58 protein-coding genes (2 of these 58 only partly in view) are annotated in these 57,039 nt (G+C 50.5%); 33 read left to right on the plus strand and 25 right to left on the minus strand.

What is annotated here, in order from left to right; translation table 11 throughout:
- The 8 genes from dnaK to RIF25_RS17030 form a co-directional block, all read left to right on the plus strand.
- Positions 1 to 1,499, plus strand: the 3' portion of a protein-coding gene (gene dnaK, locus RIF25_RS00540; RefSeq protein ID WP_322876620.1) for a molecular chaperone DnaK. 538 nt of this gene lie to the left of the window's left edge; only the last 1,499 of its 2,037 coding nucleotides appear in the window; its start codon lies beyond the left edge, outside the window; its stop codon occupies positions 1,497 to 1,499.
- Positions 1,500 to 1,510: 11 nt separating this feature from the next.
- Positions 1,511 to 2,509, plus strand: coding sequence for a J domain-containing protein (locus RIF25_RS00545; RefSeq protein WP_322876621.1), 999 nt, complete (start codon positions 1,511 to 1,513; stop codon positions 2,507 to 2,509).
- Between the two features lie 134 nt (positions 2,510 to 2,643).
- The gene (locus RIF25_RS00550; protein WP_322876622.1) at positions 2,644 to 3,033 is read left to right on the plus strand and encodes a DUF4346 domain-containing protein; all 390 of its coding nucleotides are present in this window, start codon (positions 2,644 to 2,646) and stop codon (positions 3,031 to 3,033) included.
- 3 nt (positions 3,034 to 3,036) lie between these two features.
- On the plus strand, positions 3,037 to 3,549 hold the full coding sequence (locus RIF25_RS00555) for a cytochrome C (protein ID WP_322876623.1): 513 nt from the start codon (positions 3,037 to 3,039) through the stop codon (positions 3,547 to 3,549).
- A 103-nt stretch (positions 3,550 to 3,652) separates the two neighbouring features.
- Positions 3,653 to 5,815 (plus strand): ATP-binding protein, encoded by a 2,163-nt coding sequence (locus tag RIF25_RS00560; protein ID WP_322876624.1) that lies wholly within the window; start codon positions 3,653 to 3,655, stop codon positions 5,813 to 5,815.
- 44 nt (positions 5,816 to 5,859) lie between these two features.
- Complete coding sequence (locus RIF25_RS00565) at positions 5,860 to 6,732, plus strand: DUF2887 domain-containing protein (protein ID WP_322876625.1); 873 nt, start codon at positions 5,860 to 5,862, stop codon at positions 6,730 to 6,732.
- Positions 6,733 to 7,263: 531 nt separating this feature from the next.
- Positions 7,264 to 7,497, plus strand: a complete 234-nt coding sequence (locus RIF25_RS00570; protein WP_322876626.1) for a hypothetical protein — start codon at positions 7,264 to 7,266, stop codon at positions 7,495 to 7,497.
- Between the two features lie 8 nt (positions 7,498 to 7,505).
- Complete coding sequence (locus RIF25_RS17030; protein WP_407682265.1) at positions 7,506 to 7,742, plus strand: DUF4351 domain-containing protein; 237 nt, start codon at positions 7,506 to 7,508, stop codon at positions 7,740 to 7,742.
- Positions 7,743 to 7,786: 44 nt separating this feature from the next.
- On the opposite strand, the gene RIF25_RS00575 is transcribed toward RIF25_RS17030, so the two are convergent.
- The 8 genes from RIF25_RS00575 to RIF25_RS00610 all read right to left on the minus strand — a co-directional run bounded on the left by RIF25_RS00575 (position 7,787) and on the right by RIF25_RS00610 (position 16,961).
- On the minus strand, positions 7,787 to 8,077 hold the full coding sequence (locus RIF25_RS00575) for a hypothetical protein (RefSeq protein WP_322876627.1): 291 nt from the start codon (positions 8,075 to 8,077) through the stop codon (positions 7,787 to 7,789).
- Positions 8,077 to 8,529, minus strand: coding sequence for a DUF2103 domain-containing protein (locus RIF25_RS00580; RefSeq protein ID WP_322876628.1), 453 nt, complete (start codon positions 8,527 to 8,529; stop codon positions 8,077 to 8,079). The genes RIF25_RS00575 and RIF25_RS00580 overlap by 1 nt, the downstream gene beginning before the upstream one ends.
- A gap of 192 nt (positions 8,530 to 8,721) precedes the next feature.
- Entirely contained in the window at positions 8,722 to 9,564 is an 843-nt protein-coding gene (locus tag RIF25_RS00585; RefSeq protein ID WP_322876629.1) for a nitrate ABC transporter ATP-binding protein, read from the minus strand.
- Positions 9,565 to 9,593: 29 nt separating this feature from the next.
- Positions 9,594 to 11,570, minus strand: a complete 1,977-nt coding sequence (locus RIF25_RS00590; RefSeq protein ID WP_322876630.1) for an ABC transporter ATP-binding/substrate-binding protein — start codon at positions 11,568 to 11,570, stop codon at positions 9,594 to 9,596.
- Positions 11,571 to 11,622: 52 nt separating this feature from the next.
- On the minus strand, positions 11,623 to 12,465 hold the full coding sequence (gene ntrB / locus RIF25_RS00595) for a nitrate ABC transporter permease (protein WP_322876631.1): 843 nt from the start codon (positions 12,463 to 12,465) through the stop codon (positions 11,623 to 11,625).
- Between the two features lie 109 nt (positions 12,466 to 12,574).
- Positions 12,575 to 13,894, minus strand: a complete 1,320-nt coding sequence (locus RIF25_RS00600; RefSeq protein WP_322876632.1) for a CmpA/NrtA family ABC transporter substrate-binding protein — start codon at positions 13,892 to 13,894, stop codon at positions 12,575 to 12,577.
- Between the two features lie 529 nt (positions 13,895 to 14,423).
- The gene (gene glcD, locus RIF25_RS00605; protein ID WP_322876633.1) at positions 14,424 to 15,887 is read right to left on the minus strand and encodes a glycolate oxidase subunit GlcD; all 1,464 of its coding nucleotides are present in this window, start codon (positions 15,885 to 15,887) and stop codon (positions 14,424 to 14,426) included.
- Between the two features lie 69 nt (positions 15,888 to 15,956).
- Positions 15,957 to 16,961: an N-acetylmuramoyl-L-alanine amidase gene (locus tag RIF25_RS00610; RefSeq protein ID WP_322876634.1), complete on the minus strand. Its 1,005-nt coding sequence runs from the start codon at positions 16,959 to 16,961 to the stop codon at positions 15,957 to 15,959.
- 382 nt (positions 16,962 to 17,343) lie between these two features.
- Between RIF25_RS00610 and hemL the strand changes: the two genes are divergently transcribed.
- From hemL to hemH, 5 genes are all read left to right on the plus strand, one after another.
- The gene (gene hemL, locus RIF25_RS00615; RefSeq protein ID WP_322876635.1) at positions 17,344 to 18,645 is read left to right on the plus strand and encodes a glutamate-1-semialdehyde 2,1-aminomutase; all 1,302 of its coding nucleotides are present in this window, start codon (positions 17,344 to 17,346) and stop codon (positions 18,643 to 18,645) included.
- A gap of 123 nt (positions 18,646 to 18,768) precedes the next feature.
- Entirely contained in the window at positions 18,769 to 19,536 is a 768-nt protein-coding gene (locus RIF25_RS00620) for an ABC transporter ATP-binding protein (RefSeq protein WP_407682280.1), read from the plus strand.
- A 133-nt stretch (positions 19,537 to 19,669) separates the two neighbouring features.
- Complete coding sequence (locus tag RIF25_RS00625; RefSeq protein WP_322876637.1) at positions 19,670 to 20,893, plus strand: MFS transporter; 1,224 nt, start codon at positions 19,670 to 19,672, stop codon at positions 20,891 to 20,893.
- Between the two features lie 63 nt (positions 20,894 to 20,956).
- Positions 20,957 to 21,553 carry a DUF4340 domain-containing protein gene (locus RIF25_RS00630; RefSeq protein ID WP_322876638.1) on the plus strand — a complete coding sequence of 199 codons (597 nt, stop codon included), beginning with the start codon at positions 20,957 to 20,959 and terminating at the stop codon, positions 21,551 to 21,553.
- 127 nt (positions 21,554 to 21,680) lie between these two features.
- Positions 21,681 to 22,844, plus strand: coding sequence for a ferrochelatase (hemH, locus tag RIF25_RS00635; protein ID WP_322876639.1), 1,164 nt, complete (start codon positions 21,681 to 21,683; stop codon positions 22,842 to 22,844).
- A gap of 38 nt (positions 22,845 to 22,882) precedes the next feature.
- Here hemH and RIF25_RS00640 read toward each other — a convergent pair whose 3' ends face one another.
- Positions 22,883 to 25,480 (minus strand): AAA-like domain-containing protein, encoded by a 2,598-nt coding sequence (locus tag RIF25_RS00640; protein WP_322876640.1) that lies wholly within the window; start codon positions 25,478 to 25,480, stop codon positions 22,883 to 22,885.
- 623 nt (positions 25,481 to 26,103) lie between these two features.
- Between RIF25_RS00640 and RIF25_RS00645 the strand changes: the two genes are divergently transcribed.
- Positions 26,104 to 26,325, plus strand: coding sequence for a hypothetical protein (locus RIF25_RS00645; protein WP_322876641.1), 222 nt, complete (start codon positions 26,104 to 26,106; stop codon positions 26,323 to 26,325).
- A 38-nt stretch (positions 26,326 to 26,363) separates the two neighbouring features.
- Here RIF25_RS00645 and RIF25_RS00650 read toward each other — a convergent pair whose 3' ends face one another.
- On the minus strand, positions 26,364 to 27,086 hold the full coding sequence (locus RIF25_RS00650; protein ID WP_322876642.1) for a phycocyanobilin:ferredoxin oxidoreductase: 723 nt from the start codon (positions 27,084 to 27,086) through the stop codon (positions 26,364 to 26,366).
- A 9-nt stretch (positions 27,087 to 27,095) separates the two neighbouring features.
- Positions 27,096 to 29,351, minus strand: a complete 2,256-nt coding sequence (locus tag RIF25_RS00655) for a spermidine synthase (RefSeq protein WP_322876643.1) — start codon at positions 29,349 to 29,351, stop codon at positions 27,096 to 27,098.
- 295 nt (positions 29,352 to 29,646) lie between these two features.
- On the opposite strand from RIF25_RS00655, the gene RIF25_RS00660 reads away from it, so the two are divergent.
- A complete protein-coding gene (locus RIF25_RS00660; protein WP_322876644.1) occupies positions 29,647 to 30,216 on the plus strand; it encodes a Uma2 family endonuclease in 570 nt (189 codons plus the stop codon).
- Here RIF25_RS00660 and trpD read toward each other — a convergent pair.
- Complete coding sequence (trpD, locus tag RIF25_RS00665; protein ID WP_322876645.1) at positions 30,203 to 31,231, minus strand: anthranilate phosphoribosyltransferase; 1,029 nt, start codon at positions 31,229 to 31,231, stop codon at positions 30,203 to 30,205. The genes RIF25_RS00660 and trpD overlap by 14 nt on opposite strands.
- Before the next feature lie 182 nt (positions 31,232 to 31,413).
- Positions 31,414 to 31,770, minus strand: coding sequence for a hypothetical protein (locus RIF25_RS00670; protein WP_322876646.1), 357 nt, complete (start codon positions 31,768 to 31,770; stop codon positions 31,414 to 31,416).
- A 244-nt stretch (positions 31,771 to 32,014) separates the two neighbouring features.
- Between RIF25_RS00670 and RIF25_RS00675 the strand changes: the two genes are divergently transcribed.
- Together RIF25_RS00675 and RIF25_RS00680 are read left to right on the plus strand one after the other, a co-directional pair.
- Entirely contained in the window at positions 32,015 to 32,353 is a 339-nt protein-coding gene (locus RIF25_RS00675) for a hypothetical protein (protein WP_407682266.1), read from the plus strand.
- A 532-nt stretch (positions 32,354 to 32,885) separates the two neighbouring features.
- A complete protein-coding gene (locus RIF25_RS00680) occupies positions 32,886 to 33,272 on the plus strand; it encodes a hypothetical protein (RefSeq protein ID WP_322876648.1) in 387 nt (128 codons plus the stop codon).
- Here the strand turns inward: RIF25_RS00680 and thrC are convergent.
- Complete coding sequence (gene thrC, locus RIF25_RS00685; protein WP_322876649.1) at positions 33,259 to 34,344, minus strand: threonine synthase; 1,086 nt, start codon at positions 34,342 to 34,344, stop codon at positions 33,259 to 33,261. The two genes, RIF25_RS00680 and thrC, sit on opposite strands and share 14 nt — an antisense overlap.
- Positions 34,345 to 34,525: 181 nt before the next feature.
- Between thrC and RIF25_RS00690 the strand changes: the two genes are divergently transcribed.
- From RIF25_RS00690 to cpdA, 3 genes are all read left to right on the plus strand, one after another.
- Positions 34,526 to 34,849: a phasin family protein gene (locus RIF25_RS00690; RefSeq protein WP_322876650.1), complete on the plus strand. Its 324-nt coding sequence runs from the start codon at positions 34,526 to 34,528 to the stop codon at positions 34,847 to 34,849.
- Between the two features lie 67 nt (positions 34,850 to 34,916).
- The gene (locus tag RIF25_RS00695; protein ID WP_322876651.1) at positions 34,917 to 35,468 is read left to right on the plus strand and encodes an FKBP-type peptidyl-prolyl cis-trans isomerase; all 552 of its coding nucleotides are present in this window, start codon (positions 34,917 to 34,919) and stop codon (positions 35,466 to 35,468) included.
- Positions 35,469 to 35,481: 13 nt separating this feature from the next.
- A complete protein-coding gene (gene cpdA / locus RIF25_RS00700; RefSeq protein ID WP_322876652.1) occupies positions 35,482 to 36,273 on the plus strand; it encodes a 3',5'-cyclic-AMP phosphodiesterase in 792 nt (263 codons plus the stop codon).
- On the opposite strand, the gene RIF25_RS00705 is transcribed toward cpdA, so the two are convergent.
- Complete coding sequence (locus RIF25_RS00705; protein WP_322876653.1) at positions 36,254 to 37,117, minus strand: TlyA family RNA methyltransferase; 864 nt, start codon at positions 37,115 to 37,117, stop codon at positions 36,254 to 36,256. The genes cpdA and RIF25_RS00705 overlap by 20 nt on opposite strands.
- Before the next feature lie 3 nt (positions 37,118 to 37,120).
- Positions 37,121 to 38,395, minus strand: coding sequence for a metallophosphoesterase family protein (locus tag RIF25_RS00710; RefSeq protein ID WP_322876654.1), 1,275 nt, complete (start codon positions 38,393 to 38,395; stop codon positions 37,121 to 37,123).
- Between the two features lie 363 nt (positions 38,396 to 38,758).
- Between RIF25_RS00710 and RIF25_RS00715 the strand changes: the two genes are divergently transcribed.
- Genes RIF25_RS00715 through lpxB form a run of 5 tightly spaced genes read left to right on the plus strand, consistent with a single transcriptional unit; the run spans position 38,759 to position 44,465 of the window.
- Positions 38,759 to 40,984 carry a BamA/TamA family outer membrane protein gene (locus RIF25_RS00715; protein WP_322876655.1) on the plus strand — a complete coding sequence of 742 codons (2,226 nt, stop codon included), beginning with the start codon at positions 38,759 to 38,761 and terminating at the stop codon, positions 40,982 to 40,984.
- 5 nt (positions 40,985 to 40,989) lie between these two features.
- Positions 40,990 to 41,889, plus strand: coding sequence for a UDP-3-O-acyl-N-acetylglucosamine deacetylase (lpxC, locus tag RIF25_RS00720; RefSeq protein ID WP_322876656.1), 900 nt, complete (start codon positions 40,990 to 40,992; stop codon positions 41,887 to 41,889).
- Positions 41,890 to 41,892: 3 nt separating this feature from the next.
- A complete protein-coding gene (gene fabZ, locus RIF25_RS00725) occupies positions 41,893 to 42,381 on the plus strand; it encodes a 3-hydroxyacyl-ACP dehydratase FabZ (RefSeq protein WP_322876657.1) in 489 nt (162 codons plus the stop codon).
- Positions 42,382 to 42,439: 58 nt separating this feature from the next.
- Positions 42,440 to 43,264, plus strand: a complete 825-nt coding sequence (gene lpxA / locus RIF25_RS00730) for an acyl-ACP--UDP-N-acetylglucosamine O-acyltransferase (RefSeq protein WP_322876658.1) — start codon at positions 42,440 to 42,442, stop codon at positions 43,262 to 43,264.
- Positions 43,265 to 43,277: 13 nt separating this feature from the next.
- Positions 43,278 to 44,465, plus strand: coding sequence for a lipid-A-disaccharide synthase (lpxB, locus tag RIF25_RS00735; RefSeq protein WP_322876659.1), 1,188 nt, complete (start codon positions 43,278 to 43,280; stop codon positions 44,463 to 44,465).
- Here lpxB and trmB read toward each other — a convergent pair.
- Positions 44,418 to 45,098, minus strand: a complete 681-nt coding sequence (gene trmB, locus RIF25_RS00740; protein WP_322876660.1) for a tRNA (guanosine(46)-N7)-methyltransferase TrmB — start codon at positions 45,096 to 45,098, stop codon at positions 44,418 to 44,420. The genes lpxB and trmB overlap by 48 nt on opposite strands.
- Positions 45,099 to 45,155: 57 nt before the next feature.
- Complete coding sequence (recF, locus tag RIF25_RS00745; RefSeq protein ID WP_407682281.1) at positions 45,156 to 46,274, minus strand: DNA replication/repair protein RecF; 1,119 nt, start codon at positions 46,272 to 46,274, stop codon at positions 45,156 to 45,158.
- A 53-nt stretch (positions 46,275 to 46,327) separates the two neighbouring features.
- Here recF and RIF25_RS00750 point away from each other — a divergent pair, with 53 nt between their 5' ends.
- Both RIF25_RS00750 and tadA read left to right on the plus strand, forming a co-directional pair.
- On the plus strand, positions 46,328 to 47,140 hold the full coding sequence (locus RIF25_RS00750) for a methyltransferase domain-containing protein (RefSeq protein ID WP_407682267.1): 813 nt from the start codon (positions 46,328 to 46,330) through the stop codon (positions 47,138 to 47,140).
- Positions 47,140 to 47,649: a tRNA adenosine(34) deaminase TadA gene (gene tadA / locus RIF25_RS00755; RefSeq protein ID WP_322876663.1), complete on the plus strand. Its 510-nt coding sequence runs from the start codon at positions 47,140 to 47,142 to the stop codon at positions 47,647 to 47,649. The genes RIF25_RS00750 and tadA overlap by 1 nt, the downstream gene beginning before the upstream one ends.
- Here tadA and folK read toward each other — a convergent pair.
- Entirely contained in the window at positions 47,552 to 48,103 is a 552-nt protein-coding gene (folK, locus tag RIF25_RS00760) for a 2-amino-4-hydroxy-6-hydroxymethyldihydropteridine diphosphokinase (protein ID WP_407682282.1), read from the minus strand. The two genes, tadA and folK, sit on opposite strands and share 98 nt — an antisense overlap.
- A gap of 118 nt (positions 48,104 to 48,221) precedes the next feature.
- Between folK and btpA the strand changes: the two genes are divergently transcribed.
- A complete protein-coding gene (gene btpA / locus RIF25_RS00765; RefSeq protein WP_322876665.1) occupies positions 48,222 to 49,112 on the plus strand; it encodes a photosystem I biogenesis protein BtpA in 891 nt (296 codons plus the stop codon).
- Positions 49,113 to 49,162: 50 nt separating this feature from the next.
- Here btpA and RIF25_RS00770 read toward each other — a convergent pair whose 3' ends face one another.
- The 4 genes from RIF25_RS00770 to RIF25_RS00785 form a co-directional block, all read right to left on the minus strand.
- Complete coding sequence (locus RIF25_RS00770) at positions 49,163 to 50,251, minus strand: hemolysin family protein (protein WP_407682283.1); 1,089 nt, start codon at positions 50,249 to 50,251, stop codon at positions 49,163 to 49,165.
- Between the two features lie 165 nt (positions 50,252 to 50,416).
- The gene (locus tag RIF25_RS00775; RefSeq protein WP_322876667.1) at positions 50,417 to 50,848 is read right to left on the minus strand and encodes a DUF4168 domain-containing protein; all 432 of its coding nucleotides are present in this window, start codon (positions 50,846 to 50,848) and stop codon (positions 50,417 to 50,419) included.
- A gap of 57 nt (positions 50,849 to 50,905) precedes the next feature.
- Positions 50,906 to 51,376 carry a hypothetical protein gene (locus tag RIF25_RS00780; RefSeq protein ID WP_322876668.1) on the minus strand — a complete coding sequence of 157 codons (471 nt, stop codon included), beginning with the start codon at positions 51,374 to 51,376 and terminating at the stop codon, positions 50,906 to 50,908.
- Between the two features lie 34 nt (positions 51,377 to 51,410).
- Positions 51,411 to 51,779, minus strand: coding sequence for a hypothetical protein (locus RIF25_RS00785; protein WP_322876669.1), 369 nt, complete (start codon positions 51,777 to 51,779; stop codon positions 51,411 to 51,413).
- A gap of 94 nt (positions 51,780 to 51,873) precedes the next feature.
- On the opposite strand from RIF25_RS00785, the gene RIF25_RS00790 reads away from it, so the two are divergent.
- From RIF25_RS00790 to RIF25_RS00800, 3 genes are all read left to right on the plus strand, one after another.
- Positions 51,874 to 52,305 (plus strand): tellurite resistance TerB family protein, encoded by a 432-nt coding sequence (locus tag RIF25_RS00790; protein WP_322876670.1) that lies wholly within the window; start codon positions 51,874 to 51,876, stop codon positions 52,303 to 52,305.
- A gap of 179 nt (positions 52,306 to 52,484) precedes the next feature.
- Complete coding sequence (locus RIF25_RS00795) at positions 52,485 to 52,892, plus strand: pentapeptide repeat-containing protein (protein WP_322876671.1); 408 nt, start codon at positions 52,485 to 52,487, stop codon at positions 52,890 to 52,892.
- On the plus strand, positions 52,893 to 54,077 hold the full coding sequence (locus RIF25_RS00800) for a class I SAM-dependent methyltransferase (RefSeq protein WP_322876672.1): 1,185 nt from the start codon (positions 52,893 to 52,895) through the stop codon (positions 54,075 to 54,077).
- Positions 54,078 to 54,079: 2 nt separating this feature from the next.
- Here the strand turns inward: RIF25_RS00800 and RIF25_RS00805 are convergent, their stop codons facing one another.
- Together RIF25_RS00805 and RIF25_RS00810 are read right to left on the minus strand one after the other, a co-directional pair.
- Entirely contained in the window at positions 54,080 to 54,391 is a 312-nt protein-coding gene (locus RIF25_RS00805; RefSeq protein WP_015123135.1) for a DUF6679 family protein, read from the minus strand.
- 125 nt (positions 54,392 to 54,516) lie between these two features.
- Positions 54,517 to 54,993 (minus strand): hypothetical protein, encoded by a 477-nt coding sequence (locus RIF25_RS00810; protein WP_322876673.1) that lies wholly within the window; start codon positions 54,991 to 54,993, stop codon positions 54,517 to 54,519.
- A 208-nt stretch (positions 54,994 to 55,201) separates the two neighbouring features.
- Here RIF25_RS00810 and RIF25_RS00815 point away from each other — a divergent pair, with 208 nt between their 5' ends.
- Together RIF25_RS00815 and RIF25_RS00820 are read left to right on the plus strand one after the other, a co-directional pair.
- Positions 55,202 to 56,389 (plus strand): HhoA/HhoB/HtrA family serine endopeptidase, encoded by a 1,188-nt coding sequence (locus RIF25_RS00815; RefSeq protein WP_322876674.1) that lies wholly within the window; start codon positions 55,202 to 55,204, stop codon positions 56,387 to 56,389.
- 258 nt (positions 56,390 to 56,647) lie between these two features.
- On the plus strand, positions 56,648 to 57,039 hold the start of the coding sequence (locus RIF25_RS00820; RefSeq protein WP_322876675.1) for a M48 family metalloprotease. It continues 1,315 nt past the right edge of the window; only the first 392 of its 1,707 coding nucleotides appear in the window; the start codon lies at positions 56,648 to 56,650; its stop codon lies beyond the right edge, outside the window.

A 57,039-nucleotide genomic window follows, 5' to 3' on the forward strand; every position in this document is an offset into this window, starting at 1 on the left:
GCCTGGATCGGCAACAGGAACAAACCGTTTTAGTCTTCGACTTGGGCGGTGGTACCTTTGATGTCTCAATTTTGGATGTTGGGGACGGGGTGTTTGAAGTTAAGGCCACCAGTGGCGATACCCAACTCGGCGGGAATGACTTTGATCAGTTAATTGTGGACTGGTTAGCCGAGGCATTCCTCAAGGAAGAAGAGATTGATTTACGCCGCGACCGCCAGGCCCTGCAACGGCTAACCGAAGCTGCTGAAAAAGCCAAAATGGAGCTTTCTGGACTGTTAGAAACCAATATCAGCCTCCCCTTTGTCACTGCCACCGCCGATGGCCCCAAACATATTGAAGTCAACCTCAGCCGCAGTGAATTTGAGAATCTGAGCCAAGAGCTTTTAGAACGGTTGCGCTATCCGGTGGAACAGGCCCTCAGAGATGCCCGCTTACGTCCAAACCAAATTGATGAAGTGGTTTTGGTGGGGGGCGCGACCCGGATGCCCATGGTCCAAAATCTGGTGCGGCAGTTAATTGATCTCGAACCCAATCAAAACGTCAACCCGGATGAAGTTGTTGCCGTTGGGGCCGCCATCCAGGCCGGGATTTTAGCCGGAGAAACCAAGGATATTTTGCTCTTAGATGTGACACCACTATCCCTGGGCCTGGAAACCATCGGTGGGGTAATGAAAAAGCTGATTCCCCGCAATACCACCATCCCCGTCCGCCGTTCGGATATTTTTTCAACCGCCGAGAACAACCAAAGCCAAGTGGAAATTCATGTTCTCCAAGGAGAGCGAGATTTAGCCGAAAATAACAAGTCCCTGGGCCGCTTCAAGTTAACAGGGATTCCCCCGGCCCCCCGCGGTATTCCCCAAATCCAAGTCTCCTTTGATCTCGATGCCAATGGCCTGCTCCAAGTCACGGCCCTAGATCGCTATTCTGGCCGGGAGCAAAGTATTTCCATTCAAGGGGCTTCAACCCTTTCAGAAGATGAAATTGACCGAATGCTCAAAGATGCCGAGAGCCAGGCCGAAGCGGATCGTAATCGCCGTGAACAAATTGAAAAACGGAACCGGACTCAAGACTTAATCACCAAAGCGGAACGCCAACTCCGGGAAGCCTCCCAACTGTTAGGATTTCAGTTTGCTGCTGCTCAACGCCGTCAGGTGGAAGCCTTAATCCGAGAGCTGCAAGCCAGCGTCCAGGCCAGTGATGAGCGACAAATAGACCTGAAATTTGCGGCCCTCCAAGAAGCCCTCTACGAATTTGCCCAAGCCGTCCGCCAAGCCCAGGAAGACATTGACGAGGAAGATGATCTCTTCAAAATGCCCAATATTGGCGAAGCGGTGTCCAAAGGGATGGATGTGGTGCGGGGCAGGGTTCCAGCCAATTCCGGTAGTCGCGGCTATAACGATGAATGGGAGACAACCCCCAGCAGTGGCACCAGACGGCGGAACGGTCGCAGCACAGAGGCTCCGGCCTGGGATTCCTGGGATGATGACGATGATTGGTAGAACCTAACACCATGCAAAACTTTCGTGATTACTACCAACTCTTAGGTGTAGATCGGGCTGCTCCGGGGGATGAAATTAAAAAAGCCTATCGCCGCCAAGCCCGGCTCTACCATCCTGATTTGAATCCGGGAGATATTAACGCCGAGGAAATGTTCAAAGCCATTGGGGAAGCCTATCAAGTCCTCAGTGATCCAGCCAAACGGGAGCAATATGACCGCTATGGAGCCCACTGGCAACAACCGGGATTTAATAGCCGCCAACGGGATCATAATCGCAGCACCACCGTCCGCAGTAATGGGGTTGGACGGGCAGCGGTGGCTGAAGGGATTGACATTGAAGACTTTGATGATTTTCAAGACTTTTTAGATCAACTCCTGGGCCGGCGCGGCAAAACCACCTATACCACTCGCCGGAGTCCTACTGCCGCAGAACGCAGAACAAGTCCCGAGGATCCTTTTCGGCCGGGAGTGACGAAAAATACCTATAGTCCCAGGCCCCTGCGCCGTGATGCCGAAGCCTCTTTGGAAGTGCCCCTCAAAAAAGCCTACCAAGGGGGGCGGGAGCGAATTCGTCTCGGAGATGGCCGCTCCTTAGAAGTCACCTTACCGCCGGGGATGATCACGGGGCAACGGATTCGACTCCGCAATCAAGGTACAGGGGGTGGAGATCTCTACCTCAGAATTGAAATTCTCCCCCACAATCTCTTTCGTCTTGACGGAATTGATGTCATTTGCCAGTTACCCGTGACTCCCAGTGAAGCGGTTTTAGGGGGGCAAATCGAAGCTCCAACCTTAGATGGCTGGGTCAAGCTTTCCGTACCTCCAGGAGTTCGATCTGGGCAACGGCTGCGTTTAGCTGGCAAAGGCTACCTCACCGAAGCGGGAGAACGGGGCGATCAGTTGGTGGAAATACGGATTGAAGTCCCACGGGATATGTCCCAGGCCGAGCTAGATTTATACCGCCAACTCCGTCAAATGGAAACCTACAATCCCCGTGAACAACTGCTATAGCCCTCGGGCCAACTTAATATCGCTAGTCAGGGACTGTGACTGGGCGAGGATTTGAGGATAGCCTATTACAGTAATCTTGGGGAAAGAGCTAATGCTGCAATCACTGAGATCTTGTTGTTTTCCTTGATAAATCTATGGACTTATCGTTAACCCAGGCTGAGCGCGCAACCCTGAATGAGAAACTCTCCCAGCGGTTTATTAAGTTAGATCCTGGGGGCTACTTTATTATCTATATCGATCCTGAACAGGCCCTGATCATCGCTAAACACTACACCAACATTATTAGTGACAAGGGGCTGGCCTTAGATCCGGCGACTGGTTTACCCATTCCCACCCGTGGTAAAAATGTCCGGGAACCCTCCCAGGTGTTTCAAGGTCGGACTGCCAAGGAACTCTGTATTGAAATTTTTGAAAAACCTGATTTCTGTTTAGTCACCTGTTTGGATCATGGGGCATACTTAGGGCGGGAGTTGCAACGGGCTGAGCATTGTCTGGATTTAGGTCTTCCCTATGTGCAGGATTAACAAATGAAGCAACGATGGCAACGGCGATGGCTTTGGAGTTTGGGCCTGGTACTGAGTGTTTGCAGTATTTTGGGTTGGGGGCTAGGGGCCTGGAGTCAAGGGGCAGATCCGGCCCAACCGAGCTTAGGTAGGCTGCGTTTGGGGGCTGAGTTATACGTCCAACGGTGCGGCAGTTGTCATTTACCAGTTCCAGCCCAAACCCTATCTACCGATACCTGGCGTGTCCTGATTCAAGACATCAACCACTACGGCATTCAACTCCAACCCCTGCCTAAATTAGACTTCAATTTAATTTGGCCCTATTTACGCACCTATTCCCGCCCGATTCGTCCAGGTGAAACCGTCCCCTATCGCCTCGGACAATCTCGCTTCTTTCGCATCTTGCATCCAGGGGTAGAGTTGAGTCAGCCCATTGGCCTGGGTAGCTGTAAAAGCTGCCATCCCGCCGCCCAGCAGTTGGACTACATCACCTTAGTGCCCAATTGGCAGCAATTTTTAACACCCACTGCGCCATAATTCCCAGAGAAGCCCAATATCGGAGATATCCCTTCAACCGGCTCTCATATCCCCAGGCCAGCCCGACTTTTGTAAACTAAGAGCAACTAACTCTCTTTTGCCTATGTCCGTTGGCACGGTTGAGACCCAACTGCAACAAGTCCGTCATCTTTTGGTTTTGGAAGATGCCAAGGGGCGGCGGCCAATTCTCCTAGAAGCGGCAACCTACACCATCGGCCGAGATCCGACTAATTCAATTGTTGTTGCCTCCAAACTGGTCTCCCGCCAACACGCTATTTTGCTCCGGGTCACCGCTCCCGATTCCGCGAACTATTTGTTTCGGATGGTGGATGGGGACTTGCAAGGTAAACGGAGTACGAATGGGATTTTAATCAATGGGCAGCGACAATTTTCCCACGACTTGCAAGATGGGGATATGATTTCTTTCGCTGGAGATGTGAAAGCCCGCTACTTTGCCTTCCAAAATATGACCGATGAGGAGTTTAATGGCTTCTGGGAAAACTCTGATATTTTGGGATTTATTTCTAAAGCAAGTAACCCCTATTCAACCCTGGTGCCCTCGGCAACAGCGGCGGAGTTGGCTGAGTTTAGTGAGGCAGCCTTGGTTCGGTTGGCCTCCTATCCAGAACTGACCCCCAATCCCATTATTGAAATTGATCTTCAAGGTAGTATTACCTATGCCAACCCGGCAGCGGTGATGGAATTTAAGAATATTCAGGCCTTGGGAATGCAGCACCCGATTTTGATTGGGTTACAGGAGTTAGCCACTCGTGTCGGTAAGCAGCGGGAAAAGGTCAATATCCGTGAAGTAGAACTTGGCGATCGCATCTATGAACAGTCCATTCATTACATCTATGAAAGCGAGTTGATTCGGACCTATGTGACGGATATTACCGATCGCAAACGAGCCGAAGAACAACTCCGGCAGCAGGCCCAACGGGAAGCGGTGATTAACCGAATTATCCAGGCCATGCGCACAACAATGGTGGTGACGGAAGTATTACAAATCACTGCCGACTTACTCTTAGAAGCTCTTGGGGCCAGCTATTGTTTCATTAGTCCCCATCAAACTGAAATATTTATTATTGCCCAGGCCAGGCATTTAAGCACCTCTCCACCTCTTGAGATTAGGCAACTCAATCAGGACAGCTATCAACAGTTTTTGCAGCCATTACAGTTGGGGCAACAGGTGCTACTGTGGTCAGGGCAACCGGAAATTTCCGCAGATCTTGGGCCATATTTTAATGCCCTTAATTTACACACCCTCTTGATTACCCCCCTGATTTATCTCAATCGCTACCTTGGCAATATTACCCTGATTCAAACCCAAGCTAATTCTCGCCCGTCTCAACGTTTAGTCCCTGAGAAATTTGCCCAAGATGATCGTCCTAGTTGGACAACAGAAGATCTGAGCTTGGTTAAAATTATTGCAGACCAATGTGCCTTGGCAATTCATCAGGCCCTGTTATATCAGCAGGTACAGGAACTCAATGCCGATTTGGAGCAGCAGGTGACAGAACGGACGGCGGAACTGTTACAAAAAATGCAGGAATTGGAGCAACTGAATGCCCTCAAGGATGACTTTTTAAGTACGGTTTCCCATGAATTACGCACGCCAATGGCCAATATCAAAATGGCGATTCATATGTTGCGGCAGTTTCCCTTAGAAGCACGACAAGCTCGCTATTTAGAGATTCTGGCCAATGAATGTACTCGGGAAACAGATTTGATTAATGATCTTTTGGATTTACAACGTTTAGAAGCCCGGCCCGGCCCGGTAAATCAGGAGCGTATTGACTTAAAAGAATGGCTCCCCCTTGTTATCGAACCTTTTCGGAGCCGAATGCAGCAACGCCAGCAACAGCTAATGTTTTCTTGCCCCCCCAATTTACCTCCCCTGTCCACAAATCGTCATGGCTTAGAGCGGATTTTAGCCGAGTTGTTAAATAATGCTTGTAAATACACACCGGATCGAGGGGAGATTGGCCTGAGAGTGGCTGTTCAGGATTCAGTTTTAGAGCCGCAACCCGGCCCCAAAAGCCTCAAATTGTGGGTCACCAATCAATCGGAAATTCCCACAAGCGAGTTACCGCGAATCTTTGATAAGTTTTATCGAGTGCCCAACGCCGATCCTTGGAAACAAGGTGGGACTGGCCTGGGGTTGGCCTTGGTGAAAAAGTTAGTCGAGCAACTCAATGGTCAGATTACCGTAGCCAGTGAAGAGGGCATCACAACATTTTCAATTGAGCTACCCTGTCAACCTTAAATTGCCTCCCAGGCCTGGGCGAAACTCAGGCAAATGGAGTTGGAATGAAGACGGATAAATTATTCTACGCCATATTTCTTTTTCGGACGCGTCTGTTGAGTGAACTGATCCCCGGCCTGGATCCCGCTTGTGAATATGATTATGCTGCCCCGGTGGTGAAAGAAACTGAATATCGGATTGATGGTGTGTTTACGCCCCTGGAGCCAACTTTGGAGCAGCCTGTGGTGTTTGTCGAAGCCCAGATGCAGCCAGATTCAGAGTTTTATGGACGCTTCTTTGCTGAGGTTTATGTTTATTTGCATCAGTACCAAGTGGAGCGGCCATGGCGGGGATTATTAATTTTGGCATCCAGAAGTCAACGCTTGGGGAATGAGAGACCCTATTTTGAGCCATTACAGGGGCAAGTCCAACGGTTTTATCTTGAAGATTTGCTTGAAGCTGAAAATCTAAGCCCAACCCTGAGTTTGATGCAGTTGCTAGTCTTAAATGCTACGACTACCGGGCCAGCCGCCCAGAAACTTTTAGCATCGGTCGCCCATGAAGCGGATTATCCAAAATGGCTAGATGTGGTTGAGGCTATATTGGTAAGTAAGTTTCCAGAAGCTGGCCTGGAGGGAGTTCGCAAAATGTTAGGCATCCAAACCGAAAACTTAAGCCACACCCAGTTTTATCAAGACGTTCTCAAGATTGGGGAAGAATTAGGAGAACAGCGGGGGACTCAACTGGGAAAACAGCAGGGAGAAGCTGAAATTATTCTTCGACTTCTAAACTATCGTTTTGGACAGATTGATCTACCCCTAGAAACTCAGGTAAGAGCGTTAACCACTGAAAAATTAGAAGCATTGAGTTTAGCCCTGCTGGAATTTCAAAATATATCAGAGCTACAGGCCTGGTTAGGGTTTAATAATTCTCTCTAGTTGATTATCTGGGTGTGGTTATGGCTTAAGAAAACCAGATCGAAAATTTAAACTAAGAGTACATGAGAAACCCTTACAGAATTTACTTAGATGTGTGTTGTCTCAATCGGCCATTTGATGATTAAACGCAGCAAAGAATTCACCTAGAAACAGAAGCGGTTTTACTCATCTTAAATCAGTACAAAGCCGGAGAATGGAAACTGGTCACTAGTAATGCTCTTGATGCCGAAATTGGGCTAACTCCTAATTCAACTCGCTTAGGACAAGTGCAGGAACTTCTTTCAATCGCTACCATTAAAGTCCAAACTAGTGCTGCTTTAGAGAAGCGGATCGCAGATTTGACTAAGTTGAGCTTTACATTTTACGATGCGGCTCATATTGCCAGTGCAGAAAGAAGTCAATGTGATGTTTTTCTAACGACAGATGATCGTTTACTTCGGAGGGCTAAACAGAATTTAGAACGACTCAGTGTTAATGTTAAGAATCCTTTATAATGGCTCATTTACACAACACAACTGGAGGAAGTAACCCATGAAAACTCAAAATGAAGTTCTTGATCAGGGATATAGAGCGTTAATCCATTCTCTAGGTGCGATTGATGCGATTCGGTTTATTCAACACTTTAGTCCTGGCTATCAGAACTATACCAAAGATCGCGATGAATGGCTTGATCAGCTATCCATGAATGATTTTCTAGCCGAAATGCGGAACCACAAAGAAGCCGATGAGCAAAATAAAACTAATTTTGATGAAGTTATCCAATAGCCATATTTTTGATTTTAATTAAAAGTCAAATTAGGGTTTTAAGCACTGAAAAATTAGAAGTATTGACCCAGGCCCTGCTCGAATTTCAAAACCTATCAGAACTCCAGGCCCACCAGCAACAGAAAGCTCAAAGAAGTTACGGAAAATTGGGCAACCTAATCTCCCTCTGTTATGGTGACTTGTTTCCTAACATGAAGCCAATAGACTGGAAGTTCTTGCTGTTGAGAAAGTGTTGCATTCAGTGACTTAGAACTCGATTCAACCTTTTGTACGGATTAAGTAAATTACATTATGGGTGCGGCGTAATGGCGACAACTGTAATGGTGTTCCTAACTGGTCCATAAAACCAAAAAACTCTAAATGCACCTGGTGTTTTATTTTCCACATAAGCCTCAAAAACCTCTTCTCCATTAGGGCCAGTTAAAGTTTGATACTTGTGAGTTTTCAGGCCTGGGTGACGTGGATTTTTTGACAATAAGCCCAAGGTTTTTAGGACTTTACGATGCTTTTGTGGGTTTGTCTTTTCTAAATCATTTAACGTGCTAACAGCTAACAAGGTAAATTCAAGGCGAAATGACACTAATCCTCAATCTCCAAATCAGCATATTGTGTGAAATCGCCAAGGTATTGACTGTGACCCACTTGAGCTTGTTTGAGACCATCCTGGACTATGGCTAATGTCGTGGGATTCTGCCAGAGCCACTGTTCCTCGATAGGAATATCTTGGGAAATAGGATCATGGGTGAATCGTAGGGTTTCTGAAACAAGTTTTTTAAGTTCCATCTGGGTTAAGGCTGTATTGACATAAATTTCACGGACATTTTTACCAAAACGGGCCACAACTTTAAATCCAGACGAGGTTGGTACTGAGACTCTCAAAGTAAGTGTTAATGAATCTTTCACCCCTCTCGATAGAACCCCAAGTGTTATGTCATTAATTTCTTTTGTTAGAGCTAACTTTTGCAATACCTGATCTAAGAGTTGACTAGATTCTGATTCTGTTGGGTGTAGCTTTGTCTTGATATCAGGCATCATGACTGTCCCATAAACCTTACTCCTAGTCTATCTACTTCAACCATTTTAAGTACATCTCCAGATATCTTCGCTAAGATATACATCCTCCAGGCCTAGGAATTGAATCAAGAATTAACTAACGAACGAGGCCTGGTAAGGTGATCATCCAAGCTTGATAGCACATTGCAGGCCCCTGGCTCTCAGATTTAATTACTCATCATCATGGGCAAAGCGATTGTAGAGAAAGTCGAGGGCATAGTTGCGGAGGCGATAAAATTCTGGGTCTTCCATAATCCGTTCTCGTTGCCGGGGCCGAGGAAATGGAATCGTTAAGACTTCACCGATTTGGGCGGCGGGGCCATTGGTCATCATCACCAGGCGATCCGCCAAGAACAGGGCTTCGTCAATGTCGTGGGTAATCATCAACACGGTGCAGCGATGATCATTCCAAATTTTGAGCAGTTCTTCTTGGAGTTCTTCTTTGGTAATCGCATCCAACGCGCCAAAGGGTTCATCCAAAATCAACACTTCTGGCCGAATTGCTAAAGCCCGAGCAATCGAAACCCGTTGCTTCATCCCCCCAGACAGTTGGGGTGGACATTTATCGGCGGCATCGGTTAAACCCACAAGGGCCAAGTGTTCCCGAGCAATGGCCATTTTTTCCGGGCGAGATTTTCGGGGATAAACCGAATCAACCGCTAGATAGATGTTCTCTAAGGCACTTAACCACGGCAAGAGGGCATAGTTTTGAAACACCACCATCCGGTCGGGGCCAGGCCCGGTAATGGGGCGGTCGTGAAGTGTGACATAACCACTACTGGGGGTGGCAAATCCCGACACCATATTCAAGAGGGTCGTTTTTCCACAGCCGGAATGGCCAATCAGACAAATAAATTCTCCGGCCGCAACGCTCAAATTGACATCTTGCAAAACTGGATAGGGGCCTTTGGGGGTGGGATAAACCTTGGCGACATTTTCTAGAACCAGAAAGTCAGCAGGGGCCTGGGTGGGCAGACGTAACGGCACAGAGTTGGGAGATTGAGTATTCAACATTATATTTTTTCCTATAGTGAATAACGTCACTAAGCTGCTAGGGCCTGGGGAGCATTGAGGGGGACTTCAGCAATATAAATCTCATGCTTAATATCCAGGCCATTGAGATAACCAATGGGGTCATCGGCATTAAAGACGGTGCCATCAAAGAGTTGAATCGGGCCGGTACGATATTTAATGTCCATTAAGCCCAGTTCTCGGGCCGCCGTACTAAAGACACTCACCCGACAGACCCGCTCGAGAATTTCTACCCAATTGCGCGGAAACGGCACATCTCCCCAGCGAGCCATTTGGGCCATCATCCACAGGTGTTCCGTCCGACTGGGCCGGTTGACCCCATCGCCATAGAAAAGATGATGCACGGCCTGGTCAGAATGCTCCATCCCTAACTCTAGGTACTCGGGGTCGGTCCCCACATATTGCTTCTGGCTAAGAATTTGGCGAATTTCCTCGCTGTGGTTGGGGTCGGCGCAGTATTGACAGGCATCAAGCAAGGCTTTGACGAGGGCAATGTGCGTATTGGGATAGGCCATGGCCCAGTCTTCTCGCACGCCCAGCACTTTCCCTGGATGGCCGGGATAAATATCCAAGTCACCTGCCACCGTAAACCCAATCCCCTCCAGTTCGGCCCGGCGATTCCAGGGATCTCCCACGCAATAGCCATCAATGGTTTTAGAACGCAGACTCGCCACCATCTGGGCCGGGGGAATGGTTTGCAAAGTGACATCGTGATCGGGATGAATGCCCTCGGCTGCCAACCAATAGCGCAACAGCAAGTTATGCATGGAAGAGGGATGTACCATGCCCAAGGTGTGCCGTTGATCCGCCGATTGCAGCAGGTATTGATGGAAATCCTTGAGGGTTTTAATCCCCTGTTCAGCAAACCGTTTACACAGCGTAATCCCATTGCCATTGCGGGTTAAGGTTAAGGCACTGACCACAGGTAAGGGTTGATTATTCTCGCCGCCAACGGTTAACCAAACTGGCATTCCCCCCGGCATTTGGGCCGCATCTAAATACCCCCGACTCATGCCATCGGTAATTCCCCGCCAACTGGTTTCCCGCACCAATGAGACTTCATCCAGGCCATGCTTGGTAAAAAAGCCTTTCTCTTGGGCCACCGCGATCGGGGCACAGGCCGTCAAGGGCAAAAAGCCCAGTTCCAGATTAATTTTTTCTAAGCCGTGGCGGGCAATGGCGGGTTTGCGGCGGGCCTGGAGTTGCTTGACCCGTTTTTGTTGGTTAAGGAAATAGATGACTTCACTGCGAAGGCTGTAGTAACTGGGATGATCCACCACCTCCAGTCGTTTGCGGGGCCTGGGGATATCCACCTCTAAAATGCCGCCAATCTTGGAACCCGGCCCGTTGGTGAGCATGACAATCCGATCCGAAAGCAACACCGCCTCATCCACATCATGGGTGACCATAACGGCCGTAACGTGGTTGGCCTCGCAGATTTTCATCAGTTGTTCCTGCAAATTCCCCCGAGTTAAGGCATCGAGTGCCCCAAAGGGTTCATCCAACAGCAACAATTTCGGTCGGATTGCCAAGGCCCTCGCAATGGCCACCCGTTGTTTCATGCCACCGGACAACTGGCCTGGGGGTTTATCGGCCGCGTGGCGGAGGCCCACCAAGTCAATGTTGGTTTCAATGATTTGCCGCCGCTCACCCTTGGGGATGTGGGGTAAGACTTCCTCGACCGCTAAGGCAATATTTTCCCGCACTGTTAACCAAGGCAGCAGTGAATAATTCTGAAACACTACCATCCGGTCGGGGCCAGGTTGATTGATTCGCTGGCCTTCTAAGGTAACGACCCCATCGCTGGGTAAATCCAGGCCGGCAATCATATTCAGCAACGTTGACTTACCACAACCAGAATGCCCAATCAGGGAAATAAACTCACCCTTTTTAATTTGGAGATCAATTCCTTTGAGAGCCAGATATTGCCCGCCATTGGTAAGATTAAAAACCTTTTCGACTTGATCAACTGCAACAAAAACACCCATAGTATTACCATCACCTGTTAGAAATTACTTGAGAATCGCTGGTTAAAGTCCCTTAGTTCCCAGGCGCAATTTTGGTTTGAATAAAGGCCACTAAGCGATCCAAGGCCAAACCAACTGCCCCGATATAGACCACAGCGACAATAATTTCCGTGACATAGTTTTGTTGATAAGCATCCCAAATAAAGAAGCCAATTCCGGCCACACCGGACATGACAATTTCTGCCGCAATAATCGCTAACCAGGCCAGGCCAATGGCAATCCGTAATCCAGTGAAAATATAGGGCAAGGCTGAGGGGATAAGAATTTTTAGAAAGAATTTTTGCTTGGAAATCTTGAGGACACGAGCCACATTTTTATAATCTTGGGGAATTTCGCGCACCCCCACGGCTGTATTAATTAAAATTGGCCAAATCGAGGTAATGAAAATCACGAAGATCGCTGCTGGTTCATTTTGACGTAAAGCCGCCAACGCAATTGGTACCCAGGCCAAGGGCGCGACCATCCGTAAAAACTGGAAAATTGGATCAAGAGCTTTATTAACATTTGGACTTGTGCCAACAACAATACCCAAGGTAATGCCAACAATCGCGGCCAAGAAATAGCCTTGGGCCACCCGAGTCAGACTAATAAAGGTTTGCCGCGCCAGGCCTTGATCCAGATCACTGTTGTAGTAAAAAGGATGAAAAATTAAATACCGACTGCGCTCATTGGCCAACACCTCAATGGGGCCGGGCAAAGCCAGTATCTTTGTCCAAGAAAGAACCTGCCAAGCTAGTAGAAATCCAAATAATCCCAATAATGGTAAACCAATATTACCGCCCTGCTTTTGCCAAAACTTGGCCAACCCCTTGGATAATCCTGAAGAAGTCTTCGAGCGTTCTAAACTAACTGCCATAAATACATACCTTTCATTTTAGGTTGAGTCATAAAATCAAGAAATAAAGTGAGGAGTGATGAGCAAACAGTTGTAGTTGGGAGACATCTAAAAGAAGTGAAAAGAGGGGTTAAGCTGCCTTAATCTTGAGGCTGTCAAGATATTTTTGGGGATTCGCAGGATCAAACTCTACCCCATCAAAGAACTTCTCCACCCCACGGGAATCCGTAGTCGGAATATCAGTGGCCGGAACCCCTAACTCTTTTGCCGCTTCTCGCCATAGATCCGAACGATTCACCTTATCAATCAGGGCTTGGGCCGTGGTTAAGTCTTTAATCGTCTCTTTATGGAAACCCCAGCGAATGCTTTCAGTCAGGAACCAAAGATCATGGCTCTTGTAGGGGAAGGAAATGCTGTTGCCATTGGGGTCTTTCCAGTACATCACCGCCATTTTGGGATCATTGATTTTCGGCTGGCCATCGCCCATATCGTACTGCCCTTTATAAGGAGCCAACAACACATCCACAGGCGCATTAAAGTATTGCCGCTGAGAAACAATTTTGACCAATTCATCCCGATTGGCGAAATCGTCACACCACTGTTGAGCTTCCATAACCGCTTTTAAAAGGGCCTTGGTGGCATTAGGATTTTTCTCCACCCAGTCAGACCGAATCGCCAGATATTCTTCTGGGTGATAGGGCCAAACCTGCGCCGTCAAGGCCCCAATAAAGCCAATATCTTCCTTAACAATCCGGTAGGGCCAGGGATCCCCGGTACTAAAGGCATCCATTGTCCCATTCTGCATCCCCTTGACAGTCTCAGCCGGGGGAACCGTTAGCAATTCAATATCTTTGTCGGGATCAATCCCATTGGCTGCCAACCAGTAACGAATCCAGAAATCCTGATTGGCCTTGGGAAAGGTGAACGCTGCCTTAAATTTCCGCCCCAGGCCAGTTTTAATGTAATTTGGGTCTTTGATGTTAAGGTGAACTCCTTTTCCTTTTTGGGCACCAGAAATTGCAATCCCATTCCCCTGAGTATTGAGCTTGAGCAGCAACGCCATCGGCACTTTTTGATTGTTAGTTGTAATCGCGCCTTCATTGAGCAAGTAAGGCATCGGCATTTGCCATTGGCCCCCATCTGTTCCCCCGGCGGCTGCCCCAATCACGACATTATCCCGAGCACTGGCCCAGTTGGCTTGCTTGGAGACCTCGGCATTGGGTAAGCCATGTTTGGCAAAAAAGCCTTTTTCCTTGGCAATGATGAGCGGGGCCGACTCGACAATGGGTAAGTAACCCAGCTTAATGGTGTCCACCTCAACCCCTGTCGCAGTTGGACTCGGAGAGGCAGTGGTAGTTTCTGGGGCGGTGGTGCATCCCTTCAAAACCAAGGCTCCAACGGCTGTGGAAGTAGCGGTCACTAGAAAATTACGACGCGAGACTCTATTCATAAGTCACCCTTATAAAAGAAAGAAGATAAGCTGATTTAGCCCAGGCCAAGAAAATGACTCAGGCAACACTCCTTAGTTTGTGTCTAGACAAAATTCGCGCTGACTCGATTCAGGTCTAAACAGTGAACAAAAACCCATAGTATTGTTTATAGATTAGTTCAGTTACAAAGACAATACTAAATATGGAAAGTTATCAATCAATTTAGTAATTCAATCTATATGGTCAACTTATGCCTCTCTGGGGACAAAAAGATAAGTTTTACTTATGATTCAAATCAAAACTGCGGGACGAGAAAAGCACCATCATCATCCATGGCATGACTCATTTAGGCTGAGACAGGGACAAGTCTAAAATCGCTTGATGGGCAGTGTTTTAATATTTCTACGCTCTCAGAGCAGTTTGTCACCCGATAGCCACTACCGCCAGGCCAAGCATCTCTGGACTCAAATCCTGGAAATTCTTCAGAACCCTGGATAGATATTGGCTTCCCGCTCTGGCTGTCCTAGATCGGCTCCCAGGTACAAGACTTCAAAAGAGTTCTACCCCGGCCTGGGCCAAAAACCGTTGACTATGAGCCGCTTCCCCACAGGTTTTGGGAGTGGGAAATACCTTGTCAGGGTTGGCAATTAATTTGGGATCAAAGGCTCGCCGTAAACTGGCCATCATTTCTAGATCAGCCGGACTAAACATCTCTGGCATAAAACATTTTTTATCAGAGCCAATGCCATGTTCTCCAGAAATGCTTCCCCCCACCCGCACACAAAGCTTGAGGATTTCCCCCCCTAACTCTTCAACAGCCTCCAGTTGCCCCGGAATTGCTTCGTTATACAAAATCAAGGGATGGAGATTCCCATCACCGGCATGAAAAACGTTAGCGATTTTATAGCCATACTGTTCACTGAGAGCATTAATTTCCTGCAAGACGTAAGGCAGTTGGGTACGGGGAATCACTCCATCTTGGACAAAATAATTAGGACTGAGTCGCCCAGCCGCCGCAAACGCTGCTTTTCTGCCCTGCCACATTTTCAGTCGTTCCGTCACATCCTCGGCAATCCGAACCTGGCGCGCCCCATTTTGAGAACAAATTTCCATCACCCGCTGGCTGAGATAGGGCACTTCTGCGGCCAGGCCATCCACCTCAATTAAGAGAACGGCTCCAGCATCGCGGGGATAACATTGGGTGGCAACCACATCTTCCACCGCATTGATACTCAAGTTATCCATAATTTCCATACCGGCCGGAATAATCCCAGCTTTAATAATGTCGGAAACCGTCACCGCCGCCGCGTCAATGGTCGTGAAATCAGCCAAGAGAACTTGAATCATTTCTGGGGTGGGTAAAACCCGTAAGGTAATTTCCGTGGCGATGCCCAGGGTGCCTTCCGAACCGACAAAAACCCCGGTCAAGTCATAACCCGGCCCCTCTGGTAAAGCACTGCCGATCTGAATTACATCCCCTGATGGCAACACCACCGTTAAGCCCAAGACATGATTAGTCGTAACTCCATATTTGAGACAATGGACTCCCCCCGAGTTTTCGGCCACATTGCCGCCCACGGAACAAATAATTTGACTGGAGGGATCGGGGGCATAAAACAACCCCTGATTGGTAACCGCTTGCGTCACCCAAGTATTAATCACCCCAGGCTGGACCACAACCCGCTGATTTTCCAGATCCACTTCCAAAACCTGATTCATCCGCGAAGTGACAATCAGCACCCCCTCCAGATGAGGTAAAGCTCCTCCCGATAAGCCAGTGCCTGAGCCTCGGGCCACAAAGGGAATCCGGTAGTGATCACAGACTTTGACCACCTCGGCTACCTGCTCTGTGGAGGTGGGTAAAACCACAATTTTTGGCTGTTGACGATAGCTGGCCAGGCCATCGCATTCATAGACGAATAGCTCTTCAGACCGGGTGACAATTCCCTCTGCCCCGACAATTTCAGTTAAGGCGGTTGTAATGGCTTGCCAAGGGGTTACTTGCGTCAACATAAAGCCACAGTTAAAAATTGTGTAGGAGAGCTTATATTTACCTTAGCTTAGTCTTACGGGCCGACTTAGCTAGAGGCGAAAATAGCGCATAATTCCTGTAGCAATTGCATTGGCCATGGCTTGGCGATAGTTGGATTGGGCTAAACGAATTCCATCTTCCCGCCCGGTTAAGAACCCAACTTCCACCAAAACAGCGGGCATTGAGGTTTTACGGAGAACATAAAAACGAGCCTGTCTGACCCCCCGGTCGCGAATTTGAATTTGGCTGAGAATGCTCCGATGAATGGCTTGGGCCAAGGGTAGTCCACTGGCAAAATAATAGGTCTCCAGGCCATTGACTTCTGGATGAGCCAAGCTGAGGGAATTGGCGTGAATACTGACAAAGGCCCTAGCTTTGATTTGCTCGGCACGTAGGACGCGTGGGGCCAAGTCTAGCTCTTGGTCATTGGCCCGGGTCAAGATGGCCTGGACACCCCGTTTTTGGAGAGACTGGGCTAAGCGTTGGGAAATATCCAAGGTGACAACTTTTTCCTGAAGACCATTGATGCCAATTGCCCCTGGATCGCCCCCACCATGGCCTGGATCCACCGCAATCACCACCCGCGCCCGAGGATAGGGGGGTGGATCTGGGACAGGAATAGCGACGGGGTTTGGACTAGCGGCAGCTTCACCGAGGGCTAAAAACTTGGGTAACTGGACAAACCAACGATTGGGAGCCAGGCCACGGACTTTAATATCTTGGGGGCGCATGGTATAGGTTGGCCCCAATTCAATCACCAGCCGCGTTGTTTTAGGGTTAAACTGCCCAACCCGGACTTCTTTGACAAAGTTACCAATGGCTCGCTGGACAAGGGGTCGGCCAAAGCGGGTTCCTGGCAGATCGACGACTAAGCGGGTTGGATAACTGAGTAACTGGACTTGGGGGCGCGTGGTTCCCTCTGCCACAATCTCGAGGCGACTCATGGGGGCATTAAATCGCCAATAATCTAGTTGATTGCCCCAGGCCGGGCGGGGAATTAACCCACTTAGTCCCAGGCAAGTGAAACCAAGAATTGCTTGCACTAATCGCCCCATCTCACTCCCCTCACCACAGCCCCCTAAACGCTCCTGAGGCCCAAAAAGTTTCCTGCCTGGCCTGAACAATAATCTGGCCAACCTAACCCTGAGTCACGACCGGCCAGCATCTCCTCTAGTCCCATGGCCGAAAAGCTGCCGATGATCCTGTCCCAGTAATTTTGGACTGAATATATAAAAATACGTTCAACCCTAGAAATCATGCAGATGATGTGGGAGCCTGCTGGTCGTCATACCGCCAAGGGGGCCGAGAATGTCAGAATAAGAACATTAGTCCGTTCATAAAAGGTCTCCCCGGTCAGGTTTGAGCACTAAGAATCACTGCTCGGGGCCTGGGAGCTAAACCGTTTGAGATCATGGTGTTTGCGATAAGGAGTTTATTTTGGTTAGTACCCTTTACACCACAACTAAATCAGCCGAAATTTTTGCTGCTGCTCAAAACCTGATGCCAGGAGGAGTTAATTCTCCGGTGCGGGCCTTTAAGTCTGTGGGGGGGCAGCCGATTGTTTTTGATCATGTAAAGGGCGCGTACATCTGGGATGTGGATGGCAACCAATACATTGACTATGTGGGAACCTGGGGCCCAGCCATTGTTGGTCACGCCCACCCCGAGGTGATTACGGCCCTCCACGCAGCCTTAGAAAAAGGAACCAGTTTTGGCGCGCCCTGTGTTCTAGAAAACATCTTGGCAGAGATGGTGATTGCCGCCGTTCCCAGTATTGAAATGGTGCGGTTTGTCAATTCTGGCACCGAGGCCTGTATGGCGGTGTTGCGGGTGATGCGGGCGTTTACGGGGCGAGAAAAAATCATCAAGTTTGAAGGCTGCTACCACGGCCACGCCGATATGTTTTTGGTCAAAGCTGGTTCTGGGGTGGCCACCCTCGGATTGCCTGATTCGCCTGGAGTCCCCAAAGCCACAACTGCCGCTACACTCACTGCCCCCTATAACGATCTCGAAGCGGTTAAGGCTCTCTTTGTCCAAAATCCGGGGGAAATTGCTGGAGTTATTTTAGAACCTGTGGTTGGAAATGCGGGGTTTATTGTCCCTGAGGCCGGGTTCTTAGCGGGTTTGCGGGAAATTACTCAACAGTCAGGGGCCTTGCTGGTCTTTGATGAGGTGATGACGGGGTTTCGGATTGCCTATGGGGGAGCGCAGGAGAAGTTTGGGATTACCCCAGATTTAACAACTCTCGGCAAGGTGATTGGGGGTGGGTTACCCGTGGGAGCCTATGGGGGACGCAAAGAGATTATGTCCATGGTTGCTCCTGCTGGGCCGGTCTATCAAGCTGGGACATTGTCGGGGAATCCGTTGGCCATGACGGCTGGGATTAAAACCCTGGAAATTCTCCGCCGCCCTGGAACCTATGAGTATTTGGATCAGGTGACTGGTGAGTTGGCTCGGGGCTTGGTGCAGGTAGCTCAAGAGTGTGGCCACGCGGCCTGTGGGGGGCATATTAGTGGGATGTTTGGGATGTTCTTTACGGATGGCCCAGTACACAACTATGAAGAGGCCAAAAAATCTGATCTGACCAAATTCAGTGCTTTTCATCGGGGGATGTTAGAGCGGGGTATTTATCTAGCCCCCTCTCAATTTGAAGCCGGGTTTACTTCCCTGTCCCATTCCCAGGCCGAAGTCAGCCAAACCTTAGCCGCCGCCAAGGAGGTTCTCAGCCAATTGACCTAGGTTCCAAGTCGTGCAATTCCCCTCAAAGCCATGATTGGATTGTCTTGAGATTGAAGAAGGATGCTAAATTTAGGCCAGATCTCATCATTATTTCCTTTTTTTGCCATCCTGAACCAGGCCTTTATGCAATCCATCGCCTTTCCCTCGCCCCACCATGAAGCAGTGCATCAGAATGTTATTTTGTCGGTGCGGGGTCTGGAGATGACCTACTATGCTGGCCACCAGGCAACCCCAGTCCTTAAGGGCATCGATCTGGATGTGAAAGCGGGGGATATTGAACTGCTCATGGGGCCTTCCGGTTCCGGCAAAACCACTCTTCTCTCGATTATGGCCGGTATCCTGACCCCCACAGCCGGCCATGTGCGCTTGTTTGGCCAAGATATTACCAGTCTTCCCAAACGGCAATTGGCCCAATTTCGGCTCCAAAATATTGGTTTCATCTTTCAAGGTTTTAATTTATTTCCGGCCCTGACTGCTGCCGAGAATATTGGGGTCGCACTCCAGCTTAAGGGAGTTCCCAGTAAACAGGCTAAAACACAGGTTATGGAATTGCTTGAGCGGGTGGGACTGGCAGAACGGGCGGATCATTTACCTGAGGACTTATCAGGGGGACAAAAGCAACGGGTAGCCATTGCCAGAGCTTTAGCCGGCCATCCCAAGCTGATTTTGGCCGATGAACCGACTGCGGCCTTAGACTCCCAAAGTGGACGGCGCGTGATTGAAATTCTGGGACAACTGGCCAAACAGGATGGGTGTACGGTGGTGATGGTGACTCACGATCCCCGCATTGTGGATATTGCGGATCGGGTGGTTTATGTGGAGGATGGGCAAATTACACCCCCAAGTTCGCCAATCAAGGGCAAAATTCATTCGGAAAGTTGCAGAGAGTAAGAAGTTTTCAGAATTTAGCTGTTATTTAAGATACGGTTAGCCAAGATATTTCAGACCCGTTACTCTGGAAGTAGTTAACTTTTATTAAGAATCGCTTGTTTATTGCTGCTTCTGCTGTTTTATCCGGGTCTTCATGAAATCACAAAAAACCCTCTGGATTCTTTTAGTTGCTGGGTTTTGCTTTTGGTCAGGTTTGGCGATCACGCTGCCGACACTGCCCCTTTACATCCAAAGTTTGGGCGGAACACCTCATCAGGTGGGAATTGTCATGGGTGGATTTGCCATTGGTTTGATTGCCTCCCGGGCCTGGTTGGGGAAGTTGGCGGATCGCAACGGCCGGAAGCGAGTCCTGTTGATTGGCTTGGGGGTTGCGGTGTTGGCTCCCCTGACCTATCTCCTGGATTTCTTCTTTTTTCATTCCTTGCCCCTCATGTTTGCGCTGCGCGGTATCCATGGCATTAGTATTGCGGCTTTTACCACGGGGTATGTGGCCCTGATTGTGGATATTGCCCCACCGGAACATCGGGGACAGATTTTAGGCTACACAAGTTTAGTGCATCCCATGGGAGTTGCTTTGGGCCCAAGTTTAGGGAGTTGGCTAGAAGCAGAGGCGGGCCATGGTTGGGTCTTTTTAGCCGCAACGTTATTTGGCCTGGCTGGCCTGGTCTGTATCCTCTATGTTCGAGAATGCCCTCCATCCTCCGCCCAAGCTGAAAACTCAGGCCTATTCTGGCGACTATTAGGGGCGGCGCGGTTACGAATTCCCACCCTAGTAATGTTACTGGTTGGGTTAGCCTTTGGGACTCTTTCCACCTTTGTCCCGCTGTTTATCAAGGCAGAAAATATTGACTTTAGCCCAGGCCTGTTTTACTCTGCAGCAGCTTTGTCCAGTTTTATTGGGCGGGTGGCAACCGGCAGTGCTTCAGATCGGTGGGGCCGGGGAGTTTTTATTAGCCTAAGTTTACTGTTCTATACCGCTTCCATGGTGGGATTGGCCCAGGCCCAGACCGGGGCAGATTTACTGGTGGCTGGATTTTTAGAGGGGTTTGGGGGCGGTGTTTTGATTCCGATGATGTCGGCCTTGATGGCGGATCGGTCTCAACCCGATGAACGGGGGCGAGTTTTGAGTTTAACCATGGGGGGCTTTGACTTTGGGATTGCCATTGCCGGGCCGATCATTGGGGCCTTGGCGGCAGATTGGGGCTTAAGGACATTATTTGCCTGTGGAGGTGGTTTTACGATCTTAGCCTTGGGCCTATTTTTTAGTGGCAGTGGTTTGAAAGTGGCCGACTCCTACCGATTTGCCGTGGGGCGGGGGCCCGATCCCTATGCTCTGCCCATGCCGATGGAGAACTAATCTGTTGCCACACCGTTCCAAAAAAGCTTTTTAAGATTCCTAGCGCAGGGTATTCTAAGGATTATGGGGACGGGGATTCAGACTAAAACCTTAATCTTAGTGGCAACTGCGGCAATTCTCGGTGGCAGTTTATACCTATTTCAACAAAAGCTTCCCCCCCCTGCCAGTGAACAGGCCGTCACCTCCGCAAAGCCCGTTTTTAATTTACAAGAATCTCAAATTACTGGCCTAGTTCTTAAGCAGGGAGAGCAAGCCCTCAAGCTGGAGCGGGATGATCAGGGGGACTGGCAGATTTTAGAACCTGTTGCCGCTAGGGCAGAAACTGGAACTGTTGTTTTTTTATTAAATTTAATTGCCACAGCGAAAACTGAAAAGAGTCTTACCGTGCCCCTGCAGACTGCCGATGAATTTGGCCTGGCCGAACCTATAGCCACGATTGAAATCTCAACACTGGCTCAGGGAACCCATCGGTTAGTTTTGGGGGGCCTCACCTTTGATCGGAATCAACTTTACGCCCAGGCCGACCCGCCCATAATCCCCACAGATCCACTGACCATTATTGTTGTCCCGTTGCAATTCTTAGATGCTATCAACAAACCCTTACAGGCCTGGAAAGCCCAACCCACTCCAACGCCTTCAGCATCCCCTTCTCCGCCTTAAAAAACTCCAAACACCATCTGGCTAAATATTTGTTAAGAACTGTAATGGGCAATGCCGGATTGTCTTGGTCTAGTCGCTATATTGTTAAAATCGGTAACAAAGATGAAAATTTGGGATATTTAGGACTATGGGGCGTACTGGTGTATTACTACTCAATTTGGGGGGCCCAGATAGCCTTGCCGATGTCCGTCCCTTTCTCTACAACTTATTTTCCGATCCTGAAATTATTCGCCTGCCCTTTCGGTGGTTACAGAAGCCCCTGGCCTGGTTGATCGCCACTCGTCGCGCCAAGACATCAGAAGCAAATTATGCCCAAATTGGGGGGGGGTCGCCCCTGCGTGAGATTACCGAACAGCAGGCCCAGGCCTTACAGGAATCCTTAGCCCAGGAGGGAGTCACCGCAAAGATTTATATTGGGATGCGGTATTGGCATCCCTTCACCGAGGCAGCCTTGGCCCAAATTAAAGCGGATGGGATTGAAGAGTTAGTCATTCTGCCTTTGTATCCACAATTTTCTATTAGTACCAGTGGTTCCAGCTTTCGACTCATAGAAAGTCTTTGGCAGGAAGATTCCGCTCTTCAGAAGATTAAATATACGATTATTCCCTCCTGGTTTAACAATCGCGGCTATATCCAGGCCATGGTAGCCTTACTTCGCCAAGAACTCGATCAACTGCCAGAACCAGAAAAAGCCACCATTTTCTTTAGTGCCCACGGCGTACCCATCAGCTATGTCACCGAGGAAGGGGATCCCTACCAGGCCGAGATTGAGGCTTGCGTCCATTTGATTATGCAGACCCTCGGACGCTCAAACCCCCATGTGTTGGCCTATCAGAGTCGGGTTGGCCCCGTAGAGTGGCTCAAGCCCTATACGGAAGATGTGATTCCAGAATTGGCAGCGAGTGGAGTAAAAGAACTGGTGGTGGTTCCAATTAGTTTTATTTCTGAACATATTGAAACCCTCCAAGAAATTGACATGGAATATCGAGAGTTGGCGGAGGAGTCGGGAATTCATACCTTTCGGCGCGTCCCAGCCCTGAACACCCACCCGGAATTTATTGCCGGTCTCAGGGATTTAGTCACTACCGCCCTAGAAGCCCCTCCCTATACCTTTGCCCAAGTGACCCATCCCCGCAAGCAATTCAAGCTCTATCCCCAAGAACGGTGGGAATGGGGCATGACATCGGCCGCGGAGGTCTGGAATGGGCGGTTGGCAATGATTGGCTTTATTGCTTTGCTCTTAGAGTTAATTAGTGGTCAAGGCCCCTTGCACATGGCGGGTTTACTGTAGCTTAAGCAGCATGATCCTTAACCAGGACGAAACCCCAGTCAGGTAACACCAAGCTGGCGACTGAAGTATTGTCGGTACAAATCACAGCGCACACAGGCCGCATTCCCTGCCAAATGCACCAGGCCAAGGCTATGGAGCTTAAAGCCAATGGTTGAATCTAAGACCACCGCCTCAGAACTTTGCACCACTTCCTTAAAGGCGGGAACTAATTCAGCCCGTTGATGGAGATGCCACCACTGCCCCCGGAGATGATCCCGATAGAGTCCAGTTTCCGTCGCGGCCTGGGTGATTAATTCTTGCCAACTTAAGTCCTGTTTCGCCAAATGGTAAAGGGTCAAGCGAACCAAATAGGCATGACCGCCAATTAACTGCTGCAATTCGGTCAGTTGATTTTGACTGAAGTCCAGGCCATGTAACTGGCTGAGTTCCAAAATTTGGGCCTGGGTAAATTCCGGCAAGTCAACAGCCAGGCCAACGTTAAAAGGCGATTGATTAATATCGAGGGGAATGTAAACCTCTGTCCCATGCACCACAATCAAGCGTAAGTTCCGCCAGACATCTCGGTTTTTTGCTTCTTCATGCCAGGCCCGCAGTAAGCCAAAAAAGTCACTGGCAATGGCCGGATATTCAAACACCCGATCCACCTCATCCAGGCCCAGGGTTAAGGGGCGATCACAGTGGGGCAATAAATATTCTTCAAAATAGGCCGTGCAATTGTATTTACTCCCAAAAATATCGTCCCAATAGTCCTGGAGTTTATTTTCCAGGCCCAACCGCCGCCCAACTCCGGCACAAAACCAGCGCAACAGTTTATCCAAGTTACTAAAGACATCGGCATCGGCCAACTGAAAACTGAGGGGAACCGTGGCATAGTTTTCTTCCGTAGCGCGATAGAGTAAGCGGGCCATCAGAGAGGTTTTACCCATCTGGCGCGGGGCTTTGATCCGAATTAAAGCACCGGGTTGGAGCAGAGTTTCCCGACAGCGGCTTTCAATGGGGGGCCGTTCCATATAAAAGGCTGAGGCTACTTCCACCTGTCCTTCCGGGAGTTCTGGTTCGGCCACAGGCAACGGCGGTGCATCTTCGGCAATTGTGGGCGGGGGGGGGAGGAGACTAGCACCAGAACCAGAAGGCATCTCCGGGGCTTGGGTCGGTTCGCTCGTGGCATTCACTAGGCTTAAAACTTCTTGCAGCAGGGCTGGGGTATCGGTGGAACTGTGCCAAAACCGCTGCTGAAGACGGTGTAAGTAACCGCGCAATTCGTAGTTGAGGGGTAAATCCAAGGGAAAATTAACCCGAATTGGCAAAATAAAGGGTCGCCGTTCCGGTCGCTGGGCCTGGAGATTCCGCACCGTGCGAACTTCCTCTAAAACCATCTCACTTTGGGCAGATTGGCTTGAAAGCAACAGCAGAAAAAAGTCACACAGTTGCAATTCCTGGTCAATGCGCTGGGCCCAACCTTCCCCCATTTGGATACTTTGACTGGCCATAAACGGCTGATGACCGGCCGCCACCAAGGCTGCAAAAAATTCCTCCGCGAGTTCCTGTTCTTCGCTGCCATTGGAGTGACTAATAAAAACATTCCGGCCCTGGCCATAGGCTTTGAGGGGGGGGAAGTCTATGTCTGAGGCAGGAGTTGGTTGTCGGGTTGGGGGCGGATTGGCAACAATGGCAGGGCCTGGCGGCGGGGAATGAGGCCGCAGCAGATCCTGAACTGGGGTGCGGAGAAAATTACCTAGACGTTTCCAAACCGGGGGCGCGCTGTCAAGATTTTGCAGGGCCTGGAGCACTTCATCCGCCGAGTTATAGCGTTCATAGACCCCCGGCCGGATCATCCGCGAGAGGATTTCCACCAGGCCCCCGCTCACCGCCATTTGGGCTTGCCATTGCCAGTTTCCCAATTTATCTTGGGGCAGTTGGAGAGGATTCTGACCACTGAGAGCCTGAACGCCGATCATCCCCAGAGCATAGAGATCACTATTGGCGCGTGGCCGCCCTTGGGCCTGTTCGGGAGGCATATAACCCGGAGTCCCAATGGCAATGGTTTGAGCTGCCGCCGCCCCCATCAGTGTCCCGCCGCCAATGGACAGCCCCATTTGTTTAACGGCTCCAAAATCAATTAAGACCAGCTTTTGATCACTCACTCGTCGCATCAGATTATCCGGCTTAATGTCCCGATGGATGACCCCACAGCGATGGACAAAACTGAGAATCTGCAAAACATCCGTCAGCATTTGGATCACTTGGGCTTCACTCCAACAGCAACCAAGGGGTAACTCTGTGCGTAGAACATGACCTTCAATGAAATCCTGCACCAGATAAAACTCTTCACCCTCGGCAAAATAGGCCAGGAGCCGAGGAATTTGATCATGATGGCCGAGTTTTTCTAGGACTTGAGCTTCCCGAAAAAATAAATCCCGTGCCAGGGGAAGGAAGTTGCCATCGGTGCGGGCTGGGCGCAGATATTTAACCACACACTTGACCCGCCCAGGCCGGTGGGTATCCTCAGCTAGAAACGTTTGTCCGAAGTTACCTGCACCCAGAACACTGAGAATCCGATACCGACCACCAAAGGTTTTACCAATCATGCCAATACTAGGGGCGTTATTGAGGGAGAACTCGACCAGGCCCAGCATCCAACCGCTTGAGGAGCTTAGGTATTTTGGCTGACCTCTCAAGGATCAGGATAACTTTATTTTTGGCTGCTGCCAGAGTCAGGCTGATTTTTTGGCCGACCGGGCCGTCCCTGATTGATCTATCAACCTGGGCTAATCCCGACAACAGTGAACCAAAACCAACAAATCCCGTCTAAGACAGTGGCAGAAGCAGGGCTCTTAAGGTGAGATTCTCCGGGGTCAGGGCTTCCAGTTGATTAATCAAAAAATTTTATGACTCATGTTAGTTACCTTACAAAAATTTGCAAAGCCAAACATTAAGACATGATTAATTTCTAGCATCTTCCTAAGAAAATGGTATTCAAAGTAACAGAATTCCCAATGAGCACCTCCTGATTGTTCTTGATCCCCGCTGGTTTGTCGCAATTTTTAACGGAGATTTGCTTTGGGATCGTTGTCACTTCTAGTTTTATTGTCCATAATAAGGACAGTTCCTCAGTCATCAAAAATTTATCATTCAATAACTTTATATTTAATAAATGTCTAATTAATGTCTAATTTCTTGATAATTTGTTGCATAGGTGAGGGGTGGCTTAAGTAATAGCAGATTGTTGAAAAAACCAAGAATTTAAGGATGATTTAAGATGCAAACCTTCCACACCATTCACTGCCCCAACTGTGGCCGCCCCGCCGAGCGACATTTTCTCCACTTGGATCGCATTAGCCGAACCCAATGCCCAAGCTGTGACTATTTAATGGTGCAGTGCCTCGATAGTGGTCGTGTCATTGAAGCCTATGCCCCAGGCCTGGCCGAGCCTAAATATCATCTCCCCCTCCTGCCGCGTCGGCCTGCTTTTTCCCACTGATCCCCCCACAAACCTGGGAATATTTGGTATAGAGAGTCCTATGCCGGGGGTAAATCAAACAGAACAGTCGTCATATAGCGGTCTGCCCAGGCCTGGCCAAAAGCTTTTTCCAGCACCCGCCGAGTTTTGTCGTTTTGTTGTTGTTGCAGGCAGTAACGTTGCTGACCGGCAAGGATTTTTTCGGCTTGTTCTGGGTTTAAGGGAGTTGCCTGCTGGGCCTGGTGGCAGTGAATCTTGAGGTAATCCCCAACCCGCTCCAGAAATAAATCTTCCTCCCCAGCATCAGCGGGCCGGATAAAAAGACAAAACTGGGAAAAAATACTCCCCCATTCCGGTAAATCTCGCTGTTGAGTGAACTGACGCTTAGGGAGATGACTGAGGGGGGCATGATATACGGTAGGGAGATCTGTTTCCACGGGAGATAAATCTACAATTGCAGCGGAAATTTGCCCCCGGCCCCCGACCAAATCCGTGCCAAACATGGGTAAAGCATAATTGGGCCGCGGAAACATCACACAGTGCAAAATATCTAAAATGGTGCCGACCCGGGCGAGTTCTAAATGGAGTTTGCGAAATTGGCCAGTTTGGTAGCAACGGTTTTCAATGGTGAGTTTTTCCCCTTCCAGTTTCCCTTCCACATAGCCTAAATCCTCTGGGAGTTGATAGGGAGATAGGTCTAAGGTTTCTGCCCAGATTTGTTCAATGTGATCTGCAAGGCGACCAATCAGGGGATGTTGTTGCTGGCGAATGGATTGAGTCATCGCCAGATCCTATCGTAAGGGGCGAATCAAAGGCAATAACTGGGAAAAGTCATCAGTCCAGGCCGAGATCTGAACAGTCCCGACCAATTTTCGCCAGCGGGGATCAGTCCTTAAGTCGGCTAAATTTTCCGCATCTTTAGTCAGTAAGACCCAACGTGAGGGTGTTTTTCCGGCTCGAAGTTCCGCTTCAGAAACCTGTTGATCCGATTGAATGATCGAAAACAAGTTTAACCGCTCACTTAGGGCAGCAATAACCGGTTCAAGGTCTAAAAAGCGATTGGTGATGTTAATAGCCACCAGGCCAGTGGGCTTCAATTTGGTGAAATAAAGTTCTAGGGCTTCTTGGGTTATCAAGTGAATTGGAATCGCATCGGAGCTAAAGGCATCCATTACTAATAAGTCAAGACGGTGATCCGGGGCCTGGGCCAAACCTAAGCGACCATCCCCTAAGGTAATTTGGGGTTTTGTCGTAGCACTGGTTAGATAGGTAAAGTATTTTGGGTTTTGGGCCAGGTTAACGACAAGGGGATCAATTTCATAAAAACTCCAGGCCTGGCCGGGTTGGGCATAACTGATTAATGTGCCGATTCCCAATCCCAAAATGGCCACATTCTGGAAGCGATCTCCCATAGCTGTAAAAACCTGACCAATAGGGCCAGTGGGGGTGAAGTAGGTCAGCGGCACTTGGGTTTGGCCAGGGGTCATATTTTGGCGGCCGTGGACAGTTGTGCCATGAATTAAGCTGTGAAATCCGGTCTCTGAATCCGCAAGCACTTGATAGACTCCAAAAAAACTCCGTTCTGTGGCCAAAACATTTCCCAACGAACTCAAGGAAAACTGCCCTAATAAGCCCACTAAAACCAGACCTAAGCCAATGCGCCATTTCCTTAAGCCCCAAATCCAGGCCAGGCCAATCAATAACCCAAAGGCCATCAGGAATCCCCAGGCCGACTGTTGGGCAATGGTCAAATTTAACCCAATTAATAAGCAACCGAGTAACAAACCCATACTTAAGGGCCAGGTGAGGCGTAAACCCGTTCCCAATTCCAGATCCGGAAGTAGCAATAAACTGACAACAATAATCCAGGGATATTCCAAAACCGTTGTCAAGACGAGAGGCGCAATTAAACTGTTGACCAGGCCCCCCAACATCCCGCCCAAGGCAATCGCCAAATAAAACCGTGTTAAATAGGCGGGATTAGGTCGAGATTGCGCCAGTTTTTGATGAAAGAGATAGGCGGCAATTGTAAACACAATTAAATGCAAAGGTAAAATAAATCCCAAGGGCTGGGTAATTTTCAACAGTAAGAGCATCACCAAAACCACACCAGCCAGGGGCAAGGCTCCAGTTATCAGCTTGGGTAAGGTGGCTTGGGGGCGGGCAAAACTCACAATAAATGTTATTAAGTACAAACTGAGGGGAATGGCCCAAAACAAGGGGATCGCGGCAATATCGGTGGTGATATAGGTTGTCACACTTAAGAGCCAACTGGCCGGAATAAAGGCCAGCATCACCCAGCGGAGTTGGAGCCGGGGCGTGGGGGCGGGGGCAGCAAAGGATTGATCTGGCGCGACTGGTGCATCGGGATGATTGAATTGTTCTGCCCTTTTTGTGATATCTCTGGGCCGATTCCTGATTTCTCCTAACTCCTTTCCTTGCACCCCACTGGCACAGAGACCAACCAACAGGACTAAACAACCATACAACCCGGCCCAAAGTTGGTTTTGATGGGTCAAAGTTAACTGCGGTTCCAAGAGGAGGGGATAGCCCAACAGGCCCATTAAGCTACCAAAGTTGCTAGCTCCATAGAGAAAATAGGGATCCTGGGCTTGGGGATGGGCAGTGGAGCTAAACCAGGCCTGGAGCAGAGGAGCCAGAGTAGAGAGGGCAAAAAACGGTAAACCAACCCCCAACAGCAGTACGGCCAATACCCAGGGAATCGGATTGGCATCCACAGGGGGCAACCCATCGCCGGCAATTTTTAAGGGCAGCACCGCCAGAGGAATTAGCAACACCAGGCCTTGTAACCAAACTTGATTTTTCAGGCAAAATCGTTGGGTGATCCAATCACTGTAGCCATATCCCAAGAGCAAGAGGGCCTGGAAAAAGAACAAACAGGTATTCCAAACTGCCGGCGCGCCACCCAACAAGGGCAACAGCATTTTTGCCACCATTAACTGGACCCAAAACAGCAGCAGCGCACTCAGTCCCAGGGATAAGGCATAAATAGGTAGCAGAATTTTAGGGGGGAGGGCAACGTTCATGCTGATCAAATAGCTCGGTTCTTCGGTTTTTCGGGGGCACTAGTTTCCCGATTTCAGCCGCAACGAGGTATAGCCTTGTAAAAGCAAGATGGCATCTGGCCATCCTTAGCACTGTAACTGATCAATATTCTGAGAGCATCCGATCCCAGTTAGCATCAGGTTTCATTAGTTAAGATTTTCCTATAGGTCTTTGATATGAGCAATTCCAGTTTTAGAGCCGTTTTACGGTTTCCTTTGCCTGTTATCAATTAGGGTAAGAGGTTGCGTTAACTCTCATCATTAGGTACATCAGTTTATGGCCAACTTAGCCCCAACAATCACGGCTCTGGATACCTTCCTGAGGCAACCTAATATTGAGGCATCCCCGGCCTGGGAGTTCATCAATGGGCAAACCTACCAAAAGCCAATGCCAACCCTCTATCATTCTCGGTTACAGCGAAATTTGGTGAACTGGATTAACCAACATCCTAGAGATTATGAAGCAATCCAAGAACTTCGTTGCCTTGTCCCCCCGTTTTCTCCTGTGCCCGATATTTCTGTCATTGCCCTAAGCCGCTTACCTGAGTCTGATGGGCCGTTCATAGGTGCCCCCGATTGGTTGATTGAAATTCGCTCACCTGACCAAAATACCTTGGACTTACAAGCCAAGATTGTCCATTGCCTATCCCAGGGAACCCAACTGGCCTGGTTAATTGATTTGCAAAAACAACAGGTCTGGGCCTGGCAAGGGGAGTCATTGCCCCTGATCTATGAAGCTCAGCAGGTTTTACCAACGTTAATAGGCATCCCCGGCCTGGCAGTTGTGACCTTGATGGAGATGACTCAAGCACAAGGCCAGGAAAGAGGATTTTCTAGCTCTGGGTGAACTTAACCAAGGCCGTGAGTATATCCCAAGCCCCGCCACTGTCTAAAACAGTCCGGGCAACTTTAATGCCGGCGGGTAAATCTACCACGGCTTCCCCCACTTGCAACACTAGGCCCGCGTTTAAGGCCACAACATCCATTTGGGCTTGGGTGCCTTTGCCTTGAAGGACTTGGGTGAGAATTGTCACATTTTCCGTTAAGCTTCCTCCATGAATTGCAGTAATTGGTGCCGGAGTTAAACCTAGGGCTTCTGGTTCTAGTACCTGAGTTTCAATGGCTTGGGTTGTGGGGTTGATCACGGCTAAATCTGTAAGTCCTCCTAGCCCGGCCTCATCGACTCCCTCGCGCCCATGGAGGACAATCGCCCGGCGGGTTCCCAATTGTTGTAAGGCGGTGGCCATGGGTTCTAAATAGGCGGGACTGTACACTCCAATCACCTGGCCTGTGGGTCGAAAGGGATTCACCAAGGGGCCGAGGAGGTTAAACACGGTTCTTACTCCCAACGTTTTGCGAATTTCCGCCACGGCTTTCATCGCTGGGTGCCAACCCGGTGCAAATAGAAAGGTAATTCCAACCTCGTTTAGGGCGGCTTTGACCCGGGCCGTATCGGTTTGGAGATTAATGCCCAAGGCCTCTAAAACATCTGCTGAACCAACCCGACTGGAAATAGAACGATTCCCATGTTTGGCCACCTTAACCCCTGCCGCCGCCACCACAAACGCCACTGCCGTAGAAATATTGAACGTCCCACTGCCATCTCCCCCTGTCCCACAGGTATCCACTAGGGGCACACCCAAATCCCAGGCCTGGCCCGGTGACTGTTCTAGGAGAGTTTCTGCCATCCCTGCCAGCTCATCGGCTCTCACACCCTTGGCCTGGATTGCCGCTAAAATTGCCCCCGACAATACCGGTGGAATCACAGACCCTAACCACCCCTGCATCAGATCTTTGGCTTGGCTACGGCTGAGGGATTCACCCGCAAGGAGTTGCCGTAAGAGTGCGGTCGCGTCAATCATAGGTATCGGACTGAAGGAGAAACAAGTTTAATGTTATCCCTTTACCCACAAAACACTATCGCCCGACCTCAGTTGTCTGAAAGGCAATTCATTCCAGAGGAGTCGCTCAAGATGGGCTAAATCCGCGCTGGGTTTTAGGCTTCTATGCCCTTAGCAATCGGGAGAAATCTAGACTCAGAACCTCAGGATTTAACCTGTTGCCGGGTCTGGCGGGCCTGGAATAGATGCATCGGGTAGCACAATAGGGATGAAAAGGTGAGCAAATAGGTAATGACTTGGGTAATTTGACACATGGCCTGGAGGTCTGTTCCGGCCAAACAGGTCAGTTTTTGTAAGGTAGAGCTAATACAAAACAGCAGCCAATAGACAAAAATCATCCGGAGCAGGGTTTCACTGTGAGCCGTAAACTCATCTAATTCTGCCCCTTGTCCAACCAACTTCATCACTCTGGGAGTGGCTTCAGTTCGCACTAAAATCACCAATCCAATCACTGAGGCTAGAGCCGAAGCTCCCAAAATTAGATGATGCCAGGCCTGCATACGGTCACACTCCCAAACTCAAACTGCAATGGAACGCAAGACTTAACCACACCTTTACCGAGGCGTAATCCCAAGTCTAGGAGAGGCGATTTACAGGAGAAAAGAAATCCTTACAATTTGCAAATTTTCGGGTAACAAAGTTTACAATTCCAAGTTTTGCAACGGTTTCCGCTCCCACTCCCCAAATCAAGGCAGACTAAAAACAGTCTGAAAAATCAAAAGTAGATGACTCCAAAGGAATCCTATGGCCCCAATGCGCTTGAACTTAATTGAAGGAGCCGTCAGTTTTAGCTTTACTCCCCAGGCCGCCCAAGATTTACAAGAGGCTTTACGGGAACTTGTCCACCATCTCAAACAGGCCGCCAACACTAAACCCGGGACCCAAAAACCCTGGCCGGTCTTGGAATATCAATATACTGGCGAGGTTTTCTTAGAAGTCTTTTGCAACCCAAACATTTGGCCCACCCCCTTTGCCGCCAAGGTGTTGATTACCGTTCGTGACGAGCGGATGCGTCTCACCACTGAGGCCGAACTGACCCGAATGCTAGAGGATATTCAAGGGTATTTGGATGAACTGGGCTAATGTCCATCTGGGGTTGCCTTCATCTCAATTTTGTCGAACCTTGCCATAATCGCTGCCCAGGCCAAAATTCACCTGCTGCGATAGGGAAGGCCATCAATGCCTGTTAATTCCCCCAAAAACTATCCGCCCCCAGAAGTTAATCCAGAGGCGGTCTAGCGGTCATCAATTGTTTGGATCAGACTGCCGGAAGGAACTCCGACATGGGGTCAAAGCACAACTCCGGCCTACAGCCGATTAGCCCCAAAACGATGACCCAATTGTTTACTACTATCTGACATGGGCATCACCTCCATTTCCCTGTACGGACTCAAGAATGATTTGAACTTCTACAAACTAACATGGTTTTTCAAAAATAGGGAAGGGGTTTGTTAAAAATGATCAACAAGAGGCTGATCCCAGGCCTGGAGCATCGTTGCAGCAGATGATCCCCTGGAGTGCTACCCAAGCTGAAGAATATAGGTTAATATCCGGCAAAGATGACCTGAAAATCGCCCAGATTAACCTTCTCCTAACCCAAAGCCGAAATTTTCTTGTGTCTGACCTTCCTGCTGACGTTCAACAAATTCGCCAACAACTCCAGACCGCCTTGGAGCAAGCCGCCCAGTGGCAACAACGGTATGAGTCCCAGGCCCAAAGGTCTTCTAGCCGTGTCTCTCATCATCCTTCCACAGCCTCAGAACCACCCTCTAGCCAACCAGACAGGACTCAGACCATCCCAGCCGAAATCCGCCAAGTTACAGATGTCACGGAGCTACAAGGACAACTGGCCCAGGCCCAGTCCCAAATTGCCCAACTCACTGCGGCCCTCGCCCAAGAACAGGCCAATCATGCCAAAACTCGCCAAAACCTGACCAATGCCCTCGCTGATGCGATTGAAAACCTGACCCGTTTACGGAACCAACCCCCTAAAACCCCATAATTTCAGCCACATTGGCCAATTCAGGGACAACATTACGATGAAACTGGGTCGTCTCCTGTTGCAAAGCCGTATCGGGATCCTTGAGGCCATTGCCGGTGAGGACGCAAACAATCGTGGCCCCACTAGGGATTTGGGCCTGATTTTTCAGGAGTCCCGCCACCGAAGCCGCGCTGGCCGGTTCACAGAAAATTCCCTCTTCGCCCGCCAACATACGATAGGCCACCAAAATCTCGCTATCGGTGACGGCCTGAAAGTCCCCTTGACTGGCGGCGCGTACGGCTAAGGCCCGTTGCCAATTGGCTGGATTCCCAATCCGAATCGCCGTTGCAATGGTTTCGGGATGTTGACAAATTTCTCCGGTAACTAGGGGAGCCGAACCCGCCGCTTGAAAACCCATCATTCGGGGTAAGCGTGTGCCTTTATTTTGCTCGTGATATTGGCAAAAGCCCATCCAATAGGCCGTAATATTGCCCGCGTTCCCCATGGGAATACACAACCAATCCGGGGCATCACCCAAGGCATCCACCACTTCAAAAGCCGCCGTTTTTTGCCCTTCTAAACGATAGGGATTGACAGAATTAACCAGGGTAATCGGGTAGGTTTCGGCCATTTCTCGAACAATTTCTAAGGCCCGGTCAAAGTTCCCCTGAATCGCCAAGACTTCCGCCCCATAAAGCAGGGCCTGGGCTAGTTTACCTTGGGCTACATAGCCTTCGGGAATCAGGACATAGGCCCGTAAGCCTCCCCGTCTGGCATAGGCCGCCGCTGCCGCCGAGGTGTTCCCTGTACTGGCACAGATCACCGCCTTGGCCCCGGCTTCTTTGGCTTTGGAGATGGCCATGGTCATGCCCCGATCCTTGAAGCTGCCCGTGGGATTAAGACCATCGTATTTGACATAGACTTTGACCCCCCGACCAATGGCGGCGGCAATCCGCGGCACGGGAATCAGGGGAGTGTTGCCTTCGTGGAGGGTAATAATGGGCGTAGTCTCGGAAACGGGTAAGTAGCTCCGATAAGCGTGGATCAGTCCCTGCCAGGCCTGGGCGGTGGGTAAGGTTAACGTCGAGGTCAAAGCGGTGCGTCCGATGGTAAAACGAGGGTTTGGCGTGTTTTCTAGTTTAAGGGATGGAATGCATCATCTCTAGCTGGCACGCCTGGGGATTCTTGGAACGTCCCTAGCTCATTGAGGTGTAAGGCCCATCCCAAGCTAGAGATTCCTGGCACAATGGAGATACCTAACTGGCCAAGCTGCGATGGACAACAGTAATCTGCTTCAGCAACTCCTCCTGATTGGGGTCGGAACAACGTCTTTAATTACGGAAAAAGTCCGGGGGATGACGGATCAGTGGGTCCAGGAAGGCCGCCTCAATCCCGACCAGGCCAAGGCGATGATTGATGAGATTGTCAACCACCTCAAAGCCGATGCCTCAGGAATAGAAGGGGGCTTGCAGCGGCAATTTCAGCAGTTTTTAGAAGAATTAGGCGTGCCCCAACAAACGGAAATGGATGAACTACGGGGACGGATTGATCGCTTAGAGCGACGGTTACGGGATTTAGAAAATCGCCTCTGGCAGTAAAGGGCCCCAATTGACAGGCTAGGATCAATTCAATCGAATCATTTGCAAAACTGTCGGGGAGTTTTCTGTGCAAAATATTATAATCAGTCTAGCGGTCGTCGTTGTTTGTGCCCTAGTTATTGTCATTGCTCAACTGGTGACACCCACGGGGCCGGTGAATGCGGATCCCCTGGATCAGGGACAACCCACCAGGACAACCATCTCTACCGATCCGACTCCGCTCCTGGCCCAAACTCCTCCTCTCCCAACTCAACCTATGACCCAATCTTCTGATGCTGATTACACGACCACCCCCTCAGGCCTGAAATATCGCGATCTGAAGGTCGGCACCGGGGTTGAACCGAAAAAAGGGCAGGTTGTCGTGGTGGACTATACCGGCACTCTGACCAATGGCAAAACCTTTGATAGCTCGCGGGATCGGGGACAGCCGTTTCAGTTCACCATTGGTGTCGGGCAAGTGATTAAAGGCTGGGATGAAGGGGTCGGCACCATGCGCGTTGGCGGCCGGCGTGAATTAGTGATTCCGGCCAACTTAGCCTATGGCTCTCGGGCTGTGGGTGGTGTGATTCCGGCCAACTCGACCTTGGTGTTTGATGTGGAACTCTTAGGGGTCAAGTGAGGCCGGACTGGAGATGGTTCGCGCCCTGCATCTAGTCCAAGTCAGTGACACCCATTTGTTTGCCGAACCGACAGGAAAGCTTTTGGGACTGGTCACGGCTGATTCCTTTCAATCGGTCTTAAGTACCGTCCAGGCCCTAGCACCAGCCCCTGATCTTTTAATACTGACGGGGGATTTAGCCCAAGACCATCAAGCTAAAACCTATCAATATTTGCGTACCCTCATGGCCTCACTGACTACGCCAATCTATTGGTTGGCAGGGAATCATGATCAACCCGAGTTGATGGTGCAAGAACTCAGTCATCCCCCCTTCAATGGGATCAAAGCGTTCCAGGCCGGGGGGTGGCAATTTATCTTATTAAGTTCCCATTTGCCGGGTCATGTTCATGGTCACTTGAGCCAGGAAACGTTGACAGACTTAAGCACCCAACTCCAACAAGCCTCCGATCGTCCCACCCTTGTTGCCCTCCATCACCCCCCTTTTTTAGTCGGTTCCCAATGGCTAGATGGCAGTCGCTTAGATAATCCTGAAGACCTGTTCGCGGTTTTGGCGTTGTTCCCCCAAGTTAAGTTAGTTCTGTTTGGGCATATTCATCAGGAGTTTCAGCAGGAGCGACAAGGGATCACCTATCTTGGTACACCTTCGACCTGCATTCAGTTTTTACCCGCAAGCCAGGAATTTGGGTTAGAGCCAGTGGGGCCAGGATTTCGGCAGGTCTGGTTATATCCCGATGGGGCCTGGGAAACGAAAGTGACGCGAGTTGATTTTTCGACGCAGGTTGATGCTACTGCCACCGGCTACTAAACAACTCTCCTGAAGCGGTTTGCTGGCAAATCTGTTCAATCTGGATGGGGGCCGGGGTTTGTGTAGAGGAATGAGTATTGAGCCACAGAAAAAACTCTCGATTACCGGCCGGGCCAAGTAAGGGAGAAGGGGTTAAGCCTTGGGCCAACCAGCCAAGATGTTCAGATGCCTCTAGGACTTTTTGAATCGCCGTGGCCTGGGCTTGAACATCCTTGACCACCCCGCTTTTACCCACCAGTTCTCGGCCTACCTCAAATTGGGGCTTGACGAGGAGGAGCAGTTCTTTGGGGGCAATTAAGAGATTGACTAGGGCTGGCAAAATTTTAGTTAAGGAAATAAACGAGACATCTGCCACGGCCAAGTTGGGCCAGGGATCATCGGGTTGATACAGATCCCTGGGCTGTAAGTAACGGATATTGGTTCGCTCTTTGAGAATCAGACGGGGGTTTTGCCGCAGTCCCCAATCCACCTGCCCATAGCCCACGTCAATGCCATAGACGCGCCTAGCTCCGGCCTGCAAGAGACAATCCGTAAATCCCCCCGTCGAAATACCCGCATCTAAACAGATCCGCCCTTCCAGTCCAATCGGGAATTTGGCCAAGGCTCCGGCCAGTTTTTCGCCACCGCGGGACACATAGGGGGGGCGTTGTTTGATTTCAATCGCGGCCTGGGGAGAAATCAGTGTACCCGGCTTATCAATGATTTGCTGGTTGACTCTGACCTGACCGGCCTGGATCAGCCGCTGGGCCTGTTGACGGGAGAGGGGGCCGCTAGGGTCTAGACTCAGTTGACGCTGGACGATCAGCAGGTCTAAGCGTTGTTTAGGAGGTTTACCCGCAGCCATAGTTTAGAACGTGCTCCCAGTGTCCCCAAGCAAGCCTACCCCTGCTAGCAGAGCCGCAACATAGTCATACTGCTCTTCGGGGGCATCCTGCTGTAAAACCCGCGCTTTTAAATCGGATAATCCGCTAGCCAAGGTTGTCGCCACGTCTCGATAGGGGGCCTGGGCAGCGAGGAGATCGGTGAAGACCGTCTGTTCAATCTCAAGGCGACTGGGTAACTCTGGGCCGGAAAAGGCGGTTTCGTAGGCGGTGGTGGTTACATCATATTTTAGTAGAAAAATCAAAGCTTGACTTTGGCGGTGCAACTGATCCCGCAATTGACGGACATGGAGTTCAGACCGCTCAAAACCAATTTGGCCGGTGATGCGGAGTTCAACTATGGCTTCAGGCGTTTCCGACCAGTGGGACTGCACTAAAGCTTGGGCGGCTGCTTCAATCTGGTTAGGTAGTTGTTCTGGCCTGATCTCCAAGTGCAGCCGCAGGATGGGCCGTTGCTGGTAGTCTCGTTGGAGTTGGGCCTTAATTTTGCCCCGCTTCAATTCAACTAGATATACTCCCCGTGGGGTTTGAGCTTGGCTTTCGGCAATGGAGTTAGCTTCTACAGAACCCGGATTGAAAATCCAATTCTCGTAGCTGTAGTTGCGGTGAATATGCCCAAGGGCCAAGTAATCCACACCCGCATCTTTCAGGGGCAGCAGATCTTGATAGCGTAAGGCTCCAGCATAGCGAGCAATTTGTCCTTCCAAGCCCTGATGAAACAACATCACTGTAGTCGTGGGGCCGGAGGGAAGTTGGTCAATTTGGGCTGCTAAGTTTTTGATCGCCGTCACGGCCGCAGAGCCATACCACCGGGAGCCAATCACCCGCACCCCGCAGGCCAGATCCAGATACCCGCCCGTTCCTGCCGATTCATCCCAGGCCTGAAGGATTTCATGCTCATCTGGCTCCAGCAAATAGAGTAATCCCAAATCCGAGAGATATTTCAGCCAACTGGTTTTTGTCCCATAGGGGCGGTAATCATGGTTGCCCTCAATGGCCAGCACGGGAATATTAGCTGCTTTGAGTTGATTGAGAACCACTTGGGCCTGGTTTAAGGTGGCGGGAAGAATTTGCCGTTGTTCAAACAAATCCCCGGCAATCACGACAAAGTCCACCTGCGCCTCCAGGCCATAACGAATCACCGCATCCTGAAAGGCAAAGAAAAAATCTAACGTCCGCTCTGGATTGTTGTACTTGTCAAATCCCAGATGAACATCGGCCAGATGGAGAAAACGGGGCATAGGGCAGGTTTAAACCCGATGGGGGGCTGAGAACATGGGCGGGCCATGAGATCAACAAGCTAGTGCTGGAGAAGGAATCAAAAATCAGTGCATAGGGGCCGCTGTCCAGACGTAAGCCTCAAGGTAAAGATACCTGATCTGACCCCGCAACTTCCTCACATTCTGCCCCATTTTTGGCGGCCGAGTCAGGGTCACAGAGGCTCATGGTGGTGATTATCGGCAGATAAATTCGACTTGTGGGACGATTGGGGGTAAGTTAAAAACCTATCTTAATCAAGTTACTTTCCTTGTCATGGAACTGGGATGCGGTAAAATACGTCCCGATGGCTGGGTATTATTACCTCTTAGTGTGTGGTGTGCCGCGTGACAGAAAAACTATTTTTACTCCTCAGCCGTGCGTCTGGCTTCTCGGGACTTTTGGCTCTCCCAACAGTCTTGGCCTGGGGTTGGCTGACTCCAGCGTTATCGGCCCAAGAACAACCGGATATTACCCCTCTTAACTCTGCTCTTGTCGCCAATCCGCTTGAGTTTGGACAGGTTGGGGATGATCGGTCTATTCCTTCCCCAGGGATGACCCCGGCCCGGCCTGGTTCGGCAGAAACTCAATTTGAGACCCTTTTACCGACACCCCCAGACAGATTCCCCATCGCCCAGACCCCAGCCCCGCCGCCCGCCCCCACCACTACAGAACCCCCAGTCCCACCATCCCCCCCGGCTGCCTCATCCCCAGCAGTCCCAACTCCGCCGGATGCCACTCCACCTGAACCAACTACACCCCAACCGCCTGCTCCACCCCCCCCAACCACAACCCAACCTCCTGCCCCTGATGAACCGCGGGTTTTAATTGCGGAGGTGGTTGTCCAAGGGGCGAAAACGCCGGAACTTGAGCAATTAGTCTATCAAGTGATTTCAACCCGGCCGGGGGGAACAGCAACCCGGACGCAACTGCAACAGGATGCCAACGCCATCTTTAGTACGGGCTTTTTTGCCGATGTCAAAGTCGATCCCTCAGATACACCCTTGGGGGTGCGAGTCACCTTTGTAGTCCAGCCCTATCCAGTCCTACGGGGTGTGCAAGTGGCTGGCAATCAAATTCTTAAGCAGGAAAAAGTAACGGAAATCTTTGCTCCCCAAGTGGGCAAGAATATTAACCTGCGCCAAATTCAAGAAGGCATTGAGCAAATCAACAAGTTCTACCAAGATAACGGCTATATCCTTGGCCAAGTCGTGGGTACGCCGCAGGTGGATCCGGATGGGGTGGTGACGTTGCAAGTGGCGGAAGGGGTAGTCGAGAAAATTAGTCTCAAGTTCCTCAACAAAGAAGACGAACCTACCAAGCAAAATACCCAAGACTTTGTCATTCTCCGGGAACTACGCACCCAACCTGGCAGTGTTCTGAATCAAGATACGGTTCAAAAAGATCTGAAGAGCCTCTTTGACTTAAACCTGTTTGAGGATGTCAAGGTTAGCCTGGATCCTGGGGAAGATCCCCGTAAGGTGGTCATGGTCCTAAACATCAAAGAGCGAAACACAGGCAGTATTTCCGCTGGAGCTGGGTATAGTTCTGCGGCGGGTTTGTTTGGGACAATCAGTTTCCAGCAAAATAATCTTTTTGGACGTAACTATAAGTTTAATTCGGAAATCCAGGCCGGGACGCAAGGGGACATCCTCTTTGACATTGGTTTTACGGATCCTTGGATCAAAGGCGATCCCTACCGGACTTCCTACACAGCAAACATCTTTAACCGCCTGACCGTGCCCTATGTGTTTACGGGTGGGCCGACGGAAGTCACCTTAGCCAATGGAGATTGGGTGCGGATTAACCGCTTGGGGGCCAGTATCTTCTTTACCCGGCCGTTTACCACAGACCCCGATCTGATGCCCAAGGCCTGGACGGGTTCTCTGGGCTTGCAGTATCAAAATGTCTCGTCACGGGATGCCTCATTGGCCATTGTTTCCACCGATGAGCTAGGGGACTGCTTGACCTTTAGTTGTACAGGGGTAGATGACCTATTGACAGTCCAGGCGGCGATTCTCCGGGATTTGCGGGATGATCCTCTGCGGCCAACCAGTGGCTCAGTGATCCGAGTTGGCCTGGAACAATCCATTCCAGTTGGCTCCGGCAGTATTTTTATGAGTAAGTTTCGGGGCAGTTACAGCTATTTCATTCCGGTGAAATTCCTCCGTTTTGATGGCCCCCAAACCATTGCCATTAACCTCCAGGCCGGGACGGTGGTGGGGGATTTACCGCCCTATGAGTCCTTTACCTTGGGGGGTGTCAACTCGGTCCGGGGTTGGGGTGAGGGAGAATTGGGCAGTGGGCGTAGTTTTATCCAAGGGACTTTGGAGTATCGTTTCCCAATTGTCAGTATTGTTGGCGGCGCGCTCTTTGTTGATGCAGCTACAACCCTTGACTCGCAAAGTGCCGTATTTGGGATTCCAGGGGTCGTCCGCGGCAAACCAGGGGAAGGCCTGGGCTATGGGGCAGGGGTACGGGTGAATACCCCCCTCGGTAATATTCGGATTGATTTTGGCTTTAATAACCAAGGTGGGAGTGCCATCAGCTTTGGAATTGGGGAGCGTTTCTAAAACCAATGCCTGAAACTTCTTTACCGGAGATTACGTTTGCGACTCCTGCTCACGGACAAATGTTTCCAGCCCAAAAAACCCTGGCCCAGGCCATCACGATTGCGGGCGTAGGACTCCATTCCGGCCTGGAGGTTAGGGTGGAATTGCAACCCGCTGCGGTCGATCAAGGGCGACAATTCAGGCGGATAGACTTAGGGGATGGCCCCATGATTCCCGCTCAGATAAAATTTGTGAGAGCCACCCAACTTTCTACAGAATTAGCTACTGAGCAGGGTTCTGTCCGCACGATTGAGCATTTATTAGCGGCGTTGCTCATTGCTGGCGTGGATAATCTCGTTATTGCCTTGGATGGCCCAGAAGTCCCCCTCTTGGATGGCTCGGCCCAGGCCTGGTTAACGGCCCTAAGCTCAGTAGGTCTGATCCAACAAAATGCCCCTAAGGCCCAATCCTTCCTGAGTGAGCCAGTCTATGTCCAGGCCGGAGATAGTTTTGCCCTGGCGTTACCGGCCCCTGAAACCCGCCTGACCTATGGGATTGATTTTTCCGACTATGCAGCGATTGGCCAACAGTGGTTTAGCTGCCTGGTGAGGGATTTGGCCGGTGAAATTGCCCCCGCCCGTACCTTTGGCCTGGCCGAACAAGTTGCGCAACTGCAAGCAGCGGGATTGATCAAAGGTGGTAGCCTAGAAAATGCTTTGGTTTGTAGCCATTCTGGTTGGGTGAATCCTCCCTTGCGCTTTATCAATGAGCCAGTCCGTCACAAGATCTTGGACTTTTGGGGAGATTTAGCCCTGTTGGGAACACCCCCTGTCGCCCATTATGTAGCGTACAAAGCGAGTCATACCCTCCACACCCGTTTAGCCCAGACCATTGCCGCTACTCCCTCTTCTACCCCGTCCCCCTAAACCATGCCCACCTTGACCTCCCCTGCGGCCCAGGCCTCGACCCACCCCGACCCTAATCACTCGGTTTTATCGGTGATTGAAATTCAAGCCCTCCTCCCCCATCGCTACCCATTTTTATTGGTGGATCGCATCATTGACTATGTTCCAGGGTCGCGGGCTGTGGGCCTGAAAAATGTCACGGTGAATGAACCCTTCTTCCAAGGCCACTTTCCGGGGCGGCCGATCATGCCGGGGGTGTTGATTGTCGAAGCCATGGCCCAAGTGGGTGGGGTAATTCTGATGCAAATGGGGGATCTCAAGGGGAAATTATCCATGTTTGCTGGCATTGACAAGGTGAGGTTTCGCCGTCCCGTCACCCCTGGGGATCAATTAATTTTAACAGCGGAATTGATCTGCATTAAACAACAGCGATTTGGCAAAATGCAAGGGAAGGCAGAGGTGAACGGACAACTGGCCTGTGAAGGAGAGATGATGTTTTCCTTAGTGGATTGAGTATTGCCCCCTTCCCCCCTGAGCAAGTCCCCCCCCACTGCGGGAATTTAGGATACCCATGCAAACCCTGATTCACCCCACGGCTGTCATTCATCCTGATGCAGAGGTTGACCCAACTGTCCAGGTTGGCCCCTACGCGGTGATTGGCGCGGGTGTAAAAGTGGGGGCGGATACCCAAATTGGGGCCCATGTGGTCCTGGCGGGGCGGACAGAAATTGGACAACGCAATCAAATCTTTCCAGGAGCGGTGATTGGCACCATTTCCCAGGATCAAAAGTATGCCGGGGCCGACAGTGGGGTCAGGATTGGGGATGATAACTGCATTCGGGAATATGTGACGATTAACTGTGCCAATGGGCCGGGGGAAGTGACTCAAATTGGTAACGGGAATTGGCTTTTGGCCTACGTTCACATTGCCCATGACTGTGTGATTGAAGATCAAGTTGTGATTACCAATGCCAGTTCCATTGCGGGTCATGTTTGGATTGAATCGAAGGCGCGGATTGGCGGCATGGTAGGCATTCATCAATTTGTCCGGATTGGGCGGTTGGCCATGATTGGGGCGATGGCCCGGGTGGATCGGGATGTGCCGCCATTTATGTTGGCTGAAGGACATCCGGCCCGGATTCGTGCCTTAAATCAGGTGGGCTTAAGACGATCTGGCTTGGATGATCGGGAAATGGCCATCCTCAAGCAAGCCTTTCGGCGCATCTATCGCGATGACTTACCCTTAGAAAAAGCCTTAAATAGTTTAGAGACCTTAGACCCCTGTGAATCCCTCGGTCATCTGAATCGCTTTCTGAACCAGGCCCAGACCCCCGGTCGGCGCGGCTTAACTCCAGGGAATAGAAACACCCCCTCTGAGTCTCGCGATTCCACTTAAGGTCAGGCTGGGTATGACAAAAAACTTCAAGATTTTCATTAGCACTGGTGAAATTTCTGGTGATTTGCAAGGGGGTCTCTTAGTCGCAGCCCTCTTTGACCAGGCCGAAGCTCGGGGGTGGGAGTTGGAGATCACCGGCCTGGGGGGACAACGGATGGCAGCCGCTGGAGCGAAAATTATTTACGACACCCGCCGCATTAGTTCCATTGGCTTTGTGGAGGCCCTGCGCTATGTGGCTCCCACAATCAAGTTTCAGGCTCTGGCCAAAAAGCAACTCCAGAACAATCCGCCCGATTTAGTTATTTTCATTGATTACATTGCCGCCAATCTGACCTTGGGGAACTACATTCGCCAACATCTCCCAGTGCCCACCGTCTATTACATCGCCCCCCAGGAATGGATCTGGTCTCATAGCCCCAAAACAACTCAAAAGCTGATTGAGATCAGCGATCAGATGATTGCCATCTTTCCCGAAGAAGAACGCTACTACAAAAAACACGGCGCAAACATTACTTGGGTCGGGCATCCCCTCGTGGATCGGGTCAAAAATGCCCCCAATCGCGACCAGGCCCGGCAACAGTTAGGGCTTAAAGCCGATGAATTGGCCATTGTCCTGTTTCCAGTCTCCCGGTATCAAGAAATTAAGTCCCTATTGCCTCTGTTTCTAAGTGCCGTCAAAATTATTCAAGCCCAACTCCCCCAGGCCCGGTTTTGGCTTTCCCTCTCATTAGCTCAGTATCGGGCGGAAATTGCGGCCACGGTGGCAGAGTTTGGCCTGGAAATTCCGATTTTAGAGGAGCCGTTGCTGTTGATCGCCGCTGCGGATTTGACCTTGGCCAAGTCGGGAACCGTGAACCTAGAAATTGCCCTCATGAATGTCCCGCAGGTGGTGGTTTATCGGATCAATCCTTTCGGGCTGTGGCTTTATCAGACGTTCTTGAAGTTTGATCTAGACTATGTTTCCCCCCCTAACTTAATTGCCATGGAGCCAGTTGTCCCCGAACTCCTCCAGGAAAATGCCACGCCAGATAAAATTGCGGCCACGAGCTTAGATATTCTCCAAAATCCCCAAACCAAAGCGCAAATGTTAGCGGGCTATGATCGGGTCAAGCACCTGGCTGGAGAACCGGGAGCCGTCCGCCGGGCCGCCCAGTCAATTCTCAACCTCTTGGCGCAAGAAACCGCAACGGTAAATTGGTAGCCGATAGAACTCAACCCGCTTTTCTCGTTCTGTTTTCACGGGTAAAGGATTTTCCCCTAGCCAGGCCCCCTGCTCTAAATCACTACATATCTCGCCTAACCCATATCGATCTGGACAACCCACCTTAAATAGGGAATGTTCAGCAAAAGTTTCCCGCATTTGTACCGCCACCTCGAAAACATCCGATTGTAGAAAGACAAAACCACCGGGTTTGATGATTTGGGCCAAGGCGGCGACCAATTCTGGCTGAACCAGGCGGCGTTTCTGGTGGCGGCGTTTGAACCAGGGATCCGGAAACTGAATTGTGACTAAATCCACAGTGGCGGGAGCAAAAACCTGGGACAAGGAAACATTGGCATTGGCAAATAGATAGGATAAATTCCCTAACCCCCTGGCCTGGGCAATCCTATTGGCTTCATCCACCAGGACTTGGCGAATTTCCAAACCAATAAAGTTCCAGTTGGGACAAATTTCTGCCATTTCCAGGACAAATCGCCCCCGCGCACAACCAATATCTAAATGCAAGGGCTGATTTGAATTTGCAAACACGGTCTCCCAGGCCGGAGTTTCAATGGGGGTTTGAAACTGGCGACTGAGGGGATTAACGTGCTGGCGAGTGCGGACGGAGGGCATGGGGCGGGGATAAATCGGGAGAGAGCCTCTTTTCTAGGGTAGTGGGTTGAGGTCAAGTCATGGGGGGGTTGGACTGACCAGGCCGGCCTTCACTGTCATCACTTGGGCAGAACTTAACCAGGCCGGGTCAAATGCACCTAAATGGGTGGTGGTAATGATAGTTTGGAAGCGATTTTCGATAGTCCCTAGGAGTTGATTTTGACGGTGTAAATCCAGTTCGGCTAAGACATCATCCAACAGTAACAAGGGCGACTCTCCAATGACAGCCTCAATTAACTCCAATTCTGCCAGTTTTAGAGCCAAAACCAAGGTGCGCTGCTGTCCCTGGGAGCCATATTGTCGGGCCGGGCTGTCATTGATCAGTAACTCGACATCATCCCGATGGGGGCCCACTAGGGTCGTACCTTGTATCTGTTCGGTCACCGTCCGGGCTTGTATTTTTTCCATAAAGGCTTGCCAGAGGTCTTCTGGGGCCTGGGTTGCGGCCGTTACATTTGCGCCATAATTTAATGCCAGGTTTTCTCGATGATCGCTAATTTTTTCCTGCCAGGCCTGGGCCAAGGGGCCTAACCGTTCAATCAGGCGATGGCGGCGGCGCATTAACCGGACTCCGGCCGTAGCTAGTTGCTGATTCCAGAGGGGGAGTTGGCTGGCATCGGTGGCTTGGTTGAGGATTTGTTTGAGGAGGGCGTTGCGTTGGCGCAGGATTTGGTGATAAGTCTGCCAGAGATGGGCATAAATGGGTTCTAATTGGGTTAACACCCGATCTAACCAGGCCCGTCGTTCCGTTGGCCCCCCCCGCACCAGGTCTAAATCCAAGCTGGAAAATTGGACGGCATTGAGATGTCCCAAAAAGTCCAGCGATCGGGCCACCAACTCCCCATTCACCAATAAACTCCGCCGCCCACTTTGCCGGAGAATCGCGCCCAATTCTAGAGAGCCACTGGCACGCACCATCTCTGCCTGAATCAAGGCCTGGGGTTGATTGGTTTGAATTAAATCCCGATCTCGACCCGTGCGATGAGAACTTAAGCCGGCCAACCACTCCACCGCTTCTAATAGATTGGATTTACCCTGGGCGTTTTCACCAACTAGAATGATTTTGGGGGCCTGGAACTTAACCTGTTGTTCAACATAATTCCGAAAGTAGCGCAGTGAAAGATGCTGGAGATACATCCCCTCGGCCTGGCAGAAGTGGTCACACAGCAACTTTAGCGACCAATGAGAGGATGAGCAACCATGACAGCCCCTTAGGATCACCCGTGTTGCGAGAAGGTTTCCCCATGACCCAGGCCTGGAATTCTCAAACCTATGCCCAGAATGCCCGCTTTGTGTCTGATCTTGGGCTACCCGTTGTGGCCTGGTTAGGCCCAAAAGCCGGAGAAAGAGTCTTAGATCTCGGCTGTGGGGATGGGGTGTTAACTGCAAAATTACAGGCCTTGGGTTGTGAAGTAGTGGGGGTTGACTCCAGCCCTGACTTGATTGCCACAGCAAGGGCGATGGGCGTAGCAGTTCACCTTCTAGATGCCCAGGCCCTGAACTTCCAAGCCGAGTTTGATGCAGTGTTTAGTAATGCGGCTCTACACTGGATGCAAAAACCGGATCAGGTGATTGCTGGGGTTTGGCAAGCCCTAAAACCAGGGGGCAGGTTTGTTGGTGAATTTGGCGGTCATGGGAATATTGCCACAATTCAGACCGCCTTAAACAGGACTTTAGAAAAGCGGGGGGCTAATCCAGCAGCCATCAATCCCTGGTATTTTCCCACTGTTGAGGAGTATCAGGCTCGCTTAGTCGCCATAGGGTTTACAGTGAATCAAATTGTTCTGATTCCCCGGCCCACCCAGCTTCCAACTGATATGCGGGCCTGGCTGACAACCTTTGCTCAACCTTACCTAGGTCTGATTACGCCACCTGAGCGAAATACCTTTCTAGAAGAGGTCATCACAGACGTAAAACCCATCTTGTGTGATGTTTTCGGGCAATGGTCGGCTGATTATGTGAGATTGCGATTTGCCGCCAGTAAGCCCCGCCATTTGCCATAATGTCCCCTGCCACCCCTGAGCCACCCGGCCTGCCCCATGAATACTGGATGTCCCAGGCCATGACTCTTGCGACAGCGGCGGGAGAATTTGGCGAAGTTCCAGTCGGGGCTGTAATTTTAGATAGCCAGGGTCAAGTTGTCAGCACCGGGGCAAATCGCCGTCAACGGGACAATGATCCCACCGCCCATGCCGAAATCATTGCCCTCCGCCAGGCCGGCCAAATCCGCGGAACCTGGTATCTGACGGACTGTACCCTCTATGTCACCCTTGAACCCTGTCCCATGTGCACTGGGGCGATTCTCCAGGCCCGGATCAAAACCCTGATCTATGGCACAACCGATCCCAAAGCAGGCGCGATGGGAACCGTGATCAATATTCCCACCAGTCCGGCAGCCTTTCATCGCTTGGACGTTATCGGGGGGGTTCTGGGAGAAGACTGTCGAGCGCAACTCCAGGCCTGGTTTCGGGAGCATCGGCAACGGGCCAAAGAGAAATTCCCTCAGGAGTAATCTCTTGGGCTAAGGCTGCGATCGTTTTACCGGTGAGCGGATCTCGCCCCTGGGGATAAATCTCCACCAAGGGAATTAAGACAAACCCCCGCTCATGGAAATGGGGATGAGGAACGGTCAGAGTTGGACTGTTAATGATTAAATCAGCATAGAGAATTAAGTCTAAATCCAATGTCCGTGGGCCCCAATGGATCAGCCGCTGACGTTGGGCCTGAGTTTCAATAGCTTGGAGAGCAGTTAACAGGCCTGGGGCAGATAATGTTGTTTCCAGCAGCAGACAGCCATTGAGATAGTCCGGCTGTGGTGGCCCAACCGGGTGGGTTCGATACCAGCGAGAGCAGGCTATTAGGCGCACTTCAGGTAGCATGGCAATGCTCTCAACCGCCATGTTTGCCAGCCCCAGGGAATCCCCCAAATTACTCCCCAATCCCACCACGGCCATTACAGAATCCATCATAAAAAGAGAATCCCCCCGCAGGATATACTATTACCTAGGCTATTTTTAGCTCAACTCTTTTGACTGCTTTTTCTGCCTTGGCCGCCGTCCACCCTAGCTTGATCGAAATGCTGTTGTGAGTTTACAGCCCCTTTTTGCCTCAGCCTGCCCTGTAATTGGAGTCGTCCATCTCCTGCCTTTACCCACATCTCCCCGTTGGGGCGGCAGTCTTAAGGTTGTGATTGACCGAGCCGAACAGGAAGCAACGGCTTTAGCCGCCGGGGGTGTTGATGGCATTATTGTCGAAAACTTCTTTGATGCTCCCTTTACCAAAAGCCAAGTCGATCCAGCCGTTGTCAGTGGGATGACCTTAGTAATCCAGCGGCTGAAAAATCTTGTCACCGTCCCTTTGGGAATTAATGTTTTGAGAAATGATGCCCACAGTGGCCTGGCCATTGCCGCCTGTACGGGGTGTCAGTTTATCCGAGTGAATGTGCTGACAGGGGTGATGGCCACGGATCAAGGTTTAATTGAAGGTCAAGCCCATCACCTTCTGCGCTACCGGCGGGAATTGGGGCAAGATATTAAGATTTTTGCTGATGTTTTAGTCAAGCACGCCCGCCCGTTAGGAAGCCCCAATCTCACCACCGCAGTTGCCGATACGATTCAACGGGGCCTGGCCGATGGAGTGATTTTATCCGGTTGGGCCACGGGCAGCCCGCCTAGTCAAGAAGACCTAGAACTGTCCCTAGATGCAGCCAAAGGTACGCCCGTCTTCATTGGCAGTGGGGCCACCTGGGAAAATATTCCGGACTTGATCCGGTTCGCCAACGGGGTCATTGTCGCCAGTTCTCTGAAACGGCAAGGCAAAATTGAACAGCCCGTTGATCCGATTCGGGTGAGTCGGTTTGTGGCTGCCCTCCGCCACGCCTTAGCTACGGAAGAGTCCATCGAAGGGGCCAAAGAACTGCCAAAATCTGCTACTTCTTCGATGGCTCTACCCACGCCCACGCTGCCCCTCGGTTGAGTCCACAGACTATACATTAATTCATCAGGGCTTCCGTCACCGGAACAGTCCTAAAGTTTAGAGATTATCCGGCGACTACGAGGACGTAACCAGGCCCGTAAATCTGTTTCGTCATAAATTTCCCCCACCAACTCTTCCAAAATGTCCTCAAGGGTGACCAGGCCAACGGTTCCCCCATATTCATCCACAACAATGGCCAAGTGGAGTTGTTGCACCAGCATTTCCTTCAATAGATCTGCAAGACGTTTTGTTTCCGGGACAAAGACTGGGGCATCCATCGCACTGACGACAGATTGATTCCCTTGACCTTCTAAAACCTTCAGAGCTTGTTTGAGATTAATCACGCCAATAATTGTGTCTTTGCTCTCCTCTTGGACAGGAATCCGGGAATAGCCTGTTTCGAGGCAAATACTAATCAGGTCTTGGAGGCTGGCCTCTTTGGCAACGGTTTGCATTTCTGTGCGCGGCCGAACCACCTCGCGGACACTGAGTTTATCTAGGGCAAGGGTTTTATTGAGCAATTGCCGTTTTTGGAGATCAAGTTGTCCGCGTCCACCTAAGATTTCAATCATCAGTTGTAGATCCTGGAGGGATTCCCCCTGGTGGGTCGGATTAGGTTGGAGCAGGCGTAACAGGGCTTGAACCACTTTCTCCAAGATGAATATCAGCGGCCAGAGAATCACCGATAGCCAATAAATGGGGCGGACAACCACCTTAAAGATTGCCATCGCATTGGTAATCGCAAGGGATTTGGGTGTAATTTCCCCAAAAATTAAAGTTAGGAGGGTAATCACCCCGGTTGCCAGGCCAATCGAACCACTCCCCAGCCAAACAGCAAAAACGTTCCCCGTCAGAATGGCCGATACATTATTGACTAAGTTATTCCCCACAAGCAACGTGGAAACAAACCGAGTCCGATTTTCCAAGACCAAGCGGAATAGGCCCGTTGGATCCCCCTGCTCCTTGATTAAGGCCCGTAGTTTTAAGTTGTCGAGGGCTGTAATGGCCGTTTCCGAGCCAGAAAAAATTGCCGACAGGACTAGCATCAAGACTAAGACTGCTACATCAAAGCGCAAGTCACCCAAAACTGGCTCACTGGCAAACACAGGCAGTGGCGGGGATAAAACTGTAAAAACCAGACTGCTCAAGGACTTAGGATCATGCAATAAGCTAGATCACGGGGCCAGGCATTATCCAGATCATGCTGTTCCGAATCTAGCAGAATTTAGTCTAACGGATTTAGGGATCCCCTGATGATGGGGAGAATCTTAAAAGCTTCGGGCCTGGGGAGTTTGGGAGGATGCTTATTTCTTTTGCAGGCGCATCATTTCAGATTGAACACGTTGGTAGAGACCAGGATTAGCGTAAATTTGTTGGGTAATGCTGTTAAATTCCTCGGGGGTGAGGTCATATTTTTTGAGAATTTGCCTGGATTCATTGAAATATTGGCTACAGAGATGATCTAGGCGGCGGGAAGCGAGATTTTTCGGCTCGGCTAAACAGCTATTACGGGGGACTTGACCGGAAAACATTTTCTGGGCCTGGCGATAATACTTCAGGCGAATCGGTTCAATAGCTAGTACGGCCTGGGCATAACTACTGAGTTGGCTATTGCTAAGGGTTGTTGTCGGACTAGGAGCAATGACTTGGGCCTGGGCGGTCGTGGTCAACCCACTTAGGCCAAAGGTGGTCAATAACCCGAAACCGCAAGCAAAACGCTTCAGTGATCTGAACATTAGGGATGAGCCACAACGTAAGGGTAAAGTCTGCATGGATCGGGGATGCACTACCAGTTATGAAGGGTTTAGGGAAAGAGGAGTTCCCAGGCCAGGGTCTGTACCCATCCATAAACGCTTTTGCAGATGTTCTGCCCAGTTCACCGCTAGGGTGATGTCGGTAAAGGGAATCGCGTAGGGTTGCCCCACGTTGTTAGAGCTATCCTGAGGGATTAAAACTAGCTCAATCTGGTGGGCCGGGGCGGGTGGATCAGTGAGGGTAATAGGCTGGTGATCAACCCAGACTTGCACTATTTGGATTTGGCTAAGATCAATAGTCTGTAGGTTGACAGGGCCATTGCGAGTGGGGTTGCCCCAGGTTAATTGGGTTTGATTTAGGCCTAAAACGGCTCGGACATCATATTTGGCGGTCTCAAAATCCTTGGCCCAACGTTCATAGGCCTGTAACTTTTGCCATTCATGCCACCCCAGGCCAGCCAGGCCAAAGAAGACCAATAACAGCGGTAACCACAACAATCCATGTAGCATTGGGTTTGACCTCTCCCACCTTGACGGGGTTTGTTTAATCCTCTAGGGCCTGGGATTGCACCTCAACCGCAGCCACATCAATAGTTCCCGGCGGGGTTTGCCTGACAAATTGACGATCCTGCACTTCTACAGCTTCACCACAATTAGGGCAGCGGGTTTTACTATTAACGAGACTGGCAAATTCAAAACCACACACTGGGCAGGGGGCCTGGATTAAGTTTTGTTTTAACCAGAACCGCAAACCAATCACGATCAGGATTGGAGTCACGGCCAGGATCAGCAGCAGAATCACAAAGGACTTAACGAGCCAGCCCAGGCCCAACGCCCCCAAGGCCCAGACCCCCAAAATTAGGGTCAACCAAAAGCGCAAACTGGGGCTGACATACAGCGAGTTAATATTCACAAATGTTCCTCAAGGCCGCCGTATCCCCCATCATAAGGAATAGTTGTCCTGTGATCACCCTCATTGCGCTCCTGCACTCTAGTCACCCGCTCCTATGAACTATCCTCAATCCCATCTCCGGCAAATAATCGCCATTATTATTGGTGCGGCCTGGGCAGATGGCAGTCTTCAACCCACAGAAGTGAGCTATCTCCAAAAACTCTTAAGCCAATATCACCTGCAAGAAGACTCCGAATTACAGTCACTCTTAGCTGCCCCTGTACCTCTAGCCATCACGGAAGAGTTGATCGCCACCTATCTCCCCGACTCTACCGCCACCGAACGACAAAAACTCCTCGTGGATATTGGCACGCTCTTAATTGCCGATGACGTTGTTTCTCCCCAAGAGCATCAACTGTTAGACGACTACTACACTCTAATGGCAGAAATTCCCCCTCTCCCCGAACCTGGTCCCACCCTGGTGGCAACTGTCGGACAACAAGTTCGCAAAGGACTCAAAGCAATTTTAAGCAAAATCCATCCCTAAGACTCTTGGCCCTAGCTGTCCACCCAGATTAAGGTTGGTATGGCCTGACCTATGGGATAGTTAGGCGCAAATTAGGAGACGTTTAGAAAGTCCACGGTAAAAAAGCAGGATGATCATCATCAGTCCCTAGAATAGGAATTGGGGGAAATTAACCATAAATTTGTTTTTTTCGCTTTTTTATGTCCAATCCCAGTTCTACCCCAGGCCCCGCTAAACCCAACTTCCTAGAGCGTTACGCTCCCTTTGTGCTGAATCAGAAGAAAGCCGCTGATTTGGTGCAAGCCTATGGCCAGGGAAAACGTGATTTTCAAAGAATTGATCTTAGTGGGGTCAGCCTTGTGGATGTGGATTTAAGGGGCATTGACTTCAGCGGGGCAACTTTAAGCAATGCTTCCTTGACCAACGTGAACCTGGGGGGAGCAAAGCTGATTGAAGCCAATTTAGTCAATGCTCGTTTAGTCACTGTCCAACTCCGAGGTGCCAACCTGAGTCGGGCTAATCTGCGGGGGGCAATCCTCACTCAAACCACCCTTTCCCAGGCCACCCTGAAAGCCACCACTCTCCCCAATGGGCATTTGTCTCCTTAAGTGAACTCCAAACCCCTGCCAGATTTTCTATCCCAGGCCTTGCTCTCTGCCCCAGACCAACGGGTTACCTTTGCGGAATTTATGGAGCGGGTTCTCTACGATCCCACGTTTGGCTATTACAACCGCGACTCGGCCCCAATGGGAAAAACTGGGGATTACTTGACATCACCCCACCTTAGCCCGGACTTTGGCGAATTAGTGGCCGTCCAGTTGGTTCAGATGTGGCAAGCCTTAGCCCAACCCGCATTATTTACAGTTGTGGAAATGGGGGCAGGGCAAGGGGTTTTGGCGGCTGATATTTTGCGGTTTTGTCAGGCTGAGTATCCCGACTTTTACCAGGCCTTGAGCTATGTGATTATTGAACGCTCCGAGAGGCTACGGGGAACCCAAAAAAATCAACTCAGGAATTGGGCAGAGATTGATCGGGCTATTTGGCGGGATTGGGGGGAGATCCCTCTAGAGTCTGTGGTGGGCTGTTTTTTATCCAATGAATTAGTAGATGCCTTGCCTGTCCACCGGGTTTGTTGGCAACAGGGAGAACTTCAGGAAATCTATGTCCGGCTCAATGAGTCCCAAAATCAACTCACAGAAGAACTTGGCCCCCTCTCCACCCCAGGCCTGGGAGCTTATTTTGAATATCTTGGCTTGAATTTGACAACCCCACCCTATCCAGACGGGTATCGCACAGAAGTAAACTTAGCTGCCTTAGATTGGTTGACCACCGTTGCCCAGCGATTAGCCCAGGGGTTTGTCCTGACCATTGATTATGGCTATCCCGCCGCGACCTATTATCACCCGAACCGCAGTGATGGCACCTTACAAGCTTATTACCAACACCGACATCACAACAATCCCTATATCCATCTCGGACAACAGGATTTAACCGCCCATGTGGATTTCACAACCCTAGAACGCTGGGGAGAGCAACAGGGCTTAAGATCACTGATTTTGACCCATCAGGCCCCTTGGTTAATGTCCTTGGGGTTGGCTGAGCGTTTGCGGCAAAATAACCAAACCTCCCGTGACATCAATCACGCCCTCCGCCGCCGGGCTGCCTTGCAACAGTTAATTAACCCGCTGGGCCTGGGAGGATTGCGAGTCTTGTTACAAGGAAAAGGGGACAAAACCCTTCAGCCCTTGAAAATGCTCGCCCTAGCATCTGAGACCAACTTGCTCCAGAGTTGAACCTAATCGGGATTGACCTCTGGGGAAGGCTTAGGTAGTTGCTCGGCTTCTGGGCAATCCTCAGAGACCAAAGGATCGGAAAAGCCACGGGGTACAGAGGCTAACTTGCGGGTAATCGCCCCAATACTTTCTAAGCGCACCATTTCTTCCCAAGAGCAAACCTCATCCTCTTCATCTGTCTCATAGCGAAGGGTGACTAAATCTCCCTCAATTTCCACAATCTGGGCCCGATCAATCAGGCGTTGTTGGTCTCGCAGATATACCCCAATCTCCTGGCCATCTGTGTACAGTTGGTAGAGCTTACGATGCAACATAGGGCATTTCTCCTGATCGGAATCTGGTCAAAAGCAAAGCACAACCCCTAACCATTGCCTGACAGTCTAGGCCATGACCTGATCTTTGGGAAGGGGGCAATTTAATAGAAAACCAGGATAAGCACTTAGCCATTCAGTAACAGTCCCAAACTATTAGTTGATATCAAGTAATGACAAAGCCACCCCAGTAACATCCCCCCCAGGCCAAGGGGAATTAAAACAAAAAACACTTGGGCAAGGGAATAACCAGCGGCACGCATTTCCAAGCGTAAGAGTGTATCTGTCGAGCCAATTATCCCTACCAAGGCAAAAATCAGGGGAGAAACTACGGCTAAGGTAACGATTGAACTCAGATAAAACATTGTAAAAACACTACGGGGCCCAAGTTGAACCAGGCGCAACAAGTTTCCCCGGCCCCAAGTATGAAGAATATTCCCTAAGCCCAAGATCAAAATAACAATCAAAATTGAAGCCAGGCAATGCTCCCAAAAACTCCAGCCAGGATTGCCATTCGCCAAGTTTAACCCCAGGGTCAGATAGGCTAAAACCACAGCACAAAGAGCCCCCCAGGGAAATCGTCTAACTTTAGCTGAGCGACTCACTGGTTTTAGGGCAGGCATCAATAAAGGAAAAGCAGACAATTTTTGACGGATCTATAAGTCTAGGGCAATAATATTCTTATTCTAGTCGTCTTAGGGAAGCAATTATCAATAGGAGTGGGTAGATCTCTAGGCTGGGAACCAACACCATCAGCTTTGCGTCAAGTCTTTAAGTAATTTGATCAACTATTCCTTTCCTTTGCGAATAACTATGGCAACTCACCCTGTTTTCAATCGCTCCATCACCTGCCTTTCCTTTATGGCCCTGGGCGCGGCCGCTACTTTGTTCACGGGACAATTTTTGCCATCTCGCAGTGGCCTGGTGCAACCCTCTGTCGCGCAACTCTCTGCCCCAATAACCGGGACTGGTGATATTAACTTTATCGCTCAGGCAGTTGAAAAAGTTGGCCCCTCTGTGGTGCGGATTGATTCCTCTCGGACTGTCCAAGCCCGTACTCCCCGCGTTTTTAACGATCCCTTTTTCCAAGAGTTCTTTGGGGCACCTCGCCAAAATCAACCCCCAACACGGGTAGAGCGGGGCACAGGTTCTGGGTTTATCATTAGCTCCGATGGTGTGATTCTCACCAATGCTCATGTGATTGATGGCGCGGATCGGGTGACGGTCACGCTTAAGGATGGGCGCAACTATGAAGGGAAAGTCCTCGGGCAAGATACGGTTACAGATGTCGCTGTCGTAAAAATTGAAGCCGAAAACCTGCCTATCTCCCGGATTGGGGATTCGGATCAACTCCGGCCGGGGGAATGGGCCATTGCCATTGGAAATCCCTTGGGCCTGGACAATACCGTCACCGCTGGCATTATCAGTGCAACCGGACGCAGCAGTGGGGATGTGGGTGTTCCAGATAAACGGGTTGGCTTTATTCAGACGGATGCAGCCATCAATCCTGGGAACTCGGGTGGGCCACTCCTGAATCAACAGGGGGAAGTGATTGGGATGAATACCGCAATTATTGGGGGCGCGCAGGGCCTGGGATTTGCGATTCCGATTAAAACAGCCCAGCGCATTGCCAACCAGTTGATTGCTAATGGCAAGGTTGAGCATCCCTTCTTAGGCATTCGCATGGCTAGTCTCACCCCTGAAGTGCGCGATCAGATCAATAGTGCGCCCAACAGCCCTGTGCGTGTCCAGGATGATAAAGGGGTCTTGATTTTCCAAGTCATTCCCAACTCTCCCGCCGCCCGCTCTGGTCTCCAGGCCGGTGATGTGATCCAAAGTATCAATGGTCAGTCCGTCACCAAAGCAGATCAAGTTCAACAGGTGGTAGAAAATTCCTCTGTGGGTTCGACCCTAGAACTCAATGTCCGGCGGCAGGGTCAAAGCATGAGTATTGCCGTGCAACCCGCTCCCTTACCCACCCAAGCCAGTCGGCAACGGTAGGGACTATTCCAGGCACGAGGGAGGCAGTCAAGATGAACTTTTGCCAAGAATCAGCTAGTTTTGCCTCCAGCCTAGGCTGCAATCTAAGGTTACACCGCCCCTCCTTGCTGGGGATTGCCAGGTCTTATTTTGTCAAAATGCCGGCCTTTCCTCTGATGCAGCCCTAGGTCTGGGTTGGTAACACGATATTGCTCTATATTGGGGGGTCAACCTCTATTCCTTTCAATCGGAGTCATGCCATCGGCTAGGGTATTTCAATTGCGCTACCAAACTCGATTTCCCAAATTCCTGACTGCGCCCCAACGGTCTGCTTGGGTGAGATCCTTAGTCCTATGCCTGACGACCTGCCTATTCATTGCCACAACCCAGGCCAACCCAATCCAGATTTTGAATCAAGCAGGTCTGATCACAACCCACCTGATTCCTCGCCAAGGTTCAGCCCAGGATCTCCAACCATCTCCATCGCCTCCCCCTCAACCGCCAACAGCCACACCCGCGGCAAGCCCCATTAATTTGGATCAGGATCTGGTTCCGGCTGCGGCCACCTCGGATGCAGAGACCTATCATCAATCCCGTTATGACCTGTTGGCGGCGGGGGATAAGCTGTATTTATCGGGGGACATCTCCGGGGCCACTCAGCTTTATCGCCA

It is taken from the genome of Pseudocalidococcus azoricus BACA0444 (assembly GCF_031729055.1).
Lineage (GTDB): Bacteria > Cyanobacteriota > Cyanobacteriia > Thermosynechococcales > Thermosynechococcaceae > Pseudocalidococcus > Pseudocalidococcus azoricus.

Excerpts from the sequence above, each read along its gene's own strand:
- lpxC (WP_322876656.1), top strand. The coding sequence starts at position 40,990 with ATGCCTGAAACTTCTTTACCGGAGATTACGTTTGCGACTCCTGCTCAC.
- RIF25_RS00565 (WP_322876625.1), top strand. The coding sequence starts at position 5,860 with ATGAAGACGGATAAATTATTCTACGCCATATTTCTTTTTCGGACGCGT.
- tadA (WP_322876663.1), top strand. The coding sequence starts at position 47,140 with ATGTCCCCTGCCACCCCTGAGCCACCCGGCCTGCCCCATGAATACTGG.
- RIF25_RS00670 (WP_322876646.1), bottom strand. The coding sequence starts at position 31,770 with ATGCAGGCCTGGCATCATCTAATTTTGGGAGCTTCGGCTCTAGCCTCA.
- trpD (WP_322876645.1), bottom strand. The coding sequence starts at position 31,231 with ATGATTGACGCGACCGCACTCTTACGGCAACTCCTTGCGGGTGAATCC.
- RIF25_RS00795 (WP_322876671.1), top strand. The coding sequence starts at position 52,485 with ATGTCCAATCCCAGTTCTACCCCAGGCCCCGCTAAACCCAACTTCCTA.
- RIF25_RS00775 (WP_322876667.1), bottom strand. The coding sequence starts at position 50,848 with ATGTTCAGATCACTGAAGCGTTTTGCTTGCGGTTTCGGGTTATTGACC.
- RIF25_RS00620 (WP_407682280.1), top strand. The coding sequence starts at position 18,769 with ATGCAATCCATCGCCTTTCCCTCGCCCCACCATGAAGCAGTGCATCAG.
- RIF25_RS00585 (WP_322876629.1), bottom strand. The coding sequence starts at position 9,564 with ATGTTGAATACTCAATCTCCCAACTCTGTGCCGTTACGTCTGCCCACC.
- RIF25_RS00710 (WP_322876654.1), bottom strand. The coding sequence starts at position 38,395 with ATGCCCCGTTTTCTCCATCTGGCCGATGTTCATCTGGGATTTGACAAG.
- RIF25_RS00580 (WP_322876628.1), bottom strand. The coding sequence starts at position 8,529 with ATGCCTGATATCAAGACAAAGCTACACCCAACAGAATCAGAATCTAGT.
- RIF25_RS00650 (WP_322876642.1), bottom strand. The coding sequence starts at position 27,086 with ATGACTCAATCCATTCGCCAGCAACAACATCCCCTGATTGGTCGCCTT.
- RIF25_RS00805 (WP_015123135.1), bottom strand. The coding sequence starts at position 54,391 with ATGTTGCATCGTAAGCTCTACCAACTGTACACAGATGGCCAGGAGATT.
- RIF25_RS00640 (WP_322876640.1), bottom strand. The coding sequence starts at position 25,480 with ATGCTGGGCCTGGTCGAGTTCTCCCTCAATAACGCCCCTAGTATTGGC.
- ntrB (WP_322876631.1), bottom strand. The coding sequence starts at position 12,465 with ATGGCAGTTAGTTTAGAACGCTCGAAGACTTCTTCAGGATTATCCAAG.
- RIF25_RS00790 (WP_322876670.1), top strand. The coding sequence starts at position 51,874 with ATGAACTATCCTCAATCCCATCTCCGGCAAATAATCGCCATTATTATT.
- cpdA (WP_322876652.1), top strand. The coding sequence starts at position 35,482 with ATGGTTCGCGCCCTGCATCTAGTCCAAGTCAGTGACACCCATTTGTTT.
- RIF25_RS00675 (WP_407682266.1), top strand. The coding sequence starts at position 32,015 with ATGGCCCCAATGCGCTTGAACTTAATTGAAGGAGCCGTCAGTTTTAGC.
- RIF25_RS00655 (WP_322876643.1), bottom strand. The coding sequence starts at position 29,351 with ATGAACGTTGCCCTCCCCCCTAAAATTCTGCTACCTATTTATGCCTTA.
- glcD (WP_322876633.1), bottom strand. The coding sequence starts at position 15,887 with ATGTTGACGCAAGTAACCCCTTGGCAAGCCATTACAACCGCCTTAACT.
- RIF25_RS00555 (WP_322876623.1), top strand. The coding sequence starts at position 3,037 with ATGAAGCAACGATGGCAACGGCGATGGCTTTGGAGTTTGGGCCTGGTA.
- folK (WP_407682282.1), bottom strand. The coding sequence starts at position 48,103 with ATGGATTCTGTAATGGCCGTGGTGGGATTGGGGAGTAATTTGGGGGAT.
- trmB (WP_322876660.1), bottom strand. The coding sequence starts at position 45,098 with ATGCCCTCCGTCCGCACTCGCCAGCACGTTAATCCCCTCAGTCGCCAG.
- lpxB (WP_322876659.1), top strand. The coding sequence starts at position 43,278 with ATGACAAAAAACTTCAAGATTTTCATTAGCACTGGTGAAATTTCTGGT.
- RIF25_RS00660 (WP_322876644.1), top strand. The coding sequence starts at position 29,647 with ATGGCCAACTTAGCCCCAACAATCACGGCTCTGGATACCTTCCTGAGG.
- RIF25_RS00590 (WP_322876630.1), bottom strand. The coding sequence starts at position 11,570 with ATGGGTGTTTTTGTTGCAGTTGATCAAGTCGAAAAGGTTTTTAATCTT.
- fabZ (WP_322876657.1), top strand. The coding sequence starts at position 41,893 with ATGCCCACCTTGACCTCCCCTGCGGCCCAGGCCTCGACCCACCCCGAC.
- RIF25_RS00570 (WP_322876626.1), top strand. The coding sequence starts at position 7,264 with ATGAAAACTCAAAATGAAGTTCTTGATCAGGGATATAGAGCGTTAATC.
- RIF25_RS00815 (WP_322876674.1), top strand. The coding sequence starts at position 55,202 with ATGGCAACTCACCCTGTTTTCAATCGCTCCATCACCTGCCTTTCCTTT.
- recF (WP_407682281.1), bottom strand. The coding sequence starts at position 46,274 with ATGTATCTCCAGCATCTTTCACTGCGCTACTTTCGGAATTATGTTGAA.
- RIF25_RS00610 (WP_322876634.1), bottom strand. The coding sequence starts at position 16,961 with ATGGGGCGATTAGTGCAAGCAATTCTTGGTTTCACTTGCCTGGGACTA.
- RIF25_RS00550 (WP_322876622.1), top strand. The coding sequence starts at position 2,644 with ATGGACTTATCGTTAACCCAGGCTGAGCGCGCAACCCTGAATGAGAAA.
- RIF25_RS00600 (WP_322876632.1), bottom strand. The coding sequence starts at position 13,894 with ATGAATAGAGTCTCGCGTCGTAATTTTCTAGTGACCGCTACTTCCACA.
- RIF25_RS00545 (WP_322876621.1), top strand. The coding sequence starts at position 1,511 with ATGCAAAACTTTCGTGATTACTACCAACTCTTAGGTGTAGATCGGGCT.
- RIF25_RS00630 (WP_322876638.1), top strand. The coding sequence starts at position 20,957 with ATGGGGACGGGGATTCAGACTAAAACCTTAATCTTAGTGGCAACTGCG.
- RIF25_RS00690 (WP_322876650.1), top strand. The coding sequence starts at position 34,526 with ATGGACAACAGTAATCTGCTTCAGCAACTCCTCCTGATTGGGGTCGGA.
- RIF25_RS00560 (WP_322876624.1), top strand. The coding sequence starts at position 3,653 with ATGTCCGTTGGCACGGTTGAGACCCAACTGCAACAAGTCCGTCATCTT.
- RIF25_RS00780 (WP_322876668.1), bottom strand. The coding sequence starts at position 51,376 with ATGCTACATGGATTGTTGTGGTTACCGCTGTTATTGGTCTTCTTTGGC.
- RIF25_RS00705 (WP_322876653.1), bottom strand. The coding sequence starts at position 37,117 with ATGGCTGCGGGTAAACCTCCTAAACAACGCTTAGACCTGCTGATCGTC.
- RIF25_RS00625 (WP_322876637.1), top strand. The coding sequence starts at position 19,670 with ATGAAATCACAAAAAACCCTCTGGATTCTTTTAGTTGCTGGGTTTTGC.
- RIF25_RS00750 (WP_407682267.1), top strand. The coding sequence starts at position 46,328 with ATGAGCAACCATGACAGCCCCTTAGGATCACCCGTGTTGCGAGAAGGT.
- RIF25_RS00645 (WP_322876641.1), top strand. The coding sequence starts at position 26,104 with ATGCAAACCTTCCACACCATTCACTGCCCCAACTGTGGCCGCCCCGCC.
- hemH (WP_322876639.1), top strand. The coding sequence starts at position 21,681 with ATGGGGCGTACTGGTGTATTACTACTCAATTTGGGGGGCCCAGATAGC.
- lpxA (WP_322876658.1), top strand. The coding sequence starts at position 42,440 with ATGCAAACCCTGATTCACCCCACGGCTGTCATTCATCCTGATGCAGAG.